The sequence below is a fragment of the Streptomyces sp. NPDC004327 genome (assembly GCF_042873935.1).
Taxonomy (GTDB): domain Bacteria; phylum Actinomycetota; class Actinomycetes; order Streptomycetales; family Streptomycetaceae; genus Streptomyces.
On the sequence record NZ_JBIAME010000004.1, the window covers coordinates 222,880 to 280,550 of the forward strand.

44 protein-coding genes (1 of these 44 running past the window's edge) are annotated in these 57,671 nt (G+C 74.1%); 17 read left to right on the top strand and 27 right to left on the bottom strand.

Annotation, left to right across the window (positions count from 1 at the left end):
* A protein-coding gene (locus ACFYU9_RS15310) for a glycosyltransferase family 2 protein (protein WP_389217580.1) crosses the window boundary here: on the top strand, window positions 1-601 show its 3' portion. Its footprint begins 191 nt before the window's first position; only the last 601 of its 792 coding nucleotides appear in the window; the start codon falls outside the window, past its left edge; the stop codon is at window positions 599-601.
* On the opposite strand, the gene ACFYU9_RS15315 is transcribed toward ACFYU9_RS15310, so the two are convergent.
* Both ACFYU9_RS15315 and ACFYU9_RS15320 read right to left on the bottom strand, forming a co-directional pair.
* On the bottom strand, window positions 580-1,518 hold the full coding sequence (locus ACFYU9_RS15315; RefSeq protein WP_389344957.1) for a glycosyltransferase family 2 protein: 939 nt from the start codon (window positions 1,516-1,518) through the stop codon (window positions 580-582). The genes ACFYU9_RS15310 and ACFYU9_RS15315 overlap by 22 nt on opposite strands.
* Complete coding sequence (locus ACFYU9_RS15320; protein WP_389217585.1) at window positions 1,518-3,533, bottom strand: O-antigen ligase family protein; 2,016 nt, start codon at window positions 3,531-3,533, stop codon at window positions 1,518-1,520. Before ACFYU9_RS15320 ends, ACFYU9_RS15315 begins: the two co-directional genes overlap by 1 nt.
* A gap of 56 nt (window positions 3,534-3,589) precedes the next feature.
* On the opposite strand from ACFYU9_RS15320, the gene ACFYU9_RS15325 reads away from it, so the two are divergent.
* Window positions 3,590-4,222 (top strand): hypothetical protein, encoded by a 633-nt coding sequence (locus tag ACFYU9_RS15325; protein ID WP_389217588.1) that lies wholly within the window; start codon window positions 3,590-3,592, stop codon window positions 4,220-4,222.
* 24 nt (window positions 4,223-4,246) lie between these two features.
* Here the strand turns inward: ACFYU9_RS15325 and ACFYU9_RS15330 are convergent, their stop codons facing one another.
* The 8 genes from ACFYU9_RS15330 to ACFYU9_RS15365 all read right to left on the bottom strand — a co-directional run bounded on the left by ACFYU9_RS15330 (window position 4,247) and on the right by ACFYU9_RS15365 (window position 15,873).
* Window positions 4,247-4,855, bottom strand: coding sequence for an acyltransferase (locus ACFYU9_RS15330; RefSeq protein ID WP_389344959.1), 609 nt, complete (start codon window positions 4,853-4,855; stop codon window positions 4,247-4,249).
* A 67-nt stretch (window positions 4,856-4,922) separates the two neighbouring features.
* Window positions 4,923-5,969 carry a glycosyltransferase family 2 protein gene (locus ACFYU9_RS15335; RefSeq protein WP_389217594.1) on the bottom strand — a complete coding sequence of 349 codons (1,047 nt, stop codon included), beginning with the start codon at window positions 5,967-5,969 and terminating at the stop codon, window positions 4,923-4,925.
* Window positions 5,970-6,014: 45 nt separating this feature from the next.
* A complete protein-coding gene (locus ACFYU9_RS15340; RefSeq protein WP_389344961.1) occupies window positions 6,015-9,269 on the bottom strand; it encodes a DUF4082 domain-containing protein in 3,255 nt (1,084 codons plus the stop codon).
* A 102-nt stretch (window positions 9,270-9,371) separates the two neighbouring features.
* A complete protein-coding gene (locus ACFYU9_RS15345) occupies window positions 9,372-10,487 on the bottom strand; it encodes a DegT/DnrJ/EryC1/StrS family aminotransferase (RefSeq protein ID WP_389217599.1) in 1,116 nt (371 codons plus the stop codon).
* Entirely contained in the window at window positions 10,487-11,215 is a 729-nt protein-coding gene (locus ACFYU9_RS15350) for a NeuD/PglB/VioB family sugar acetyltransferase (protein ID WP_389217602.1), read from the bottom strand. The genes ACFYU9_RS15345 and ACFYU9_RS15350 overlap by 1 nt, the downstream gene beginning before the upstream one ends.
* Entirely contained in the window at window positions 11,212-13,356 is a 2,145-nt protein-coding gene (locus ACFYU9_RS15355; RefSeq protein ID WP_389344963.1) for an aminotransferase class I/II-fold pyridoxal phosphate-dependent enzyme, read from the bottom strand. Before ACFYU9_RS15355 ends, ACFYU9_RS15350 begins: the two co-directional genes overlap by 4 nt.
* Window positions 13,353-14,462 carry a Gfo/Idh/MocA family protein gene (locus ACFYU9_RS15360; protein WP_389344965.1) on the bottom strand — a complete coding sequence of 370 codons (1,110 nt, stop codon included), beginning with the start codon at window positions 14,460-14,462 and terminating at the stop codon, window positions 13,353-13,355. The genes ACFYU9_RS15355 and ACFYU9_RS15360 overlap by 4 nt, the downstream gene beginning before the upstream one ends.
* A gap of 52 nt (window positions 14,463-14,514) precedes the next feature.
* Window positions 14,515-15,873: a sugar transferase gene (locus ACFYU9_RS15365; protein WP_389344967.1), complete on the bottom strand. Its 1,359-nt coding sequence runs from the start codon at window positions 15,871-15,873 to the stop codon at window positions 14,515-14,517.
* Between the two features lie 556 nt (window positions 15,874-16,429).
* Here ACFYU9_RS15365 and ACFYU9_RS15370 point away from each other — a divergent pair.
* The 4 genes from ACFYU9_RS15370 (at window position 16,430) to ACFYU9_RS15385 (ending at window position 21,500) form a co-directional block, all read left to right on the top strand.
* On the top strand, window positions 16,430-17,296 hold the full coding sequence (locus ACFYU9_RS15370) for a glycosyltransferase family 2 protein (protein ID WP_389344969.1): 867 nt from the start codon (window positions 16,430-16,432) through the stop codon (window positions 17,294-17,296).
* Between the two features lie 136 nt (window positions 17,297-17,432).
* On the top strand, window positions 17,433-18,713 hold the full coding sequence (locus ACFYU9_RS15375; protein WP_389344971.1) for a glycoside hydrolase family 6 protein: 1,281 nt from the start codon (window positions 17,433-17,435) through the stop codon (window positions 18,711-18,713).
* Between the two features lie 124 nt (window positions 18,714-18,837).
* A complete protein-coding gene (locus ACFYU9_RS15380; protein ID WP_389217621.1) occupies window positions 18,838-19,881 on the top strand; it encodes a M4 family metallopeptidase in 1,044 nt (347 codons plus the stop codon).
* Window positions 19,882-20,159: 278 nt separating this feature from the next.
* Window positions 20,160-21,500 carry a DUF4157 domain-containing protein gene (locus tag ACFYU9_RS15385; RefSeq protein ID WP_389345306.1) on the top strand — a complete coding sequence of 447 codons (1,341 nt, stop codon included), beginning with the start codon at window positions 20,160-20,162 and terminating at the stop codon, window positions 21,498-21,500.
* A 6-nt stretch (window positions 21,501-21,506) separates the two neighbouring features.
* Here ACFYU9_RS15385 and ACFYU9_RS15390 read toward each other — a convergent pair whose 3' ends face one another.
* The 3 genes from ACFYU9_RS15390 to ACFYU9_RS15400 form a co-directional block, all read right to left on the bottom strand.
* Complete coding sequence (locus ACFYU9_RS15390; protein WP_389344973.1) at window positions 21,507-22,724, bottom strand: exo-alpha-sialidase; 1,218 nt, start codon at window positions 22,722-22,724, stop codon at window positions 21,507-21,509.
* Window positions 22,725-22,813: 89 nt separating this feature from the next.
* The gene (locus ACFYU9_RS15395; protein ID WP_389217627.1) at window positions 22,814-24,211 is read right to left on the bottom strand and encodes an NAD(P)/FAD-dependent oxidoreductase; all 1,398 of its coding nucleotides are present in this window, start codon (window positions 24,209-24,211) and stop codon (window positions 22,814-22,816) included.
* 144 nt (window positions 24,212-24,355) lie between these two features.
* Entirely contained in the window at window positions 24,356-25,066 is a 711-nt protein-coding gene (locus tag ACFYU9_RS15400; protein ID WP_389217630.1) for a TetR/AcrR family transcriptional regulator, read from the bottom strand.
* Between the two features lie 161 nt (window positions 25,067-25,227).
* On the opposite strand from ACFYU9_RS15400, the gene ACFYU9_RS15405 reads away from it, so the two are divergent.
* On the top strand, window positions 25,228-26,862 hold the full coding sequence (locus ACFYU9_RS15405) for an amidohydrolase (protein ID WP_389217632.1): 1,635 nt from the start codon (window positions 25,228-25,230) through the stop codon (window positions 26,860-26,862).
* 21 nt (window positions 26,863-26,883) lie between these two features.
* Here ACFYU9_RS15405 and ACFYU9_RS15410 read toward each other — a convergent pair whose 3' ends face one another.
* A complete protein-coding gene (locus ACFYU9_RS15410; protein ID WP_389217635.1) occupies window positions 26,884-27,909 on the bottom strand; it encodes a LacI family DNA-binding transcriptional regulator in 1,026 nt (341 codons plus the stop codon).
* A 178-nt stretch (window positions 27,910-28,087) separates the two neighbouring features.
* Here ACFYU9_RS15410 and ACFYU9_RS15415 point away from each other — a divergent pair, with 178 nt between their 5' ends.
* From ACFYU9_RS15415 to ACFYU9_RS15435, 5 genes are read left to right on the top strand one after another with little or no spacing between them, the layout of a single operon-like run.
* The gene (locus tag ACFYU9_RS15415; RefSeq protein ID WP_389217752.1) at window positions 28,088-29,710 is read left to right on the top strand and encodes an ABC transporter substrate-binding protein; all 1,623 of its coding nucleotides are present in this window, start codon (window positions 28,088-28,090) and stop codon (window positions 29,708-29,710) included.
* Window positions 29,711-29,724: 14 nt separating this feature from the next.
* The gene (locus ACFYU9_RS15420; protein WP_389217638.1) at window positions 29,725-30,678 is read left to right on the top strand and encodes an ABC transporter permease; all 954 of its coding nucleotides are present in this window, start codon (window positions 29,725-29,727) and stop codon (window positions 30,676-30,678) included.
* Window positions 30,675-31,583, top strand: coding sequence for an ABC transporter permease (locus ACFYU9_RS15425; RefSeq protein ID WP_389217640.1), 909 nt, complete (start codon window positions 30,675-30,677; stop codon window positions 31,581-31,583). Before ACFYU9_RS15420 ends, ACFYU9_RS15425 begins: the two co-directional genes overlap by 4 nt.
* A 5-nt stretch (window positions 31,584-31,588) precedes the next feature.
* Window positions 31,589-32,593, top strand: coding sequence for an ABC transporter ATP-binding protein (locus ACFYU9_RS15430; protein ID WP_389217643.1), 1,005 nt, complete (start codon window positions 31,589-31,591; stop codon window positions 32,591-32,593).
* Window positions 32,590-33,402 (top strand): ABC transporter ATP-binding protein, encoded by an 813-nt coding sequence (locus ACFYU9_RS15435; RefSeq protein WP_389217645.1) that lies wholly within the window; start codon window positions 32,590-32,592, stop codon window positions 33,400-33,402. The genes ACFYU9_RS15430 and ACFYU9_RS15435 overlap by 4 nt, the downstream gene beginning before the upstream one ends.
* A gap of 102 nt (window positions 33,403-33,504) precedes the next feature.
* On the opposite strand, the gene ACFYU9_RS15440 is transcribed toward ACFYU9_RS15435, so the two are convergent.
* On the bottom strand, window positions 33,505-34,320 hold the full coding sequence (locus ACFYU9_RS15440) for an SGNH/GDSL hydrolase family protein (protein WP_389217648.1): 816 nt from the start codon (window positions 34,318-34,320) through the stop codon (window positions 33,505-33,507).
* Window positions 34,321-34,345: 25 nt separating this feature from the next.
* The gene (locus ACFYU9_RS15445) at window positions 34,346-36,322 is read right to left on the bottom strand and encodes an amino acid transporter (protein WP_389217651.1); all 1,977 of its coding nucleotides are present in this window, start codon (window positions 36,320-36,322) and stop codon (window positions 34,346-34,348) included.
* Between the two features lie 271 nt (window positions 36,323-36,593).
* On the opposite strand from ACFYU9_RS15445, the gene ACFYU9_RS15450 reads away from it, so the two are divergent.
* On the top strand, window positions 36,594-36,815 hold the full coding sequence (locus ACFYU9_RS15450) for a hypothetical protein (RefSeq protein WP_389344975.1): 222 nt from the start codon (window positions 36,594-36,596) through the stop codon (window positions 36,813-36,815).
* Here ACFYU9_RS15450 and ACFYU9_RS15455 read toward each other — a convergent pair.
* From ACFYU9_RS15455 to ACFYU9_RS15475, 5 genes are read right to left on the bottom strand one after another with little or no spacing between them, the layout of a single operon-like run.
* Window positions 36,799-38,067: a cytochrome P450 gene (locus tag ACFYU9_RS15455; protein WP_389344977.1), complete on the bottom strand. Its 1,269-nt coding sequence runs from the start codon at window positions 38,065-38,067 to the stop codon at window positions 36,799-36,801. The genes ACFYU9_RS15450 and ACFYU9_RS15455 overlap by 17 nt on opposite strands.
* Window positions 38,064-39,701, bottom strand: a complete 1,638-nt coding sequence (locus ACFYU9_RS15460) for an FAD-dependent monooxygenase (RefSeq protein WP_389344979.1) — start codon at window positions 39,699-39,701, stop codon at window positions 38,064-38,066. The genes ACFYU9_RS15455 and ACFYU9_RS15460 overlap by 4 nt, the downstream gene beginning before the upstream one ends.
* Before the next feature lie 3 nt (window positions 39,702-39,704).
* The gene (locus ACFYU9_RS15465; RefSeq protein WP_389344981.1) at window positions 39,705-42,947 is read right to left on the bottom strand and encodes a ferritin-like domain-containing protein; all 3,243 of its coding nucleotides are present in this window, start codon (window positions 42,945-42,947) and stop codon (window positions 39,705-39,707) included.
* Window positions 42,944-44,443, bottom strand: coding sequence for a flavin monoamine oxidase family protein (locus ACFYU9_RS15470; RefSeq protein ID WP_389217665.1), 1,500 nt, complete (start codon window positions 44,441-44,443; stop codon window positions 42,944-42,946). The genes ACFYU9_RS15465 and ACFYU9_RS15470 overlap by 4 nt, the downstream gene beginning before the upstream one ends.
* Before the next feature lie 15 nt (window positions 44,444-44,458).
* Window positions 44,459-46,096, bottom strand: a complete 1,638-nt coding sequence (locus tag ACFYU9_RS15475; RefSeq protein WP_389344983.1) for an FAD-dependent monooxygenase — start codon at window positions 46,094-46,096, stop codon at window positions 44,459-44,461.
* A 369-nt stretch (window positions 46,097-46,465) separates the two neighbouring features.
* On the opposite strand from ACFYU9_RS15475, the gene ACFYU9_RS15480 reads away from it, so the two are divergent.
* Window positions 46,466-47,155, top strand: coding sequence for a VC0807 family protein (locus ACFYU9_RS15480; protein ID WP_389344985.1), 690 nt, complete (start codon window positions 46,466-46,468; stop codon window positions 47,153-47,155).
* A gap of 272 nt (window positions 47,156-47,427) precedes the next feature.
* Window positions 47,428-49,515 (top strand): SpoIIE family protein phosphatase, encoded by a 2,088-nt coding sequence (locus tag ACFYU9_RS15485; RefSeq protein WP_389344987.1) that lies wholly within the window; start codon window positions 47,428-47,430, stop codon window positions 49,513-49,515.
* Window positions 49,516-49,591: 76 nt separating this feature from the next.
* Here the strand turns inward: ACFYU9_RS15485 and ACFYU9_RS15490 are convergent, their stop codons facing one another.
* Together ACFYU9_RS15490 and ACFYU9_RS15495 are read right to left on the bottom strand one after the other, a co-directional pair.
* On the bottom strand, window positions 49,592-50,044 hold the full coding sequence (locus ACFYU9_RS15490) for an SRPBCC family protein (RefSeq protein WP_389217676.1): 453 nt from the start codon (window positions 50,042-50,044) through the stop codon (window positions 49,592-49,594).
* Window positions 50,045-50,155: 111 nt separating this feature from the next.
* Window positions 50,156-50,632, bottom strand: a complete 477-nt coding sequence (locus ACFYU9_RS15495) for an Lrp/AsnC family transcriptional regulator (RefSeq protein WP_389217679.1) — start codon at window positions 50,630-50,632, stop codon at window positions 50,156-50,158.
* A gap of 360 nt (window positions 50,633-50,992) precedes the next feature.
* Between ACFYU9_RS15495 and ACFYU9_RS15500 the strand changes: the two genes are divergently transcribed.
* Together ACFYU9_RS15500 and ACFYU9_RS15505 are read left to right on the top strand one after the other, a co-directional pair.
* A complete protein-coding gene (locus ACFYU9_RS15500) occupies window positions 50,993-52,492 on the top strand; it encodes an FUSC family protein (protein ID WP_389345307.1) in 1,500 nt (499 codons plus the stop codon).
* An 89-nt stretch (window positions 52,493-52,581) separates the two neighbouring features.
* Entirely contained in the window at window positions 52,582-53,637 is a 1,056-nt protein-coding gene (locus ACFYU9_RS15505; protein WP_389344989.1) for a lactonase family protein, read from the top strand.
* 93 nt (window positions 53,638-53,730) lie between these two features.
* Here the strand turns inward: ACFYU9_RS15505 and ACFYU9_RS15510 are convergent, their stop codons facing one another.
* The 4 genes from ACFYU9_RS15510 to ACFYU9_RS15525 all read right to left on the bottom strand — a co-directional run bounded on the left by ACFYU9_RS15510 (window position 53,731) and on the right by ACFYU9_RS15525 (window position 57,600).
* Complete coding sequence (locus ACFYU9_RS15510; RefSeq protein ID WP_389217684.1) at window positions 53,731-54,648, bottom strand: sirohydrochlorin chelatase; 918 nt, start codon at window positions 54,646-54,648, stop codon at window positions 53,731-53,733.
* Between the two features lie 99 nt (window positions 54,649-54,747).
* Window positions 54,748-55,737 (bottom strand): N-acetylglucosamine kinase, encoded by a 990-nt coding sequence (locus ACFYU9_RS15515; protein WP_389344990.1) that lies wholly within the window; start codon window positions 55,735-55,737, stop codon window positions 54,748-54,750.
* Complete coding sequence (locus tag ACFYU9_RS15520) at window positions 55,734-56,411, bottom strand: uracil-DNA glycosylase (RefSeq protein ID WP_389344992.1); 678 nt, start codon at window positions 56,409-56,411, stop codon at window positions 55,734-55,736. Before ACFYU9_RS15520 ends, ACFYU9_RS15515 begins: the two co-directional genes overlap by 4 nt.
* Window positions 56,412-56,514: 103 nt before the next feature.
* Window positions 56,515-57,600: a WD40/YVTN/BNR-like repeat-containing protein gene (locus tag ACFYU9_RS15525; RefSeq protein ID WP_389217693.1), complete on the bottom strand. Its 1,086-nt coding sequence runs from the start codon at window positions 57,598-57,600 to the stop codon at window positions 56,515-56,517.
* Window positions 57,601-57,671 lie beyond the last annotated feature (71 nt).

The following is a 57,671-nucleotide window of genomic DNA, read 5'->3' on the forward strand; positions in this document are numbered from 1 at the left end:
CGCCACCCACCGGCGCCCGGAGGCCCTCCTGAGGGCCGTCCGCTCGGCCCTGGAGCAGTCCGTGCGCGACCAGGTCGTCCTGGTCGTCGACGACGGCGCCGGACTGCCCGAACTCCCGGCCGACCCACGGCTGTTCGCCGTCTCCCTGGCGCGCAACACCGGCGTCGCGGGCGTCGTGCGCAACGTGGGCGTCCGGCTTACCTCCTCGGCGTACGTCGCCTTCCTCGACGACGACAACCTGTGGGAGCCCGAGCACCTGGAGGAGGCCCTGACCGCCCTGGAGGCGCCCGGCGGCCCCGACGCCGTCTACACGGCGCTGCGCCGGGTCCGGCCCGACGGCACCGACGTGGACGTCCTGTCCGTGCCCTTCGACCGGCGCCGGGCCGCCCACCAGGCGTTCCTCGACACCAACGCCTTCGTCGCCCGCCGCACCCCGGCCCTGCACTTCAGCCGGCTGCGGCGGACCCCGGAGGTGCTGCCCCGGGAGGACTGGGAGCTCATCCGCCGCTACGCCCGCACCCACCGGGTCGCCCACCTCGCCCGCCCCACCGTGCGCTACCTGGTGAACCCGGGCAGCTTCTACACCTCGTGGGGCGACTGAGGCCGCCCGAGCAGCGCGCCCACGGCCGCCCGCGCGGGCGGCCGTCCCAGGGCGGCCCGGGACGCCTCCCGCAGCAGCACCGCGCCGCGGAAGGCCGCCGTCGCGGCGAGGCCGTGGCGGCGCCGGTAGAGCCGGACCCGGTTCGACACGAGCAGCGACCACAGCCGCGGCGAGACCCGCGAGTCGCCGCCCAGGTGCGTGGCCCGGGCCCCGGGCTCCAGGCGGGTGCGGTGGCCGAGGTCACGGGCCCGCAGGCAGTACTCGGTCTCCTCCGAGTACAGGAAGAACGACTCGTCCCACGGACCGCACTCCTCCACGCACTCCCGCGACAGCGCCATCAGCGCCCCGGTCGCCCAGTCGGCCGTCGTCGGCTTCTCGTACGCGGCGGGCGTGGTGACCAGCTCGCTCCAGCGCGGGAAACGGCCGGCCCGGGTGTTGCCCGCGACGGCCTCGCCGAGCGCCCGGGTCAGGCTGGACTCCCGGCGCAGCGAGTGCACCAGCTCGCCGTCCTCCTCGTACAGCAGCGGTACGGAGATCCCGACCCGGGTGCCGTCGGGCAGCGGGCTGCCGAGCGCGGCCACCAGCCTCGCGGCGCAGCCCTCGGCCATCCGGATGTCCGGGTTGCAGATCAGCACCGCGCCATGGCCCTCGGGCCAGGCGCCGGCCGCGCGCAGGGCCGCGTTCACGCCGAAGGCGTAGCCGCCGTTGCGGCCGGTCTCCACGATCGTCGCCCCGGGCACGTGCTTGCGGACCACGGCGACCGTGTCGTCGGCGGAGTCGTTGTCGGCGACGACCAGCCGCCACTCCAGGCCCGCCATGCCCGCCGGGAGCGAGGCGAGGAAGCCGGGCAGCACCTCGGCGCTGTTCCAGGTGACGACGACGACGGCGACCGGGCCGGCGACCTTCTGGCTGTGCATCAGATCTCCACGAGACGAGGGGAGTCGGGCGTACGAGCGGACGGCAGGGGCGCCTCGGCGAGAGCCGCCTCCCGGCGCACGAAGCCGAGGCAGCTGCCGCCCGCGCCGAGCAGCAGGAAGAACACGCCCGCGAACATCGGGAAGCTGAGCGTGTCGAAGGTGGCGCTGATCACCAGGGCGACCATCGCCGAGGCGAAGAACGCCTGGCCCAGCTCGCGGTCCGACTCGGTCCGGGCGAGCCGCCGGATCGAACCGCCCTGGTGCACACCGGTCAGCCCGAGCAGCAGCAGACAGGCCACCCCGACGGCGCCCAGCTCGGCGAGCGTGAGCAGATACTGGTTGTCGGTGAAGAAGTAGCGCTCCGGCGTGAAGGTGCCGAAGCCCCGGCCGAACACCGGATCCTGCAGGAAGTACTCGTAGATCTTCGGGTACTTGATGGTGCGCGCCTGGGTGCTGCTGTCGGCGTTGTTCAGGCTGCCCGAGAACAGCCCGGTGATCGTGCCGATCAGCCCCGGCACGAGCACCTTGAACACCGCCACCGAGCCGAAGAGGATGCCGATCGTCGTCCAGCGCCGCTCCGGCTTCCACCGCGGCACCATCACCAGGGCCACGATCGCGATGCCGATGATCGACGTCCGCGACACCGTCAGCGGCAGCCCGCCGCCGAGCAGCGCCACCGGCGCCCAGCGCTTGAACCCGCCCAGGTGCCGGCGGGCCGGGTCGAAGGCGTGCCAGACCGCGAACGGCAGCAGGATCGCCAGCATGCCGCTGAACTCCAGCGGATGAGCGGTGAGCGAGCGCGGCCGGGTGAAGGAACCGCGGTCCATCACGTTGACGCTCGCCGTACTGGAGTTGAGGCCGGGGATGCGCAGCGAGTCCGCGATGTTGGTGCCGGTGAAGAAGTCGTACAGGCCGAGCGCGGCCACGATCGACCCCATCACGACCAGCCGGCGCAGCAGCACGTCGAGCCGGTCGCGGTCCTGGATGCCGGCCGTCGTCAGCACCACCAGCGACACCCACACCAGGAGCACGATCAGCCCGCGGTCGGCCGCCAGGATCTCCTTCTGCGAGCTGATCCGGTCCTGGTTGGCGATGTAGGACAGGAGCACCGTCACGGCGACCACGAACATCACCGTGCGCATGGTGCGGGTGCCGGGCGCCGGCGCGAGGCGTCCGCTGCACCAGGTCGCCAGGTACCAGAACAGGCCCAGCAGCGCGAACACGTTCGCCGGGGTGCCCGCGCCGCCGAGCGCGGGCAGCGCCAGGTTGGACGGCAGGAACAGCGCGAGGGCCAGATAGCCGGTGAGGACGGCGGTGGCGTCGAGCGGCCTGGTCAGCAGTCTGCGGACCCGGCCCGCGCCCGGCCGCGGCGCCGGGGGAGCGGGCTCGGGCAGCCCCTTCGTACGCCGCCGGGCCGCCGCCCAGGTCTCCACCACGAACGACAGCAGGAACGCGCCGGTGAGACCGAAGACCACCACGGCGGCCGTCTTCTGGTAGCGCGACTTGGGCTCCGACACGGGCCGCTGCGGCGGCACGATCCGCGCCGACTGCACGTAGTAGCCGTCCGGCACCTTCGCCTGCCGCTGCAGGAACTGCAGCTGCTCGGTCGCGTAGTCGGTGATCTGCCGCGTCTCGTCCAGGACCTTGACCCGGTCCTCGCCTTTGACGGTCACCGTCAGGAGCGGCCCCTCGGCCTGCGCGGCGAAGTCGACCGCGTACTCGTCGGTGATGCCCCTGCCGACTAAAACCTGGGCCGTCTCGGGCGACTGCAGCGCCCGGATCAGCACGTCGGCCGTGCTGATCAGCGAACCGCTCACATAGGCCAGCGGGTTGCCGAAGCTGGGCGCCGGCTTGGCGACCTTCGCCGAGTTCAGCAGGGCCAGCTGGCTCTGCGACTCGTACGTCACGGGAACGGTCGTGTAGAGGTATCCGCCCGCGACCAGACTGAGCAGGGTCAGCGGCACCATGACGTACCAACGCCCGCGCAGGACGCGGAAGATCTCGGCGATGCTCACGAACCCTCCCCCGGTTCCCCTCGGTGCTGCCAGTATCGGTCCTGATGGAAAGAGACGTGCTCACTCCCGAGGGACTGGCCCGCGTGCTGCTGCGCCGCTGGTACGTCCTGCTGCTCGCCGCGCTCGTCACCGGGGCCGGCTGCTATCCGGCGCTGCGGCCCGCGCCGCGCTACCAGAGCTCGGCCGTGCTCGTGGTGAAGCCGCCGCGCACCGACAGCCAGCCCAACCAGCTGACCAACCTCCAGCCCTCGCTGGCCATGGTGTCCTTCGCCGTGGTCCAGCAGCTGCAGTCGCCCGCCGGACGACGGGAGCTGAAGGAGGCCGGAGTGCACGGCACCTACCGGCTCACGCCCCGCAACAGCGGCACCAGCGCCACCCCGTACTACTCGATCCCCACCCTCCAGGTGGAGGCCGAGCAGACCGCGCCCGAGGACGCCGACCGGGTCGTCCAGGCCATCATCGGCGTCTACAGCCGGCATCTGACCGCCCTCCAGACGGCGCAGCACGTGCCGGGCTCGACCATGCTCACCGTCGACCTGGTGAACCGGCCGGGCACCGTCGCGCTGCCGCCCAACCGCACCCGGGCCGTCGCCGGAGTGGGCGCGCTCGGCACCCTCGCGGGCGTGATGGCGGCGCTGTGGACCGAGCGGTACGCGACGGCCCGCGGGCGCCGCCGGGACCGGGACTGACATCGCGGGTGGCTTCCGGCGGGCTCAGCGCGCCGCACCGGACTCCGTGAGCCGCCCGTCCCGCTCCTCGTACAGCGCGCCCGTCTCCGGGCAGACCCACACGCCGGACCGTTCCGGGTGCGCGGTGAGCCGCACGCCCGCCCGCCCGACCCAGCCGGTCTGCCGGGCCGGCACGCCCATCACCAGGGCGAAGTCGGGCACGTCGGCGGTCACCACCGAGCCGGCCGCGACCAGGGCCCAGCGGCCGATGGTCACCGGCGCGACGCACACCGAACGGGCGCCGACGGCGGCGCCGTCGCCGATCCGCACGGCCACCGGCTCCCAGTCGCCGCCGCGCTTCAGCTTCCCGTCCGGGTCCACGGCCCGCGGGTTGTGGTCGTTGGTGAGGACCACCGACGGGCCGACGAACACGCCGTCGCCGAGGACCGCGGGCTCGTACACCAGGGCGTAGTTCTGCAGCTTGCAGTTGTCGCCGATGGTCACGCCGGGACCGACGTACGCCCCCCGCCCCACCACGCAGTTCTCGCCGAGTCGGGCGTCCTCGCGGATCTGGGCGAGCTCCCACACGCTGCTGCCGGCGCCGACGACGGCCTTCTCGTCGACCTGGGCGGTGGGCTGGACCCGGTAGTTCACGGGTGTTCCTTTCGGAGAGGAGGAATCTGTCGGAAGAGGGCCCCGGCCGTGGTCCGCCGGACACCCCCTAGATGCCGCGGCGCTTCCAGGACCGCCACCACAGCCACTCGCGGCCCCGCTCGGCCACCGCCGACAGGATCAGCGGCTGGAGGTACGGCATGGTCCGGGCGCCGATCCGGCGGCGCAGCCGGAGCGCCCGGTACTCCGGCAGGGTCTCGGCGTCCGCGCGGCACTCGCGCGCGAAGGCCACCAGTTCGTCCACCGGCACCACGCCGGTGCGGCCCCGGTCGTACGCCCGGTAGGCGCGCCGCAGGGCCTGGCGGGCGAGCCGGGTGTCGACGAGGGAGGCGAGGCGCTCGGCCTGCGGGAGCAGGTCGGCGCACTTGTCGAGGACGGCGTTGAAGGCGGCCCGGCGCTGGCGGATGTCGTCGAGCTGGCCGCCGAAGTCGGTGGTCGACATGTTGTCGCCGTGGACGCGGTAGTAGGCCTGGTCGGCGCCCTGGACGTAGCCGACGTCGGCGTGCGCGGCGAGCCGCATCCACATCTCGATGTCGCCGGCGTGCGGCAGCGCGGGGTCGTAGCCGCCGACCTTCCGCTGCAGGCTGGTGCGGACGACCACCTCGGGAGAGGTGATGCATCCGGTGCCCTCGCGGAAGCGGCGCTCCAGCCACCAGTGGCCGGGGTAGACCACGGAGCCGGTGCTCTCGGTACGGGCCGCCGGGAGCGGTCCGCCGTGCCGGAAGCGCAGCGGCCGGCCGTAGCAGAAGCCGGCGTCCGGATGGGCGTCGAGCAGGGCCGCGGCGCGCACCAGCGCCCCGGGGACCAGCCGGTCGTCGGCGGAGAGCAGCACGACGTAGTCGCCGTCCGCCCATTCGAGCAGGCCCTCGTTGTAGGTGGCGATGTGGCCCTTGTTGGTCTCGTGGACCCGCACCTCGATCCTCGGGTCGGAGGCGGCCAGTTTCCTGGCCACCTCCGCCGAGTCGTCGGGGGACGCGTCGTCGATGATCAGCACCCGCACGTCGAGGCCGGGCTGTTCGTCGAGCACGCTGCGTACGCAGTCGGCCAGGAAGTGGCCGTACTTGTAGCAGGGTATGACGACGCTGACTGAACTCATGTGCTGCGTTCCCCGTATTCGGTCGGTTGTCGCTGATCGGTCGGGTCAGCCGGTCGTGAAGACCGGGCCGACCCAGTAGTTGGTGGCGTTGTAGGAGCTGTTCGGGAAGGAGGCGGAAGTGCCGTACCTGTAGACGCCGTTGGCGCTTCCCGGTCCGTCGGCGGGTGCCGTCAGCGGGTAGTTGAGGTGGGCGCTCGCGAAGTAGCCGCCGTCCGAGGCGTAGTTGCCGTTGGGGGCGTGGTACGACACCACGTAGCGGGTGCCCGCCGTGATGGAGACCGGCGTGGCGAAGGTGAGCGTCTGCCAGCCGGAGGCCGTCTCGCCGGTGAAGGTGCCGGTGGCGAGGAGGGTGCCGCCGTCGGTCCACAGGCTGCCGGTGTGGGTGCCGGTGTTGCCCGCGCCCTTGTAGAAGGTGACGCCGGTGACCTTGCCGGCCAGGGCCGACTCGAAGCGGGTGCCGACCTCCAGGGAGTTGGTGTCACTGGTCTCCGAGGCCCGGGCGGGCACCGCGTCGGCGCTCCACAGGGTGCACGGGCAGGTCGCCGGCGGCGGGGTGGTGCTGGTGGTGAAGGTCCAGGTCACCGGCGCCCCCATCGCGTTGCCCCACAGGTCGGCGGCCTGCACGGACGCCGTGTAGACGGTGCCGAGCGCGAGCTGCGAGGAGAGCGTGAACGCGGCGGTCTTGCCGTCGCCGCTCAGGGTGGCCCGGCCGGGGACGGCGGTGCCGTTCGGGTCCTTCACCGTGAAGACCAGGCTGTCGCCGTCCAGGGCCTCGCTGAAGGTGGCCGACAGCGGCGCGGTGGGCGAGACGCCCGTGGCGCCCGCGGCGGGGGTGCGGGCGGTGACGACCGGCGGCGCGGTGCTGGCCGTGCCGGTCTCCAGGACGGCGTCCACCCAGTAGTTCGCGCCGCTCGACGCCTGCGACGGAAAGCCGCTGGTGCTGCCGTACTTGTAGACGCCGTTGCCGCCGTCCGTGCCGGACTTGAGCGCGGTGAGCGGGGCGAGCCCCGCGTCCTTCGCGGCGAAGTAGTCCGCGTCGTAGGCGTAGCCGCCGTTCGGCGCGAAGTACGAGGCGACGTACGTGGTGTTGGCCTTCACGGGCACCGGGCTGGCGAACTTCATCTGCTGCCAGCCCGACGCGGTCTCGCCGGTGAAGGTGCCGGTGGCGAGCAGCTGGCCGGAGGACGACCACAGGCTGCCCTTGTGGGTGCCGGTGTTGACGCTCGACTTGTAGAAGCGGATGCCGGTGATGGTGCCGGGCGCCGTGGTCCGGATCTTCACGCCGAGCTCGACGGAGCTGCCGTCGCCGCCGTTGGCCAGGCCGGGCGCCGCCGAGGCGGGCCACACCGTGCACGGGCACTTCTGCGCGTCGACGGTGAGCGGCACGGTGGTCGCCGCGCCGATGTTGACGCTGTCGTCGACGGCGCGGACCTTCAGCGTGACCGGGCCCTGGGCCATCGGCGTCCAGGTGTAGCGCCAGGAGCCGGTGCCGTCGGCGGCGTGCCAGGTGGTGCCGCCGTCCGTGGACACCTCCACCCGGGCGACCACGCCGCCGCCGCTGTCGGAGGCGGTGCCGGTGACCGTGACCTGCTGGAGCGCCGGGACCGAGCTGTTCGGGGCCGGGCTGGTGACGGTGACGGCGGGGCCGGTGGTGTCGGTGGAGGCGGTGGCCGGGACGAGGTCCGTCTGCAGCGTCTTCGGCTGCAGGCCCATGTCGGCGAGGACGTTCACGGTCGCCTGCTGCATCCGCTTGTCCTCGGTGACCACGGCGCCGGCGGGGTCGGCCGTCGGCACGTTGGTCAGGCCCCAGGACCACTGCACGGTGCCGGTGCCGAAGACCAGGGCCTTGGAGGTCGGGTCGCGGAAGGCGACCAGGCTGTGCGTGGCGGTGCCGTTGCCGTAGTTGTTGCCCCAGTCCTGCAGGTACTTGCCGTCCTGGATGTCGACCGACGTCGACGACAGCCGGATCGCGCCCTCGGGGCGGGAGGCGTTCTCGACGTCGGAGTCCCACTCGTAGCCGAGGGTGCCCTTGGGGAAGGTGGCGACCTGGCTGCCGGTCAGGCCCGCGACCGAGGTGTTGCGCCACAGCCGCATCTTCCCGTACGCGGCCGGGACGGTGATGGCGTCACTGCGGTAGCCGTTCACCTGGAACATGGAGCCGGTCAGGATGTTCATCGGCCGGTAGGGCGCGCCGCCCTTGGTGCTGTCCGGGTCCATCCAGGTGCCGGTCCACTGGGTGCTGGGGTCCGGGACGCCGTTGGGCGTCGGGAACTTCAGCTTGGTCTCCTTGTAGCAGACCAGCGTGCGGTCGGCGGTGTGGCTCAGGTCCATGCTCGGTTCGAGCCGGGTCTTCCAGAAGATCTCGTTGCCCGCGAAGTACGTCTGGTGCTGGCCGCCCCTGCGGGCGTTGAGCACGTTGGTGAACTGCTCGCCCGTCCAGTACTCGTCGTGCCCCTGCGACATGTACATCTTGTGCTTCGGCAGGATCGTGGCGCCCCGGGTGGCGACGTCGATGCCGGAGGCGTAGCTCAGGTCGTAGCCGTTGCGCTCCAGCCACGCGATCATCTCGAACTCGGAGCCGTAGATGCCGTTGTCGCCGCTGATGTCCATCGGACGGTTGTAACTGACCTTGTACGCCCGCCCGTCGGGCGCCGGTCCGTCACCGTCGTAGAGGTTGGCCCCGCCCCACTTGTTGTACGCCTGCCAGGTCTGGTCCGAGGTCTGCACGAGGATGTCGGACGTGCTGGAGTCGTTGCGCACGACGAAGGGGTACGGCATGACGCCGTTGCCGTTGTCCTGGTCGAAGTTGGCGATGTACAGGCCTGAGACGGCGTCGCTCGGCACCGACCAGGAGGCCGTGGTGGGCCAGTTGCCGCAGTCGAGCAGTCCGGTGCCGGAGTCCTTCAGGCAGTCCATCCGCCTGGTGAGGTAGTTGGCGGGGTAGATCTGCGCGGACTGGGCGTCCGTGGAGACCTGCCGGGCGCCGTCGCCGCCGTACCAGCCGAGCCGGAAGATCCGGACGTGGTACGCGGCCGGGGACTGGACCTTGAACTGGATCGTCTCGCCGGGCTGGACGCTCATCTTCGTCGCGAACCCGGCGATGTCACCGTAGTTGTTGCCGGAGAACCAGTCGGACATGGGCGTGCCCGGCTTGGAGTTCTCGCACACGATCGGATTGCTGCCGGCGCCGCACGGATCGGCGAGGGCGCTCGCCACCCCGGCGGATGGCAGGAAGATCGCGGTCAGCGCCGCGGCCAGGGCGAACACGGCGCCTCTGACCCGACGGTAGTGCTTTTGCATCGCTGTACCTTTCACGGGCAGTACAGGTGTCCCGGACCGGCGTTCTCACGTGGGTCGGGGTGGGGGAGCGGGCCCTCGGCGGGGAGAGCGGTAACCCCCGGCTCAGCCGAGGGCGTTCACCAACGCGGCCACGACCTGACGCTGCTGGTCGTGGGTGATCTGGGGAAAGAGCGGCAGGGACAGGATCTCGGCGGCGGCGCGCTCGGCGTGCGGGAAGTCGCCGCGCGCGTGGCCGAGTCCGCGGTACGCGGGCGTCAGATGGACCGGGTCCGGATAGTGCACCCCGGCCCCGATGCCGCTCGCGTTCAGCTTGCCCACCACCGCGTCGCGGTCCGCGCCCGGGACGCGCACCACGTACAGGTGCCACACATGGGTGTTGCCGTCGGCCGTCGTGGGGCGGACCACGCGGCCGGCCCCGGCGAGCGGCGCGAGCAGCTCGTCGTAGCGGGCGGCCGCCTGCCGCCGGGCCTCGTTCCCGGCGGCGAGACGGCGCAGCTTCGCCCGCAGCACCACGGCCTGCAGTCCGTCGAGCCGGCTGTTGAACCCGGGCACGTCGTGCCGGTACTTGGCCACTCCGCCGTGGTTGGCGACCGCCCGCACCAGGGCCGCGGCCTCCGGGTCGTCGGTGAGGACCGCGCCCGCGTCGCCGTAGGCGCCGAGGTTCTTGCCCGGGTAGAAGCTGGTGGCGGCGATGCCGCCGCTGCCGGGGGTACGGCCGTGCCGGCTCGCGCCCTGGCTCTGGGCGGCGTCCTCCACGATCGTCACGTGCCCGGGCAGCGCGGCCGCGAGCGCGGCGACGTCGGCGCACTGCCCGTACAGGTGGACCGGCACCACGGCCCGGGTGTTCCCGCCGACCGCGGCCGCGGCGGCCGAGGGATCGATCAGCAGGGTGTCGGGCGCGCAGTCGACCAGGACCGGGCGGGCCCCGGTGCGGTGCACCGCACCGGCGGTGGCGATGAAGGTGTTCGCGGGCAGCACCACCTCGTCGCCCGCGCCGACGCCGCTCGCCCGCAGCGCCAGTTCCAGGGCGTCGGTGCCGTTGGCGACGCCGACGACATGGGCGACGCCGCCGAACTGCGCGTACTCGCGCTCGAAGGCGGCGACCTCCTCGCCGCCGATGAAGGCGGTGTTCGCGAGGACCCGGTCGAAGCCGGCGCGGATCTCCGCCTCGACCTCCGCGTGGGCCGCCTTCAGGTCGACCAGGGGTATCTGGTTCATCAGCCGTTCGCTCCTCGTGCCGGGACCAGCCGGTCCCCCTGGACGGTGGTGCCGTGGGTGGTGTCGTGTGCGAGCTGGTCGAGCGCGGTGGGCGCGGCGGCGCGCAGCCGGCGGGCCGGGGACCCGGCCCACACCTCGCCGGGCGGTACGTCGGCGAGGACCACGGAGCCCATGCCGACCAGCGACCAGGGGCCGATCCCGGTGCCCTCGCGGACCAGCGCGCCCGCGCCGAGATAGGCGCCGCGGCCGACCCGGACGCCGCCGCCGAGGCGCACGCCCGAGGCGACGGTGGCGAAGTCGCCGACCTCGTCGTCGTGGGTGAGCACGGTCTGCGGCATCACCGCGACGTGCCGGCCGACCCGCACGGCCGCGGTGAGCACGGTGTGGGCGAGCAGCACCGTGCCGGGGCCGATCACCGAGGTCGCCGAGACGGCGGCGGTCGGGTGCACCACGGTGGTGTAGCGGTGCTCGGGCAGGCCGAGGCGCCGCACGATCCTGGCCCGCGAGGCGTAGTCGCGCGGGCTGCCCACGCACACCACGAACGAGGCGTCCTTCAGCTTGCGGATCCGCTCGGTGCCGCCGAGCACCGGCACGCCGTCGACCGTGCAGCCGTGCAGCGCCGGGTCGTCGTCGAGATGGCCGGCGAGCGGCAGCCCGGCGGCACGGGCGGCCTGCGCGGTCTCCCGCGCGAAGCCGCCCGCACCGATGATCACGAGCCGTGCGGTCACCGACGGGCCGCCGCTTCCCGCAGGACGGCGACCACGCGGTCCTGCTGCTCCTCGGTCATGGTGTGGAACAGCGGCAGGATCAGCGAGTCGCGGCTGATCCGCTCGGTCACCGGCAGCGCGGCCGCCGGGTGGCCCTCGTAGGCCGGTTCGAGGTGGCTCGCCATGATGCCGCGGCGGGCCGAGACCCCGGCCTCGGCGAGCAGCGCGAGCAGCTCGTCGCGGCCCACCGGGAAGTCGTCGCCGAGCAGTACCCAGTACGACTGGAAGTTGCCCTCGCCGTACGCCGGGTCGCGCACCGGCTTCAGGCCGGCCACGTCCGCGAGCGACTCGGTGTAGCGGGCGGCCAGTTCGCGGCGCCGGGCGACCAGCGCGTCCAGCTTCTCCAGCTGGGCGAGGCCGACCGCGGCCTGGATGTCGGTCATCCGGTAGTTGAACCCGGTCTCCAGATAGCTCTCCAGGACCGGCTTGCCGCTCGCGTGGCGGTCGGCCGCCGACACGTTCATGCCGTGCTCGCGCAGCCGGCGCAGCCGCGCCGCCCACTCGGCGTCGTCGGTGGTGATCATGCCGCCCTCACCGGTGGTGAGCAGCTTGCGCGGATGGAACGACCAGGCCGCGAGGAGCGCGCCCCGGCCGACGGACCCGCCGCCGACGGTCGAGCCGATCGCGCAGGCCGCGTCCTCCACCAGCGGCAGACCCCACTCCCCGCAGGCCGCCCGCAGCGCGCTCACGTCCGCCGGCACGCCGGCCTGGTGGACGACGAGCACCGCCTTGGTGCGGTCGGTGCGGACCGCGTCCACGGTGGCCGCGGTGAGGTTGCCGGTGGCGAGGTCGACGTCCGCGAAGACCGGTTCGGCGCCCACGTACCGGACGGCGTTGGCGGTGGCGATGAACGACAGGGACGGGACGATCACCTCGTCGCCCGGGCCGGCGCCCAGCGCGACGAGCGCCAGGTGCAGGGCGGTGGTGCAGGAGCTGACGGCCACGCCGTGGGCGGCCCCGACCCGCTCGGCGAAGGCCTGCTCGAAGGCGGCGACCCGCGGGCCCTGGGCCACCCAGCCGGAACGGACGGCGTCGGCGGCGGCCGTCGCCTCCTCCTCGCCCAGCCACGGCACCATCACCGGGATCCGCGCCGGCTCCGCCGCGGCCCGCTCGGCGGCCCGGTCGGCGTCGGTCGCGGTGGCGCCCTTCTCGGCCCGCCACCAGTCGACCAGGTCCTTGAGGCCCGTGCGCAGGTCGATCTCCGACTTGAAGCCGAGCCGCTCCTCCGCCCGCGCGGTGTCCGCGAGCCGCCGGGTGACGCCGTTGACCGCGCGCGCCGGGCCGTGCACCGGCTCCAGGTCCGAGCCCATGACGTCGAGCAGCGCGTCCGCGAGCTCGCGCAGCGAGGTCTCGGTGGCGCTGGCCACGTTGAACACCTCGTCCGTCACGTCCGCGCGGGCCGCCAGGACGTTGGCCCTGGCGATGTCCCGGACGTCGACGAAGTCCATCGTCTGCGTGCCGTCGCCGAGGATCAGCGGCGGCTCGCCCGCCTCGATCCGCTCCATCCAGCGGATCAGCACCTCCGTGTACAGGCCGTGGATGTCCATCCGCGGCCCGTACACGTTGAAGTAGCGCAGCGCCACGTAGTCCAGGCCGTACATGGCGTGGAAGCTGCGCAGCATCCCCTCGTTGAAGGCCTTGGCCGCGCCGTAGAACGTGTCGTTGTTGTACGGGTGGTGGCGCTCGTCCGTCGGGAAGGACTCGGCGAGGCCGTACACCGAGGCCGACGACGAGGCGATGACCTTGCCGACCCCGGCCGCCGCCGCGGCCTCCAGGACGTTGAACGTGCCGTCGACCATCACCTCGTTGGCGAGCCGCGGCTCCTCCGCGCACTGGGTGATGCGGATCGCCGCCAGGTGGAAGACCAGATCCGCGCCCTCGGTCACCCGGCGCACGGTGCCGGCGTCACGGATGTCGCCCTCGACGAGCCGGACCCGCCCCGAGCCCATCGCCCGGGCCAGGTTGGCCCGGCGGCCGCGGACCAGGTTGTCGAGCACGACGACCTCGTCCGCACCGCCCTCGACGAGCAGGTCCGTCACATGGGAACCGATGGTGCCGGCCCCGCCGGTGACCAGGATCCGCTTGCCCCGAAAGTCGCTCAACGCCGTTCTCCCGCCGTTTCGTTCATGTTCTTCAGGGACCGGTCGGCGCCGGTCCGCAGGCCGACGACCGCACCGCGGAACTCCAGGCTCCGCGACGCCGCCTCCAGAATGTCCAGGACCCGCAGGCCCGCCCGCCCGTCCGTCAGCGGCGCCCGCCGCTCGCTGATCGCCGCCGCGAACTCGTCGACCATGCTGCGCAGCGCCTCCTTCTCGCTGATCGCCGGCGCGACCATGTCGCCGCTGCGGTACGAGATGAGGGCCTCGCGGCGCTCGTCGGCGCCCAGGTCCTGCGGCGTCGCCAGGTCCACCCCGCGGTCGAACAGCGCCACGCGCTGCGCCGGGTTGAGGTCGTCCCAGACCAGCGTGCGCTTGGCGCCGCCGACCATGGTGGTGCGGACCTTCGTCGGGGACAGCCAGTTGACGTGCACGTGCGCGATGGCGCCGGTGTTGAGCTGGAGCGTGAGGTAGGTGATGCAGTCCTGGCCCGCGCCGATCGGGTCCGCGCCGTGCGCGGCGACCGCCACCGGCTCGACGTGCTCGGGCAGGATGAAGTCGAGGATCGACAGGTCGTGCGGGGCGAGGTCCCACAGCACGTCGATGTCCTTCTGGACCAGACCCAGGTTGATCCGCACCGAGTCCACGTAGTGGATGTCCCCGAGCGCGCCCTCGTGCACCAGCTCGCGGATCTTCGCCACGGCCGGCGTGTAGCAGTAGGTGTGGTCGCACATCAGCGTCAGACCGCGCTCCTCCGCCTCGGCGACCAGGCGCGCCCCGTCCGCGTAGGTGGTGGCGAGCGGCTTCTCGACGAGCACGTGCTTTCCCGCGCGCAGCGCGGCGAGCGCCACGTCCAGGTGGGTGCCGGCCGGGGTGGCGACGGCGACCGCGTGCACCCCGGGGTCGGCGAGCACGGCCGCGTAGTCGTCGGTGGCCTGCACGGTGGAGTAGCCGCCGAGGACCCGCTGGGCGCGCGTGACGTCGAGGTCGCACAGCCAGCGCAGCCGGAAGCGGTCACTGGACTGGAAGTTGCGGACGAGGTTGGGACCCCAGTAGCCGGCGCCTATGACGGCGACTCCCAGCCGCTCGTCGGCTCGGTCGGCGTCGTTCAACGTGTGCCCCCTCAAAGTGAATTGCCTGTAGGTGTGCCGCTGCCCGGCCATGTCAGTAGGCGCCCGTCCCGCGCAGCACGGCCGGGCCGGTGCGCAGCAGGATCACCGTGTCCAGGCCGAGCGACCAGTTGTCCACGTACGCCAGGTCGAGGCGCACGGCCTCCTCCCACGGCAGGTCGGAGCGGCCGCTGACCTGCCACAGGCCGGTCAGGCCCGGCTTCACGAGCAGCCGGCGGCGCACCTCGTGGCTGTAGCCGGCGACCTCCTCGGGCAGCGGCGGGCGCGGCCCGATCAGCGACATACGGCCCGTCAGCACGTTGATGAGCTGCGGGAGTTCGTCGAGCGAGTAGCGGCGCAGGGTGGCCCCGACCCGGGTGACGCGCGGATCGTCGCGGACCTTGAACAGCAGGCCGTCGCTGTTGTGATTGGCGTGCGCGAGTTCCGCCCGGCGGGCCTCCGCGTCCGGCCGCATCGTGCGGAACTTCAGCATCGTGAAGTGCTTGCCGTGCAGGCCGACCCGCACCTGCCGGAAGAGCGCCGGTCCCCGGCTGCCGAGCCGCACGGTCAGCGCGACGGCGCACATCAGCGGGGAGAGCAGCAGGAGCAGCACGGCCGCGATCAGCCGTTCCGCCAGCTCCTTGGGCAGCCGCGAGATCCGGGAGAGCCGCGGCGCGCGGACGTGGATCAGGGGGACGCCGCCGACCGGCCGCACGTCGAGCCGGGCGGCCGCCACGTCGCCGAACGAGGGCGCGATCAGGAAGTCGCCCCCGGCGGCGGCCGTGCTCCAGGCGAGCCGGCGCAGCATGCCGGCGTCGATCTCCGGCGACGGCAGCACCACGACCGCGGTGCCGCCGCCGAAGGCCCTTATGGCGCGCGGGACTTCGTCGACGCCACCGAGCACCGGCACCCCGAACCGGGCCACCTCCTCGGCGTCCTCGGCCCCGAGCGGATCCGTCAGGCACACCCCGGCCAGCTCCATGCCCTGGAGCACGGCCGCCGCGGGCGCGCCCGGCCGGCTGTCGCGGGTGAGCGCGGTGAGCAGCTCGGCGACCCCGGCCGACGGGCCGACCAGGACCGCGGTGGTCCGGTCCTGGCCGCGCGCCCAGCGCGTGCGCAGCCGGCGGCGCAGCGCGAACCGGACGGCGAGCGACAGCGCGGCGGCGAGCGGCGCCGCCAGGATCATCTCGTGCAGCAGGTCCAGATCCCCCGCGAGCCCCCAGCCGAGCCCCGCGGCCAGTGCCGGAAGCACCAGGGCGGCGCGCAGCACCCGCAGATAGAGCTCGCTCCCGGAGCCGAACGACGCCGGCGCGTAGCCCCGGTGCGCGGCCGTCGCCACGGCCCACGCCGCCGGCAGCCCGAGGACGACCGGCCAGTGGCCGCCCGTCCGCAGCACGAGCAGCGCCGCGGCCACGGCCCCGGTGACGTCCGCGGCCAGCAGGACGAGCTGATGTCTCCTCCGCCACCACGGGCGGTGGACACCGGAACGGCCGGAGAGTTCCGAATGATCAGCATGGTCCGCGTGGTCCGTGTGATCGATGTGGTCAGAGTGGTCGATGTGTGTGGATTCGACTCGATGCCGCTCATGCGTGACCGGCAGGACGGTCATCCATTCCCCCCAAGGGCGCTTCGCACGCACCCCGGCGCGGCCGCTCGACGCACCTACCCCCCGACGCGGCCGCGAGCGCACGGCTCATGGGCAGCGGACAGGGGAAGGGCGGCGACGGTCGGCGAGGGTACGCGGCTCTTCCGCCTGACTGAACGGTGCGGACCGAGTCGCAAGTCTCCCCAGCCACGGCCGGGTCCGCACAGGACGCAGAATCCGCCCGGGACACGATGTGTTCGCGACCGAGCGGATCCGGCGACGCTCAATCTAGACCAACTGGGGCAGGTCATCCAGGAGTTGTGTGAAACTCCTACCGATACTTGAAGGAACTGTAAGAGTCGGACGGGTTGGTCATACTGGGCCCGTGCCCAGCATCGTGATCCCCGCCCACAACGAGGAACGCACGCTCGCGCGGCTCCTCGACGGCCTCCTGGACGGCGCCGCGGACGGCGAGTTCGACGTCCTGGTCGTGTGCAACGGCTGTACGGACGCCACCGCGGCCGTCGCCGCCGGCTACGGCCCGCGCGTGCGCGTCGTCGAGACGCCCCTCCCCTCCAAACACCAGGCCCTGCGCCTCGGCGACGAGCACGCCCGCGGCTTCCCGAGGATCTACGTGGACGCCGACGTGGAGCTCGGCGCCGCCGACGTACGGGCCCTCGCCGCCGCCCTCGCCGGGCCGGACCCGGTCCTGGCCGCCGCGCCCGAGCGGCGGCTGCCGATGACCGGCTGCTCCTGGCCCGTGCGCGCCTACTACAAGGTGTGGCAGCGCCTTCCCGCCGTACGGGAGGGGCTGTTCGGGCGCGGGGTGATCGCCATGTCCGGCGAGGGCCACGCCCGGATCGCCGCACTGCCGCCGCTGATGGCCGACGACCTGGCCGCCTCGCTCGCCTTCGGGCCTGCCGAGCGCGCCGTCGTGCCCGCCGCCCGGGTCGTGGTCCGCCCGCCCCGCACCTGGGCGGACCTGATCCGCCGCCGGATCCGGGCCGCCACCTCCACCGCCCAACTGGAGGACCAGCAGCGCGAGTCGGCTCCCGCGGGCCGGGGCGCGCCGCCCTCGGCCCGTACCGGCCTCGGCGACCTGCGCGCGCTCCTGCGCGCCGAGCCCACCCTGCTCCCCGCCCTGCTCGTCTTCGTCACGGCGGCGCTCGTGGCGCGCCGGGGGGCACGCAGGGCGATCCGGGCGCGTGACTTCGACACCTGGCTCAGGGACGAGAGCAGCAGGGAGGGCTGACCGCCCCTGCCGTGCCTCCGGGCGCCCGGGCACGCGCCCGGGCGCCCGGCGCGCCGTCCCGGCGGATCCACCGGTTCCGGCCCGTCGGTGATCAACGCCGCTTACGCTGCTCGTGATCACGCCGAGGAGGCCCTTGATGACGTACCGGATGCGGGGGCGGCGCGCCGCCACCCTGGTGGCGGCGCTCGCCGTCTGCGCCGCCTGGCTCACGGGCCCGAGCGCCCGGGCCGAGGAACCGGCCGCCGCCGGGCCCCTCACCACCGCGACCCGCTTCTACGTCGACCCCGACAGCCGGGCCGCCCGGCAGGCCGCCGCCGACGAGCTCCAGGGCGACACCGGCAACGCGGCGAACATGGCGCGGCTCGCCGCGCTGCCGCAGGCCAGATGGTTCACCGCGGGCAGCGCCGAGCAGGTCCGCGCCGACGCCGCGGCGCTGCTCGACAAGGCCCGGGCCGCCGGCCAGGTGCCCGTCATCGTCGCCTACGACATCCCCGGCCGCGACTGCGGCAGCTACTCCGGCGGCGGCGCGCCGAGCTCCGCCGCGTACCGGCAGTGGATCGACGGCCTCGCCCAGGGCATCGGCGCCGGCCCCGCGCTCGTCGTCGTGGAGCCCGACGGGCTCGCCCTGCTGCCCAAGGACTGCGCCGGATCCGGCGACCCGGGCGGCACGCTCACCGCCGCCCGCCTCGCCGACCTGAACTACGCGGTGACGGCCCTCAAGGCAGCGGGCCCCGGCACCGCCGTCTACCTCGACGGCGGCAACAGCAAGTGGCGGGCCGTCGGCGACATGGCCCAGCGGCTGATCGACGCCGGCGTGGCCCGCGCCGACGGCTTCTCGCTCGACGTCTCCAACTTCCAGCCGACCGGCAACCTCGACCGCTACGGCACCTGGGTCGCCAAGTGCGTGTGGTTCGCCACCCGCGGGCCCGCCTGGGGCCGCGGCCACACCGACTGGTGCGCCACCCAGTACTGGTCCGCCGCCGCGCCCAACGACGGCCGGCCCGGCAACGCGGTCGACGCCGAGGACCCGAGCACCTGGCACTGGACCGACGCCTGGTACGACCAGGCCGCCGGGAACCCTCCCGCCGGCGAGCTGGCCCACTTCGTGGTCGACACCAGCCGCAACGGCCTCGGCCCCTGGACCCCGGCCCCGGGCGCGTACACCGGCGACGCGGAGACCTGGTGCAACCCGCCCGGCCGCGGTCTCGGCCCGCGCCCGACCGCCGACACCGGGGTGCCGCTCGCCGACGCCTATCTGTACATCAAGATCGTCGGCGAGTCCGACGGCAGCTGCACCCGCGGCACCGGCGGCACCATCGACCCCGAGTACGGCGTCGTCGACCCGCCGGCCGGCGCCTGGTGGCCGGAGCTCGCCCACACCCTGGCACGCAACGCCCAGCCCGCCCTGCTGCCCTGAACGGCTCCCGCCGAAACCCCGGACGGCCGGACCCTCGACGCGGGGCCGGTCCCTGAGCGATGATCACGCCCGCACCACACCACCCCCCGCACGACCCTCACATCCCACAAACGGGAGGACGTTGATGGCACGCCGCACATCCCGCGGCCTGATCGCCGCGGCCACCGCCACCGTGGCCCTGATCGCCCCGGCCGGCCTCGCCTCCGCCACCGGAGCCGCCCCCGCGGCCACCGGCCCGCAGGCCCGCGTCTTCATGGTCAACCCCGTGCAGTCCTCGGGCGACCAGACGCTCACGGACGACAAGGACGCCGCCGACGCGGTCCCCGCGTCCGCGTACGCCACCGTCGCGCTGCGCAACCTGGACGGCAGCGGCGGCCTCTCCGGCCGCTGGGCCTACGTCCGCTCCGAGACCGGCGCCCCCGCCAAGGTCGCCGACGCCGCCTCGTACAACCGGCACGACGACCAGTTCGAGCAGGTCATGGCGTACTTCTGGGTCAACCAGGCGCAGGAGTACCTCCAGGGCCTCGGCTTCGGCAGCGAGCTGCCCGGCGCCAACGACCGGCCGATGCCGGTGCGGATCAGCCAGTGGGGCAAGGACAACTCCTTCTTCACCGACAAGAAGGACGAGATCCGCTTCGGCAAGGGCGGCGTCGACGACGCCGAGGACGCCGAGGTCATCGTCCACGAGTACGGCCACTCCGTGCACGAGGCCCAGGTGCCCGGCTTCGGCAGCTCGCCCGAGGCCGGCGCGATCGGCGAGGCGTTCGGCGACTACCTGGCCGTCGAGGTCGGCAGCGACGCCGCCACCCGCTACGGCTGGCCCGTGAAGACGGACCTCGCCTGCGTCGGCGACTGGGACTCCGTTACCTACAGCGACGCCCCGCACTGCCTGCGCCGCGTCGACGGCACCAAGGTCTACGCCGACCGGGTCGGCGAGGTGCACGCCGACGGCGAGATCTGGTCCCGCGCCCTGTGGGACATCCGCGGCGCGCTCGGCGCCCGTACCGCCGACCGGATCATCGTGAACGCCCAGTTCGGTTTCAAGCCGGACACGTCGTTCGAGGACGCGGCCAAGCAGACGATCGCCACCGCGCAGAAGATGAACGGCCAGAAGGCGGCGGACGCGGTCCGCGCGGCCTTCCACGCCCGCCAGATCCCGGGCGTCTAGCCCGGACGCCGAGGGCCTGGGCCGAGGGCCGGACCCGAGGACCAAAGGGGCAGGGATCCCTGCCCCGAATTCTGCCCCGTGGCGGCTGACAGCCGCCACGGGGCATCGGGTCGAGTGGGGCTGCCGCATCCTGAAAGGCAGTTCCCTTGTCCCAGCGCGAACATCACCCCGACCAGACCACCAGCACCCGGTCCCCGGCACCACGCGTCCAGGCCCCCCTGGACCAGGCCGGCATCCTCGCACTCCAGCGCAGCGCGGGCAACGCCGCGGTGCTGCACATGCTGCAACTCAGCGGATACCCCTTCGCCCAGCCGTCCACCCGCGAAGAGCACCGGCACGGCGCCGGCTGCGGCCACACCCAGGACGCCGGGCCCGCCGTGCAGCGTTCCGCCGTCCACGACGTGCTGAAGGGGAACGGCCGTCCGCTCGACGCCCCGGTCCGTGACGAGATGGAAGCCCGGCTCGGCGCCGACTTCTCCGACGTCCGCATCCACGACGACAGCGCCGCCCGCGCCTCCGCCACCGAGGTCGGCGCCCGCGCCTACACCAGTGGGCAGCACATCGTCATCGGCGACGGAGGCAACGACAGGCACACCCTCGCCCACGAACTCACCCACGTCATCCAGCAGCGCCAGGGCCCGGTGGCGGGCACGGACAACGGCGCCGGACTGAAGGTCTCCGACCCCTCCGACCGCTTCGAGCGGGAGGCCGAGGCCAACGCCGTCCGCGTCATGAGCGGCCAGGCTCCCGACGTCCAGCGGGCGACGGCCGGCGACACGGCACGCGAGACGGGCGGCGCGGACCGGTCCGCGCCGATCCAGCGGGCCACCGGCGGTGGCCACAGCCAGGGCGACCACGTCTTCAACGCCCTCGGCGCGACGGGCCTAAGGGTCGCGGCTGCGATCAACGCCGCCATGAAGACCTTTCTGGAGAACGTGGACGGCGGAGTCAAAACGATCACGAGGGCGGCGAAGGGAGAGCCCGGGACGGCGGATCACCGGCCCGCGGGACCTCTTTTCCAGAACAAGTCGAACAGGTTGCGGAATGTGGCGGCGCGGGTGAGTCGACTCCGTGCCGCGGCGACGGCCGCCGAAGCGCTCGGCCACCCGTCGGACACCACCGCGGCGCACTATTCGTTCATCGCGACCCTTCCCACCACAGGCGGGCCGGCGGACGACGCCAACTCCCTGATCTACGGAGATTTCAGCAGGCGTCTCGTCGAACTGGCCGAAACGGTCGGAGAGTTGGAGCCCCAGTGGGCGGACAACGCGGGCACCTGGGCGATTCCCGCCGACTACCTCGCCGGTGCCGGAGGCTGGACGACGTTTCTGGCGTCGAAGATCTTCGACGACGATGCGCGCGCCAGGGTGAGGGCGGAGCGCGTCGGAGGCCGAGTGGCGGCGTTCGAGGCGTGGCTCGCCGAAAGCAAGACACGCTACGCCACCCTTTACGCGAGCATCATCGAGGCGCTGCAAGAAGCCCGCGCATTCGTGATGTGGGTCGACGGCATGCAGCGAAACACCTTCCACGACCCGGCTTCGACCTACGAGACGCACGCCGGCGAGGCCCCCGCTCTCCTCGACCCGCCGGGCAACGGCGGCGCGGGCGGTGCGGGCTGACGGACCCTAGCGCGTGAGCGGCACGCGCCGGAAGGCGATCGTCTCGTACGGGCCGCGCTCACCCGTCTCGTACAGCACCCCCACCGTCCGCGCGTCCACCCGGACCAGGTCCGAGTAGCCGGCCGGGCGGTCGGAGAGCGTGAGCGCCGGGGCGAAGGTGCGGCCGCCGTCCGCGCTGGTCCACAGGGCCGGGGCGCGGCGGGCGGTCGGCACCGAGGGCGCGGAGAACAGCAGCCGGCCGGAGTCCAGGGCCAGCAGGCCGCCCTCCACGACCGGTACGGCGTCGAGCGAGCGCTGGGGGGCGAACGGCCGGTCGAGGCTCGCGCCGCCGTCGTCCGAGGTGCTGTCGGCCCGGTTGCCGGGGGCGCTGCCGAGCTGGTCGCGGGCAGTGAAGTAGAGCCGCCCGTCCGGGAGTTCGGCCACCGCCGACTCGTTGGTGTCGACCGTTCCCTCGTACGACTCGTCGGCGAGACCGATCCGCCAGCTGTGCCCGCCGTCGTCGCTCAGCAGCGCGTGCGATCCGTACCAGCGCGGCTCGCGGCCGGTGCCGGAGGAGCCCGGCGGGGGAGCGGCCGAGTGGTCGGCGGGCACGACGAGCCGGCCGGCGTGCGGGCCGTGGGTCAGCGCCGTGGCGTGGCCGGGGCCGGTCGCGTACCAGCGCCAGCCTGGCTTGCTCACCGAGGGCGTGATCTCCCGGGGCGCCGAGAAGCTCCGCCCGTCGTCGGCGCTGCGCTGCACGTACACCCGCCGCCCGCGCTCCTTCGTCACCCGGCCGGCCAGGATCGCCGACTCCGTCACGGCGCCGGCGTTGCCCGTCGACAGCAGCACCACCTCGCCGCTCGCCGGATCGACGACCGGCGCCGGATTGCCCCGGGTGTCCCCGCGTCCGGCGGCCACGGTCCGCCGCGGCCCCCAGGTGCAGCCGCCGTCGGCCGAGCGCCGCAGCACGATGTCGACGGCGCCCGCGTCCCCGGCGCCGCGCACCCGGCCCTCGGCGAAGGCGAGCAGGGTGCCTGCGGGGGTGCGGACGACGGCCGGTATGCGGTACGCGGCGTAGCCGCCGCTCCCCGAGACGTACGGGACCGAGGACACGCACCCGTGCTCGGCCGCGTTCTCGCGCGCGTCGCCCGCGGTCACCGCGCCTGTGCCCACCGCGCCCACGGCCAGGGCGGCCAGCGCCGCCGCGTACCACCGCCGTGCCCCTCGACCTCCGCCACCACGCATGCGGACACCGCACCGCGCGCGAGCGGCGTGCGTGTCAACTCCGCGCCAACGCACGGGAGTCGGCGGTGGAAGAGGAGGCGAACGGCGGCTCAGCTGTCGAAGCCGAGGCCCGCCCGGTCCAGGGTGCGCAGCCACAGATTGCGGCGGCCCTCCTGCGCGTCGGCGCGGGCGAGGGACCACTGGGTGATGCCGATGCCGAGCGAGCGCACCGGCTCGGGCGGGAACGGTAGCGGCTTGCGGCGCACCATTTCCAGAGAGGTCCGCTCGGTGCGCTCGCCGGCCAGCAGGTCGAGCATGACCTCGGCGCCGAAGCGGGTGGCGCCCACCCCGAGACCGGTGTAGCCGGCCGCGTACGCCACCCGGCCGCGGTGGCTGGTGTCGAAGAAGACGCAGAAGCGCGTGCTGGTGTCGATGGCCCCGCCCCACGCGTGGCTGAACCGGACGCCGGCGAGCTGCGGGAAGGTCTCGGCGAAGTGCCGGGCCAGGGTCGCGAAGGTCTCGTGGCGCTGGTCCCGCTCGGCGCGCACCCCGCCGCCGTAGCGGTAGACGGCGTCGAAGCCGCCCCACAGGATCCGGTTGTCGGCGGAGAGCCGGACGTAGTGGAAGCGGTTGGCGCAGTCGGCGAAGCCCTGCCGGTTGCGCCAGCCCACGGCGGCGAGCTGATCGTCCGTCAGGGGCTCGGTCATCAGCGCGTAGTCGTAGACCGGGACGGTGTACGGGCGGTGCCGGCGCAGCAGGGAGGGGTAGGCGTTGGTGGCCAGCGCGACCCGCCGGGCCCGCACCCGGCCGTAGGGCGTGGTCACCGCGATCCGCGCGCCGTCCTCGGTGAGCCGGGTGCCCGGCGTGTGCTCGTACACCCGGACGTCGAGGTCCTGGCACGCCCGCTTGAGGCCCCAGGCGAGGCGGGCCGGGTTGACCATGGCGACGCCGTCCTTGTTCCACACGCCGCCGAGGAAGGAGGGTGAGTCGATCTCGGCGCGCACGGCGGCCTCGTCGAGCAGCGCGACCTCGGCGCCGTACCGCGCGGCGGCCTCGGCTTCCTCCTTCAGGCCGTCGAGCTGGTACGGCTCCGTCGCCACGACCAGCGAGCCGGTGCGCTCCCAGTCGCAGTCGATGCCGTGCCGGGTCAGCGTGTCCTCGATGGCCTGGAGGTTCTCCCGGCCGAGCCGCTCAAGCCGGTCGATCTCGCCGGGCCAGCGGGCGATGCCGTTGCCGAGCCCGTGCGTCAGGCTCGACTCGCAGAAGCCGCCGTTCCGTCCGGACGCGGCGCCCCCGACCTCGCCCGCCTCGATCAGCACCACGTCGGCGGACGGGTCCCGCTCCTTCGCGATCAGCGCGGTCCACAGCCCGCTGTAGCCGCCGCCGACCACGAGCAGATCGCAGTCGACGGCGCCGACGAGAGCGGGCGCGGCGGGCGGCCGGTGGTCGGCGTCGTCCAGCCAGAAGGGGGTGGGCGAGGCGTCCCGGAGCGCGTGTACGGGGTCCATGGGCGGTGCTCCTTCGGATCGCGGAGGCGGGCCAGGAGGCCGCGGGCCTCCGAAGTGCCGCCATGAGACCGGTCGGGGCGAATCTTCGTCAATGGTGTTGACATAAGCGCGCGCACCGGAGCCCGGCCAAGGGCCAGGCCGGTGCTAGCCCTGCCGGTGCGCCGCCAGCCGTGCCCCCACCGCGTCCAGCATCAGTTCCAGGGCGAACGGGTGGCCGCTGTCCCGCATGTCCGCCGCGAGCAGCGGATACGTCGCCGCCACATGGGGATGGGTGTCGGCCGGGAGCTTGCCGTAGGCGGCGTGCCAGACCTGCTCGTCGGCCTCGCGGGCCGGCTCGGGCAGGGCGAGGGCGGCGGCGTCGAGGGCGGCGAAGGCGAGGGCCTGGTCGACGAAGGCGTGGTAGATGCGGACCGCCTCGGCGTCCGGGAAGCCGGCCCGGCGCAGCACGCCGAGGATCGACTCGACGGCACGCATCTCGTGCGTCCGGCCTGTCGTGCGGTGCGCCGCGAGGGCGGCGACCTGGGGGTGGGCGAGATAGGCGGCGTGGATGCGCGAGGCGATCTCGCGCAGGTCGGCGCGCCAGTCCCCGGTCGCCCGCCAGCCCGCCTGCGCGCGTCCGACCATCTCGTCGGCGAGCGCGAGCAGCAGGTCGTCGGTGTTGCGGAAGTAGCGGTACAGCGCGCTGGGGTCGGCGCCAAGGGCGGCGCCGAGCCGCCGCACCGACAGCGCCTCCGCGCCGTGCTGCGCGACCAGGCGCAGCGCCGTCTCGACGATCACCCGCTCGGAGAGCACGGTGCCCTGCTTCGTGGGGCGGCGGCGCTGCCGCCGGTCCTCGGGAACCACTCGTTCGGCCATGGCCGGACCCTACCCGGGCACGCCTTACGACAACACCCTTGACGTGTTGACGGCGGCGGCTGTTCCATGGCGCACCTCGGGCCGCCCGGCGGCCCAGGGCCCGCCCAAGCCCCTCGTCCCGGCCCTCGCGCCGGGCCCCCTCACCCTCCAGGAGTACGTACATGAGCACGGCCGACCTGGTCTTCACCGGAGGCCCCGTCTTCACCGGCGACCCCGCCCGCACCCGGGCCACCTCCCTCGCCGTCACCGGCGAGCGGATCACCGCCGTGGGCCACGACGAGGTGCGCGAGCTCATCGGCCCGTCGACCGAAGTCGTCGACCTCGCCGGCAAGTTGCTGGTCCCCGGCTTCCAGGACTCGCACATCCACGCGGTGTACGGCGGCGTCGAGCTGGCCGAGTGCGACCTCAGCGGCACCACCGGCGTCGACGACTACCGGCGGATCATCGCCGAGTTCGCCGCGGCCCGCCCCGACCACGAGTGGATCACCGGCGGCGGCTGGTCCCTGGAGAGCTTCGAAGGCGGCCTGCCCACCCGGCAGTTGCTCGACGCGCTCGTCCCCGACCGGCCCGTCATCCTGGTCAACCGCGACCACCACGGCTCCTGGGTCAACTCCCGCGCCCTGGAGATCGCCGGGATCACCGCAGCCACCCCCGACCCGGCCGACGGCCGCATCGAGCGCGACGCCGACGGCAACCCCACCGGCGTCCTCCAGGAGGGCGCGGCGCACCTCGTCGCCCGCCACGTCCCGGCCTGCACCAAGGCCGACCGCGTCGCCGGACTGCTGCGCGCCCAGAGCCTGCTGCACTCGCTCGGCATCACCGGCTGGCAGGACGCCCTCCTCGGCGAGTTCAGCGGCAAGCCCGACCCGTCGGACGCCTACATGGCGGCCGCCGAGGACGGCACCCTCACCGCCCGGGTCACCGGCGCGCTGTGGTGGGACCGGGCCCGCGGCGCCGAGCAGATCCCCGAACTCGTCGAGCTGCGCAAGCGGTTGGACCTCGGCCGGTTCCGGGCCGGCTCGGTGAAGATCATGCAGGACGGCATCGCCGAGAACTTCACCGCCGCCATGACCACCCCCTACCTCGACGGCTGCGGCTGCGCCACCGGCAACACCGGCCTCAGCTTCGTCGACCCCGAGGCGCTGCGGGAGCACGTCACCGCGCTCGACGCCCTCGACTTCCAGGTGCACTTCCACGCGCTCGGCGACCGCGCCGTACGCGAGGCCCTGGACGCGGTCGAGGCGGCGATCGCCGCCAACGGGCGCCGCGGCAACCGCCACCACCTCGCGCACCTCCAGGTCGTGCACCCCGACGACCTCGCCCGCTTCGCCCGGCTCGGCGCGCTCGCCAACATCCAGCCGCTGTGGGCGGCGCACGAGCCGCAGATGGACGAGCTGACCATCCCCTTCCTCGGCCCCGAACGCGCCGCCTGGCAGTACCCGTTCGGCGACCTCGTCCGCGCCGGCGCCACCCTGGTCGCCGGCAGCGACTGGCCGGTCAGCAGCCCGGACCCGCTCGCCGGCATCCACGTCGCCGTCAACCGCGCCGAGCCCGGCGCGACCGACGGCCGGATCTTCTTCGCCGAGCAGCGCATCGACCTGCCCACCGCGCTGGCCGCCTACACGGCCGGCTCCGCGCACGTGAACGGCCACGACGACGCGGGCAGCCTGCGAGCGGGACACCTCGCGGACCTCGTCGTCCTCGACCGCGACATCCTCACGGCGCCGCCGGAGGAGATCGCCGAGGCCCGCGTGGAGCAGACCTTCGTCGGCGGCACCCGCGTCCACGCGGTCTGAGAGGACGGCGTCATGAGCGAGTCACGACGAGGCCCGCACCTGGAGCCGGGCGGTGAGCAGCACGCCGGGGGGCGTGCTGCCCGCGCCCTCCAGGGCCGCCACGAGCAGCGCTATCCCCTCCTCGGCGACGTCCGCCGGGCGCAGGCTCAGCGTGCTCACCGGCGGATCGGCGTGCGCGGCCGACTCGTCCTCGCTCACGCACACCACCCGCAGCTCGCCGGGCACCGCGAGACCGGCACGCCGGGCCGCGTCCATGACGAGCGGCGGGCTGGCCTCCGCGACCACGAAGAGCCCGTCGGGCCGCGGCTCGCCGGCCAGCGCCCGCTCGACGGCCCGCACCACCGGCCCGTTGCCCGGCTCGGGGACGAGGGTCACCAGCTCCTCGGCCCCGAGCTCCGCGCACCACGCGCGGTAGGCGGCGAGCACCCGGCGGTGGAAGCGGGTCGTGCTGTCGGGCAGGACGAGCGCGGGCCGCCGGGCGCCGCGCTCGCGCAGATGGTCCAGTGACTCCCGGACGGCCGCGTCGGCGTCCAGGTCGACCCAGTGCGCGCCCGGCCGGTCCTCGACCGAGGCGTCGCTGAAGACCGGGATGCGCGCGGCGAGGAAGTCCTCCACGAGAGGGTCGTCCTCGACCGGATCGGCGACGATCACCGCGTCCAGGGGCAGGTCCGCCCACTCCCGCTGCAGCGTTCCCGCGGGCAGCATCACCAGGGCGTACCCGTGCCGCAGCGCGGCGGACGCCGTCGCGCCGGTGAGCCGCGCGAAGTACGGCGAGTCCAGGTACGTCCAGGGCTCGCCGGCGAACTCGCCGACGACGTAGCCGATCAGCCGGGCCCGTCCGGCGCGCAGCTGGCGCGCGGTGGCGTTGGGCCGGTAGCCCATCCGGCGCGCGGTCTCGACGGCCTTCTCCCGTACCGCGGCGGAGAGCCGCCCGGTGCCGTTGAGCGCCGCCGAGACGGTCGTCTTCGACAGGCCCGCCTCGCGCGCCACGTCGACGAGCCGTACCCGCGGGGCGGGCGCTCCCGGCTGCCCTTCACGTGTGGTCATGCGGTGATGCTGCCACCTCCCTGACCTCTGCAAAACCGTTCCCGCAAAGTGACCCCGGAGTCTTGTGCGGGAACGTTCCCGCATCAATACTCGCTCCATTCCCCCACCTGGCACCACCCAGCTCCGCCATCCCCGGCGCCCGTCACGACACCCGTAAAGGGGTGGGTCTCCCTTGCGCATGCCCAGAGTCCTCGCCGCGCTCTCCTGTACCGCCGCGCTCGCCGTCACCGCCACCGCCTGCTCCGGCGCCACCAAGCCCGTGGGCTCCGCCGGCGGCTACACCGTCACACCGCTCTCGCCCGCGGCCAAGGGACCGCTGCCCTCGATCACCTGGTCGCTGTACGCGGAGCCGTACACCCTGGACTACGCCCAGGCGTACGACTACCCGCCCAACACCGTCCTCGCCAACGTCTGCGAGCAGCTCCTGCGGGTCACCCCCGACCTGAGGATCGAGCCCGGGCTCGCCGTGAAGTGGGTCAACCCCGACCCGCTGACCTGGGTGTACGACCTGCGGTCCGGCGTCACCTTCCACGACGGCACGGTCATGACCGCCGACGACGTCGTCGCCTCCCTCAAGCGCCAGATGGACCCCGCCACCGGCTCCCCGTGGGGCTCCGCCTTCAAGAACGTCAAGACCGTCGAGAAGTCCGGCCCCCTCCAGGTCACCCTGAAGCTGACCAAGCCCGACATCCTGCTCAACGAGCTGATGGCCGCCTCGCCCGGCACCGTCGAGAGCGCCGCCTTCCTCGCCAAGGCTGGCAAGGAGTACGGCGTCCCCGGCGGCAAGGTGAACTGCACCGGCCCGTACGCCCTCGACACCTGGAAGCAGGGCGAGTCGATCACCCTGAAGGCGCACAAGGGCTACTGGGACAAGAAGCTCACGCCGAAGACCGACACCGTCCGCTTCGCCTTCGTCGAGGACGCCGCCGCCCGCACCAACACCTTCCTCTCCGGCACCGCCGACGGCGGCTACATGGTCCCCTCGTCCTCCCTGGACCGGCTGCGCACCACCCCCAAGGGCAAGCTCTGGTTCGGCCCCAATACCGCCGCCGCCAACCTCGCCATCCTGAACTTCCACGGCACCCTCGGCGACCTCAAGGTCCGCCAGGCGCTGTCCATGGCGCTCGACCGCAAGAACATCATCAAGGCCGCGGCCGGCGGCATCGGCATCCCCGCCAAGGCCCCCGCCGCGCGCGGCGCCTGGGCGCTCGCCCCGGAGAAGACCGACGAGATCTTCAAGGACCTGCCCGAGCCCGTGTACGACGTGGCCAAGGCCAAGCAGCTGATCCAGGACGCCGGCGCCACCGGCAAGAAGGTCACCCTGGTGACCAGCTCCCTCGCCCCCGAGATCAGCGTCGTCGCCAACGCCGTCCAGGCGGCCGGCCGCCAGATCGGCCTCGACGTCCAGCTCAAGGCCGTCGCCCCCGAGGCGTACAGCAGCATCTTCGTCGACAAGAACGCCCGCAAGGGACTCGACCTGGTCATCACCAACGGGTACGACAACACGCCCGACCCGCTGGAGTTCTACCAGTACCTGCGCACCGGCGACTTCGGGAACTACGGCGACTGGTCCGACCCCGTCTACGACGACGCCTTCGACCGCGCCAACTCCGCCGCCGACCCCGGCGCCCGCACCGACCTCACGGCCGAACTCCAGCGGATCACGATGCGCGAACTGCCCATCATCCCGGTCTACGAGGCCCCGTTCTCCGTCTTCCTCGGCAGCCGCGTCACCGGCGCCCCCACCGGCATCGCCCAGCTCTACTACCCCTGGGCCGCGACGATCGGCGCCGCGTCCTGATGAAGCGCAACCCCATGCTCCGTTACGCCCTCGGCCGGCTCGCCGGACTCCTCGGCGTCCTGCTCGTCACCTCCTTCGTCGTCTTCGCCTCGGTCCACCTCGCGCCCGGCGACCCCGTCACCTTCCTGCTGCACGGCCGCCCCGCCACCCCCGACACGGTGGCCGCGCTGCGCGCCGAGTACCACCTCGACGACCCGCTGCTCGTGCAGTACGCCAAGTGGCTCGGCGGCGTCCTCCACGGCGACCTCGGCCGCTCCGCCCAGTACCACCAGGACGTCGCCACCCTGCTCGGCTCCCGGCTCGGCGGCACCTTCCTGCTCGTCGGCTACTCGGCCCTGCTCGTCACGGCCGGCGGAGTCGCCGCCGGCGTCCTCGCCGCACTGCGCCCCGGCCTCGTCGACCGGATCGTGCTCATCGGCACCGGAGTCGCCACCGCCACCCCGTCGTTCGTCAGCGCCATCGCGCTCGTCTCGCTCTTCTCCGTACAGCTCGGCTGGTTCCCCGGCCCCGGCGGCACCCCGGACGGTTTCGGCGACCGGCTCTACCACCTGACGCTGCCCGCCTTCGCCCTCGCCACCACCTTCGCCGGACTCCTCGCCCGCGTCACCCGCTCCGCGATGCTCGACGAACTCGGCCGCGAACACGTCGACGTGGCCCGCGCCCGCGGCGTCGCCGGCCGCGCCGTGATCCGCCGGCACGTGCTGCGCAACAGCCTCGGCCCCGTCGTCACCGTCGGCGGCACCATGCTCGCCGGACTCCTCGTCACCACCTCCGTCGTCGAGACCGCCTTCGACGTGCCCGGCATGGGCCAGCTGCTCGTCCAGTCCGTCAGCTCCCAGGACTTCGCCGTCGTGCAGGCCATCACCCTGCTCAGCGTCGCCGTCTTCGTCCTCGTCAACCTCGCCGTCGACCTGCTCGCCCCCCTCATCGACCCCCGGCTCACCCTCCACGGGGAAGGCACCTCATGACCCTCACCACACATCCCGGGGCGGCCGGCCCCGGTGGGGCCGACGCGTCCGCCGCGCCGCTGAGACGCCGCCCCGGCCTCGGCCGGCTCCGGTCCCTCGCCCAGGGCCCGCTGTTCACGGCCGCGCTGCTGCTGCTCGCCGCGCTCGTCGTCGTCGCCGCCCTCGCCCCGCTGCTCGCCCCGTACGACCCCGAGGCCATGGACCTCACGTCCAGCCTCGTCGGCACCTCCGGCGACCACCTCCTCGGCACCGACCAGTCCGGCCGCGACATCCTGTCCCGGCTGCTGCACGGCGCCCGCACCGGACTCCTCGGCCCGCTGCTCGTCGTGGCCGTCTCCACCGTGCTCGGCACCCTGCTCGGCGTACTCGCCGGCTGGCGCGGCGGCTGGGCGGACGCGCTTCTGTCCCGCTCCATGGACCTGGTCTTCGCCATCCCCGGCCTGCTCCTCGCGATCATGCTGGTCGCCGTGCTCGGCTCCGGCATGACCGCGCCCGTCATCGCCATGGCCGTCGCCTACACCCCGTACGTCGGACGCCTGGTCCGCGGCATCGCCCAGCAGGAGAAGGCCCGGCCCTACATCGAGTCGTACCGCGTACAGGGCTGGTCCGGCTGGACCATCTGCCTGCGCCACCTGCTGCCCAACATCGCGCCCACCGTCTTCGCGCAGTCTGCGATGAACTTCGGCTACGCGCTGATGGACCTGGCCGCCCTCTCCTTCCTCGGCTTCGGCGTCCAGCCGCCCACCGCCGACTGGGGCGCCATGATCAACGACGGCCAGTCCGCGCTCCAGCAGGGCGCCCTGCTGCCCGCGCTCGCCCCCTCCTTCTGCATCGTCCTCGCCGTCGTCGCGTTCGGCATCGTCGGCGAGGGCATCGCCGACCGGATCGCCAAGCGCGAACGGTGACCACCATGACCGGGACCACCATGACCGACCACAGCACCGGCGGCGCCCCCGTCCTGGAGATCGACCGGCTCACCCTCCGGCTCCCCGAAGGACAGGCCGCCCGCCCCCTCCTCGACGGCGTCAGCCTCACCGTCGCCCCCGGCGAGACCGTCGGCCTCGTCGGCGAGTCCGGCTCCGGCAAGTCCGTCGCCTGCCGCACCGTCCTCGGCCTGCTGCCCGCGAAGGCCCGCACCACCGGCCAGGTACGCGTCGCCGGACAGGACGTCCTCACCCTGGACCGCGGATCCCTCGCCGACCTGCGCGCCCGCAAGGCCGCCATGGTCTTCCAGGACCCGCGCGCCTCCGTCAACCCGCTGCGCCGCGTCGGCGACTTCGTCACCGAGGGCCTGCGCGCCGCCGGCACCCCGGCCGCCAAGGCCACCGCCCGCGCCGCCGAACTCCTCGACGCCGTCGGCATCCGCGACCCGCGCGGCGCCCTGCGCCGCTATCCGCACGAGTTCTCCGGCGGCATGCTCCAGCGCGTCGTCATCGCCGCCGCCCTCGCCGGCGACCCGGACCTCATCGTCGCCGACGAACCCACCACCGCGCTCGACGTCACCACCCAGGCCGAGATCATCGCGATCCTCACCCGCCTCCAGGCCGAACGCGGCACCGGACTCCTCTTCGTCACCCACGACCTGGAGCTCGCCGCCGCCATCTGCGACCGCGTCTACGTCATGTACGCCGGCCGCATCGTCGAGACCCGCACCACCACCGAGCTCTTCGACCGGCCCCGCCACCCCTACACCGCCGGACTGCTCTCCTGCACCCCGCGCATCGACCCCGACGCGCCCGCGCCCCGCCCCATCGAGGGCCGCCCGGTCTCCGTCGCCGAGGCCCCGCCCGGCTGCGCCTTCGCCGCCCGCTGCGCCCACGCCGTGGCGCGCTGCACGACCGAGGTGCCCGCCCTGGTGGCGCACGGCGACGGACTCGCCGCCTGTCACCGCGCCGACGAAGGGATCCTGCTGTGACCGACACCTCCGGCCTCGTCGTGCGCGGACTGCGCAAGACGTACGGGGACCACACCGCGGTCGACGACGTGTCGTTCACCCTCGCGCCCGGCTCCTCGCTCGGCATCGTGGGCGAGTCCGGCAGCGGCAAGACCACCACCGTGCGCATGCTCGTCGGCCTCGAACGCGCCGACGCCGGCACCGTCACCCTCGACGGCCGGGACCGCTCCGCCCGCCCCCGCGGCCGGGCCGAACGGCTGGCCCGGGCGCGCGAGATCCAGATGGTCTTCCAGGACCCCTATCTCTCCCTCGACCCCCGCATCTCCGTGGGCGAGTGCGTCGACGAGGTGCTGCGGCTGCACTTCCGCCTCGACCCCGCCGCCCGCAAGGCCCGGGTCGCCGAACTCCTCGACCAGGTCGGCCTCGGCCCGCGCGAGGCCGCCGCGCTGCCCCGCAAGCTCTCCGGCGGCCAGCGCCAGCGCGTCGCCATCGCCCGCGCCCTGGCCGCCGAGCCGCGCGTCCTCGTCCTCGACGAGGCCGTCGCCGCGCTCGACGTGTCCATCCAGGCCCAGATCCTCGAACTGCTCGCCCGCATCCGGCGCGAGGCGGGCGTCGGCTTCCTCTTCGTGACCCACGACCTCGGCGTCGTCCGGCACATCACGGAGGAGATCGTGGTGCTGCGCCACGGCCGGATCGTCGAGTCCGGACCCACCGCCCGCGTCCTCGGCACGCCCGAACACGCCTACACCCGCCTCCTGCTGGACTCCGTCCCGCGCCGCGGCTGGGACCCGGCGCAGATCTCCGCGGCCCGCTCGGCGGTCACCGGCTGAGCGGCCGTCGGGGGAGGAGGGGGGCGGGGGCCCGGTCCGCCGGCGATGACTTCGCAGCATCGGCAGCTCGTCCCCGCATGCCCCCTGGCCGGCCGGCGCCGTTCAGGCGGCCGTGACCGGAAGCAGCGTCGGGCGCTTCGCCGTGCGGCCGTCGCCCGACGAGCGGCCGCGCAGCCGGCGGCCCAGCCACGGGCCGAGGAAGGCGCCCGCCCAGACGAGTTCGACGCCCGCGCGGCGCAGTCCGCCGGCCGGGCGCACGCCGGGCGGGGGCAGCGGGCGGGACCAGGAACCGTCGCTGCCCGGCAGGCCGAGCGCCTCGGCGAAGGCGGCGGCGATCCGGGCGTGGCCGGGCGGGGCGGCGTGCAGCCGGTCCCGGCTCCACAGCCGCGGGTCGGTGACGGCCGGGCGGTCGGCGGTCTCGACGACGGTGACGCCATGGGCCCGGGCCGCCTCGCGGATGCCCGCGTTGAGGGCGGTGATCCGGGGCGCGACCGGACGGGCCGCCGGGATCAGCCGGGTGAGGTCGGGGAAGGTGAGCGTCGCGACGTGCGCGCCCCGCCCGGTGAGCGCGGCGAACATCGCGTCCAGGTGCCCGGCGACCTCGTCCGCGTCGAAGCGGGGCCGCAGCAGGTCGTTCACCCCGGCGACGACGGTCGCGAGGTCCGGCTCCAGGGCGAGCGCGGGCCCGAGCTGCTCCGCCCGTACCTGACCGGCGAGCCGGCCCCGTACGGCCAGGTTGGCGTAGCGGAGCTCCGGGCTCGACCGGGCGACGGTCCCGGCGAGCCGGTCGGCCCAGCCGCGCAGGCCCCGGACGTCGTCCCCGTCGCCGACGCCCTCCGTCTGGCTGTCGCCGAGGGCCACGTACCTGCGGTACGCGGCCCTCGGCGACGACACGTTTTCGCGTCGTTCATTATTCACATTGTTGAGTATAGGGAGTGGGCGGTCAGCCCACGTGGACGCGCGGCCGCTTCGACCGGTCCGGCTCCGCCTCGCGCAGCACCTCGCGGGTCGTCGGGGCGACCTCGCCCCGGCCGAAGAGGAAGAAGCGGAAGAACTCGGCGATGGGATCGCCCTCGGTCCACTCGAAGTAGATGTGCGGGCGCACGCCCGTGATGTCCCGCGCGTGCAGCAGCAGGGCGGCCAGCGCGTTGGACACCGACGAGCTCTCCAGCGTGAGGACGCGGTACCGGTCGTGCAGGACCTCGCCCTTCACGATGAGCCCGGACTCGAACTCGGACGGGTCGGTGACGGTGACCTCGACGAAGACGAAGTCCTCGGCGCCGAGGAGGTCGTTGTCGGCACGGATCTGGTCCTTCTTCGCCCGGTACTCCTCGGCGTCGCGGCTGTCCGGCTCGTTGGCGATGAAGCGCGGGGTGCGGTTGGAGATGTCCCGGATGAAGCGCTCGGCCATGTCGTCGAGCTCGACGTGGGTGACCCGGAGTTCGAAGGCGCGGACCAGACGTGAGATCAAGGAGATCAGGAGGATGCCGGCGATGAAGCAGGCACTGATCTTCACGCCGTCCGGGCGCTCGATGATGTTGACGACCGTCGTGTAGAGGAAGACCGCGGAGATGACGCCGAAGCCGATGGACAGGGCCCGCTGGCCGGCCTCGTGCGCCGCGATGGTCACCGCGATGGCGGCGGACGAGATCAGGACGAGCACACCGGTCGCGTACGCGCTGCCCTGCGCGTCCACGTTGGCGTCGAAGATCCACGTGACGAGGAAGGCGACCAGGGTGAAGACGATGACCATCGGGCGCACCGCGCGGGCCCAGTGCGGGGCCATGCCGTACTTCGGCAGATAGCGCGGCATCAGGTTGAGCAGACCGGCCATCGCCGACGCGCCCGCGAACCACAGGATCGCGATCGTCGAGATGTCGTAGATGGTGCCGAAGGTGTTGCCCAGGTACTCGTGCGCCAGATAGGCCAGCGCGCGGCCGTTGGCCTTGCCGCCGGGCTCGAACTCCTGGTGCGGGATGAGCACGGTGGTGATGAAGCTCGTGCAGATCAGGAAGGCGCTCATGATCAGCGCGGAGGTGGTCAGCAGCTTCTTGGCGCCGCGGATCCGGCCCTTCGGGCTGGCCTCGGTGTCGCCCGGATCGCCCTCCACGTGCGGCATCACGGCCACGCCGGTCTCGAAACCGGACAGGCCGAGCGCCAGCTTGGGGAAGATGATCAGTGCCACGCCGACCATGGCGAAGGCGTTGCCGTGCGAGGCGGTCAGCGCGGTGGTCCAGTCGGTGACGAGGTGGGCGTTGTTGACGACCTGCCACAGGCCGGTGATCACGACGACCAGGTTGAGGGCGAGGTAGACGCCGACGAGCGCGACGGCGACGCCGATCGCCTCCAGGAAGCCCTTGAGGAACACCGCGCCGAGCAGCGCCACGAGGATCATCGTGATGAGGACCTGCTTGTCGTGCAGGGCCGATTCGAGGTGCGGGTTCTCGACGAGGTGGGTGGAGGCGTCCGCCGCCGACAGCGTGATGGTGATCAGGAAGTCGGTGGCGGCGAAGCCGAGGAGGGTGAGGACGAAGAGCTTGCCCTTCCACTTGGACAGCAGGCGCGACAGCATCGCGATCGAGCCCTCGCCGTGCGGGCTCTCCTCGGCGACCCGCCGGTACACGGGCAGGGCGCCCACCAGCGTCACGATCACCAGCACGATCGTCGCGACGGGGGAGAGCACGCCGGCCGCGAGGGCCGCGATGCCTGGCTGATAACCGAGGGTCGAGAAGTAGTCGACGCCGGTGAGGCACATGACGCGCCACCAGGGCTGGCCCTTGTGCGCCGGCTGGGAGGGCTCCGCGACCGGAGCCGTCTGACCTGGGCCGGTGCCCCCGGGCCGCCCCTTGCCCATGTCGGCCAGGCCTTCCAGCATCCATGCGCGCAGGCGGCTGGTACGGGTGTCGGGTGGGGTGGCCATCGAGGACTCCTGCTGTCCGTGGTGCCGGTGTGGTCGGATTTCGGCCATCACGCGGACGGCGGTCGGGCCAGCGTATGCAAAGGCCCCGTACGGAACCCGCCGAAAGCCGTCAGGAAACCGTCAAGATCCCTCCGCCGGGCGTTGCGCTCGTCACACCGGACGTACTCAGGATGTACGGCGTGACGCGACCGGCGAACTGGGCCCCGCGTCATGAGGCGGCGCCTGGCCTGGCGCCGTTCGGACCGACGTCGGACGACATGGGGGGCCGGGGATGAACGGCGACGACCGCGACTACGAGCCGGTGTTCAAGAAGAGCAAGTGGGGCACCAACCGCTACACCTACAACCCGGACAACCCGATCGGGCTCGCGCTCATCATCGGCTCGGTGGTCCTCGCCGTCGTGGTGCTCGGCACCCTGGACCACGGCGGCGGGCGCCCGGAGCCCGGCCCCACGCACCCGACGCCCTCCTACACCTTCACTCCCGCACCGTGACTGTCAGCCGCTCCGGCCCGTGGAACACCCAGTCCGGCGCGTACCGCACCGTCACCCGCGGCCGGGCCCCGGGGCCGAGGGCCGGCAGCCGGTCGAGCAGTTCCGCGAGTCCGGTCTCGGCCTCCGCGCGGGCGAGGCCGGCGCCGGCGCAGTAGTGGACGCCGAGGCCGAAGGCGCAGTGCCGGGCCGCCTCGCGGTGGATGTCGAGGCGGTCGGGGTCGGGGAAGCGCGCCGGGTCGCGGCCGGCCGCGCCGAGGACCAGGACGAGCCGGTCGCCCGCGCGGACCGGACACCCGGCGAGCGCGGTGTCGCGCCACGCCCAGCGGGTGACCATCTGGACCGGCGGATCGTGCCGCAGGAACTCGTCCACCGCCGCCGGCCAGAGCCCCGGATCCGCCCGGAGCCCGTCCCGTAACCCGGGCCGGGCGAGCAGCGCCAGGACCGCCTTGCCGATCAGCCCGGTCGTCGTCTCGTGGCCCGCCGTCAGGAGGTGGATGCAGGTCGCCGACTGCTCCTCGGGCGACAGCGCGGTGCCCTCGTCGGCGGCCCGGGCGAGCGCCGACAGCAGGTCGCCGCGATCCCGCCCCGGCCCGCGCCGGGCGTCCAGCTCCCGCCGGAAGAAGGCGTCGAGCGCGCCGGCCGCCCGCTCCGCCACCGCCATCCCCGCCCCGCTGCGGTCCCCGCGCGTGCCGCCGGCCCGCTGCAGCGCCAGCGCCTGCTCGCGGAACCACGCCTGCCGCTCCTGTGGCACGCCGAGCACCCCGGAGATCACGAGCAGCGGGAACGGCGCCGCGAACTCGGCGACCAGATCGACGCCGTCCCGCGCCACCAGTGGATCGGCGAGCCGCCGGGCGATCCGCCGGATCCGCGGCCGCAGCGCCGCCACCGGGCCGGCCCCGAGCGGCGGCGTGACCAGCGCCCGCAGCCGGGTGTGCCGGGGCGGGTCGAGGAAGACCAGCCAGTTCTCGACGACCCGGCGCAGCACCGCGTACCCGGGCGGCAGCGGCGCCGCCGACCCGCCGCCCGGCGCCCTGCGGCCGAACTCCCGGCGGGCGAGCACCCGCGCCACCTCCGCGTACCCGAAGACGTACCAGGTCGTCGCCCCGCCGGCGCCGCCCGCCGTCCGCACCGGGTGCACCGGCCCGGCCTCCCGGTAGCGCCGGTAGACGGGGTACGGGTCGGCCAGGTCGAGCCGGGCCGGGTCGAAGGCGGGCAGCCCGCGCGGGCCGCCGGCCGGCGCCTCGGCGCTCATCCGCCCGCTCCCGGCGGCAGGCCCCGCGCCGCGTCCGCTCCCCGCACGAGGTCGGCGAGGGCCGCCGGGTCCCGGGGCGGCCGGGTGCCCCGCCAGGCCACGTGTCCGTCCGGGCGGACCAGGACGTACGGCTGCTCGTAGCGCCGCACGGCCTCGGGCTCGGCGCACCGGACCACCCGCAGCGGCACCCGGCGCTCGGCGAACGCCCGTACCGTTCCCTCCGGTCCGCCCTCCCGGCCGTCGTCGTCCTCGCCCAGGTCGAGCAGGACGAACTCCCGCCCGAACAGGTCGAGCGTGGAGCGCCCGGGCGCCAGCCAGACGTGCGGGGCCCGCGTCCCGGGCACGGTGGACCGGTTCACGCTCCCGCCGTCGGCGGCTCCCGGCTCGGCCGCGAGGACCGGGGACGCGTACCGGTGGGCGAAGTGCATCTCGGGCCGGTCGAACTCGCGCCGTACGTCCGACACGGCCAGCTCCCGGCCGAGGGCGGCCCTGGCCCGCTCGCCCACGGGCGTGTCGTCGAGCAGCGCGGGCGAGAGCCGCCGTTCCTGGGTGCGGCGCAGGTTCCGGTCGGCCTCGTCCACGCCCGCCACCGCGATCGGCCGGCGCTCGGACTCGTACGCGTCGAGCAGCCCGGGTCCCGCCCAGCCGGCGAGCGTGCCGGCGAGCTTCCAGCCGAGGTCGGCCGCGTCGCAGACACCCGTGCTCATCCCGAAGCCACCGGACGGCGACAGGGTGTGGGCCGCGTCGCCGGCCAGGAAGACCCGGCCGGAGCGGTAGCGGTCGGCCACCCGGTGGGTCAGGTGCCACTCGCCGTCCGCCTCGATCTCCAGCGGGGTGTCGAGCGCCACCGCCCGCCGTACGACCAAGAGCGCGGGCTCGTCGCCGGGCGGCGCGGTCAGCCGGTAGACGCCCCGGCCGTCGATCGCGCGCAGCGGATAGCGCAGCCCGGTCGGAGAGGTGAGGAAATGGACGAGCGGGGCCCGCGGTCCGAGCAGCCCGGGCAGTTGGGGCGCCCGGAACAGGATGTTCCGCAGCACCCGGGGCGCGTGCCGCTCCGGCGTCTCGATCCCGCACGCCTTGCGCACGGACGACCCGGCGCCGTCGCAGCCGACCAGATAGCGGGCCCGCACCTCGGAGCGGACACCCGAGCGCGCCCCGTCGCCCGGGACCACGGTCGCGGTGACCCCGTCCGGCCCGGTCGTGAAGTCCAGCAGCCGGCACCGGGTGCGCACCGGACCGTCCGGATGACGGCCGAGGGCGTCGAGGAGCAGCGGTGCCATCCACGGCTGCGGACAGATCGCCTCCGGCTCGGGCGTGTGCTCCGGCCGCGGCCGGGTCGCGACCGTGCCGAACGGCAGCCGGTGCAGTTCGTGGCCGCCGACCGCCGTCACCCAGGCGATGTCCAGGAGGTGGTCGTCCGGCCAGCCCGCGCCGCGCAGCGCGTCGGCCACGCCCCAGCGGCGGAACAGCTCCATCGCCCTCGGCCCGACCGTGGTGATCCGCGGATCGGCCGGGACGCCGTCGCCGGCCTCCACCAGGGTGAAGTCCACCCGGCGGTAGGCGAGATCGAGCGCGAGCGCCAGACCGACCGGCCCGCCGCCCACGATCAGGACGTCCGTCTCGTGTGTGCTCATCGCTCATCGTCCTCCCTCGGTACGTCCGGCACGGTCGGCGCGGAACTGCTCGGCGTAGAAGGTCATCAGCTCCGGCACCCGGCCGGGCACCCCCGCGCACTCCCCGGCCATCCGCGCGAGATGCCCGAAGCGCATCGCGAACGCCCGCCGCGCCACATCGGGCCTGGCCAGCGCCACCGGCGGCTCCTCCAGCTCGAAGGACGGGCCGGCCGTCCGGCCCCGCCACCCCGAGTCGAGCGTCACCAGCAGCTCGGCGAGCGGCCGCATCATCCCGGTCATCACGTCGATCGCCGCGTTCATCAGCCGCGACCGGCGCAGGCTCGCGTCCGGGCTCTCCGCGAAGTGCTGCACCATCAGCTGGAGCATCAGGAAGTAGCAGCGGTTGAACAGCCGCATCACCTCGCGGGCGTGCGGGTCGCGGACCGCGGCCCGGCCCGGGTGCGCCGGATCGAGCGTCGGATTGCGCAGCGCCGGATAGGCCGGGTGCCACGGCCCGCCCTGCCCGCCGGGCCCGTCGGCCCGTTCGGTCATGAGGAGTTCGCCGAGCCGCACGAAGGTGTCGTGGTGCGACTCGGGTGCGAGGCCGGGCGCGTCGAGCACCCCGCCCTCGCCCTGCTCGGTGACGAAGTCGACCGCGAACAGCGCGCTCGGCAGGTCGTCGACCTCCAGCTGGTAGTCCGGGTGGCGGGCGTCGACGGCCCTGCCGAGGAAGAGGTGGTGCTCGCCGCCGCCCCGCCCCCGCTCCACCAGGAACAGGTCCGGCACCCGGGTCAGTCCGTCGCGGATCGCCGCGTACAGCTCGCTCGGCGAACCGAACGGCGCGCCCTCGCCGCCGCGGCAGGAGGAGGCCCCGGCGCCGCCGGCCAGCCGCTCCGGCCGCTCGATCGCGACGAACCGCCGCACACTGCCCAGATCGAGCGGTTCGAGCGCGAAGTCCAGCGACAGCGGCAGCCGCCCCGGCGTGCCGAAGTCGACCGCGGGGACGTGGAACGGCTCGCCCATCGCCATCAGGATGTTGTTGACGACCAGGAAGTGGATCATCTCCTCGCGGGCCACGTGGAACAGACTGTCCCGGATCCCCCGGCTCAGCGTCTCCCCGCCGTCGCCACACGCAAGCCGCAGTTGCCGGGGCGTCCACACCCCGCGCCGCACGTACGCGAAACCGGCGCCGTGCGTGGGCAGCGAGTAGCCCGCGTACAGGTACTGCAGTGAGGTCGCCAGCTCCACCGTCACCGCCTGCCACAGCGCCGCCCGCAGCTGTGCCCGCGTCGTGATCCGGGGCGCCGGCGCGGCCGGCGACGGCACGGTCACCGGGAGCACCGCGTCGGCGGCCGAGCGCGCCCGCAGGTACTTCAGGAGCAGCCGGGCCTTGGGCAGGGTCAGATCACGGCTCGGCGGCATGTAGTAGGTGCGGTCCCGGTTCGCCGGGTCGCACATCTGCCAGATCAGCTTCGCGTACGTCTCGACCTTGCACCGGTCCGCGAGGCTGAACACCTCGTCGCGCATGAACGGGTACAGCTGCTCGTAGACCGCGAAGACCTCCCGGTGCAGCAGCTCGAAGGTCGCCTCCTCCTTCAGCACGGCGTCGAGCGGCCAGTCGTCGGGCAGCACCCGCACCTGCGCCCCGCCCGCCCCCGCCCACCAGCCGAGCGCGTCCCCGTCGTCGTACGTCACCGAGGCGGGCGATTCCCGCGGGCACGGCGGCAGTTCGCCCGCGTCCGCCGTCAGCAGCAGCCGCGCCGTCCCGGCCCGCGCGCCGCGCAGCGTGAACCAGCCGCGCCCGCGCTCGTCGGTCACCAGCGCGCACGTGTCGCCGAACCCGGCCGGCTCCGCCCCGGGATCCTCCTTGGCGTCCGCGAGCCGGCCCGGGCGCAGCTCCACGATCCGCAGCTCCTCGCCGCGCGCGTCCGGGCGGGCGGCGACCGGATCGCGGGGCAGGGCCCGGGGGTTGGCGAACTGCCGGACGGTGACGGTCTCGTGGGCCGCCGGCCGGCCCCGCACGCTCGCCCGCACCGCGACCTCCACGGCGTGGTCCTCGCCGCGCTCCCGGTCCGGGTGCTCGACGAGGAGCGCGGCCTCGTCGGTGACGACGACCCGCTCGCGCTCGCGCAGCCACACCACCCGGCCCGGCCCGCCGGGCCCGGCCGCGCCCACCAGGCACAGCCCCTCGCCGGCGGCCCGGGCCGCGCCGGGCCCCGTCACCGGCACCGCGACGACCACCGGGTCGTCCCCGCCGCCGGCGGGCAGGACGGCGACCGGTTCGTCCGTGCCGGCCGTGCGCAGTTCGAGCGCTCCGCCCACCGGTCCAGGCCGGCCGAACGGCAGGTTGAACACGGCCTCGTGGTCCGTCACCCGCACCGAGCAGATCCGCGCCGCGGGCAGGTCCCGGCCTGTTCGGCCGTACGGGACGAGCAGCCGGCCCGCCGGATGCGTGCGCGGTTCCTCCGGCCGCCAGGGGGCGATCACCCCGCGCAGCCGCCACCGCTGCGGGGCGTCGCCGGGACCCTCGTACCCGTGCCCGGGGCTGCCCGGCGCACCGGCGGCCTCCAGGGTGAACTGCACCAGGAGCCCGCCGTGCGCCTCGGCCGCGGCCCGGAGCGCGGCCGCGGCCGCCGAGACGTCGCCGGACCCGGAGCCGGACCCGGAGCCGGACCCGGCACCGGAGCCGGGGCCCGCGGGCCAGTCGAGCGCGGGGCCCGCCGGGACGGCGAACTGGTGCAGCACGGCGGGCGAGGGCGCGAAGACGTGCCAGCGCGGCGGCTGGAAGCCGGTCACGTCGCCGAGGCACACATGCCCCGAGTCGTGCGAGCGGCCCGCCCGGCCGAGCGCGAACCGGCCGGTCATCAGCGTCGTCGTCCACGCCGACGCCGGGTCGACGTCGAAGACCCGGGCCCGGTTGGCGGTCGTGCCCAGATACGGGTTGTAGTGCCCCCACAGGTCCACGGCCCGGCCCACCAGCGCATCACCCGCCGAGCGGTCCGTACCCTCCACGGCCGTCACCCGCGCGTCCACCGAGAAGTGCCCGTTGCCGCAGAAGTGCCCGCCGAGCGCGCCCCGTTCGCCCAGCAGTGCGTGGAAGTCCGCGGCCGGTACGCCGGCGTGCCCGTCTGCGTGCCCGTCCGGGGCCAGGACGGTGTGGGTGGCCAGGTCGAGCAGACCGGCCCGGGCCGCCCCGCGCGGGCCGGTGGGCAGCCCCGTCCGCGCGGTGCCGGCGAAGTACACGCGCGGGGTGTCGAAGACGCTCATGCCGCCGCCTCCAGCCGGGCCGGGGCGGTGCGTCCGGCCCCCGCGGCACCGGCGCCGAACCGCCGGTCTATGGCCCGGACCGCCTCCAAGGCCGACTCCACCGCGCCCTCGATCCAGGCCGGCTCCGCCGAGCAGTGCTCGCCCGCGAAATACAGCCGTCCCTGCGGGCGGGCCGCCCGCAGGCGCTCCTCCTCGCAGGCCGCCGCGTCCTGCCCCCAGCGGATCGTGCAGCCGCCGCCGGTCCACGGGTGCTCGCCCCACGCCATGCTCGCCACGCCCCGGACCATGCCGCGCCGCAGCACCTGCGGATGCATCCGGGCCAGTTCGTCGAGGACCGCGCGGTGCCGCTGGCGGGCCGGGAGCCGGCCCAGCAGGTCGGCGTCCTCGCCGATCGTGTAGCTGGCGAGCAGCGCCGCGCCCCGCCCCTCGCCGTCGGCCGGTCCGTCCTCCGCCGGCGCGGGATAGTACGTCTGCCGGATCAGGCCGCCGCTGAAGGAGGCGCCGCCGCGGATGCCCTCCCGCTCCCAGAACGGCTCGCGCACGTGCACGGCCACCTTGGTCGCCGGGCAGTAGTCCACGTCCCGGACGACGGCCAGCTTGTCCGCGTCGAAGCCGCCGAGCGGCATTCGGCGCAGCAGCGAGAACGGCACCGTGCACAGCACCAGGTCGGCGCCGCGCAGCGCGGCCAGCGGGCCGTGCCCGACGCGCAGCCGCACCTGGTCGGGGGCGACGTCCAGGCCGGTGACCTCCTGGCCCAGCCAGATCGGGCCGCGGACCCGGGCGGCGAGCCGCTGCACCAGCTGGTCCATGCCGCAGGCGAGCCGGATCAGCCCGGGACTGGTCTCGGTGAGGATGTCGTCGAGGAAGCTGTTCAGCCGGGTGCCGCAGCCGGCCCGGATGGCGGGGTGGGCGGCGAACAGCCCGTGGACGTCGATGCGGTCCTTGCCGTCGCCGAGCAGATGGGGCGTCAGGTCGACCCGCTCGACCAGGTCGAGGAGGTTGCGGGCGAGGTCGGCGCGGAGCCCGGTGCGCAGCGCGGGCGGGGCGACGGCGTCGACGACGGCCGCGAGCCAGGCGCCGAAGACGACGGTCTCCTCCCGGTAGTCGTCGCGGTCCAGCGAGGCGCGGACGTCGGCGATCAGCCGGCGGGGCGCGTCGCGCAGCCGGACGTGGCCGGTGCTGGTGGCGAGCAGCGCGTTCTCCTCCGACAGCAGGGTGGTGAACGGCCGCACCTGGTCGATCAGTCCGAGGTGCTCGACGTAGTGCATGGTGCGGTGGTGATGGAGGGGCACCCGCATGGCGCCCAGTTCGACGAAGGGGGCGCTCTCGTGGGCGCCGAAGCGGTGGGTGCGGATGCGGCCGCCGAGCCGGCGGCTGCCCTCCAGGATCTCCACGCGGTGGCCGAGGCGTTCGAGTTCGTAGGCGGCGACCAGGCCGGCCATCCCCGCGCCGATGACGGTGACCGTGCCTCGGGTGCGCGTCCGGTGCTTGGACAAGGTCTCTGGCTCCCGTCACTGTGCGGTGGCTGAGGGGGACGAGGGGAACTGCGGCGTGCGGGGCGCTCGGGGCGCCAGCGCGGCGAGGTACGCGTCGAGCGACTCGGTCCGGCCGACGGGCGCGACCAGGCCCACGTATCCGTCCGGCCGGACGAGCCGCAGCTCCCCGGGCCGGCCGAGCAGCCGTGCCTCGCTCGCGTACGCCGACGTGATGGGCAGCAGCCGGATCGGCACGGGCCCGTCCGTACACCGCTGTTCCAGCGCCCGGCGTACGGCAGGCCCGGCGGCCCGCGCCGCGTCCACGACCAGCGTCCAGGCGTCGTAGCGGAGCAGCTCGTGCAGGCGCACCGGCCCGGCGGCCGGGTCGCCGGTCGTCACCATCGCGTCGGGCATCCGGTCGCCGGCCCGCGGGCCGCGGCGGCCGTCGCCCGCCCGGCCGGCGGGGGAGCGCTGCCAGGACAGCGCGCTGTGCCGGTGGTTGCGGCCGAGGTCGCTCAACTGCCGGTCGAGGCGCCGCTGGAAGCGCTTCAGGGAGAGCGCGAGGGGCACGGCGGCGGTGAAGGCGTGGTAGCCGAGCGTGGGCAGCGGCAGCTCCATGAAGTTGAGCCGCATCTCGCGGATGTAGCGCAGGGCGAGGGCGCGCTGCTCGGTGTCGTAGGTGTCGAGGAGCCGCTCGTCGGCCTCGCCGCGGTGGACGGCGGCCAGCTTCCAGGCGAGGTTGTGCGCGCCGAGCATGCCGACGTTCATGCCGTGACCGCCGACCGGCGCCCAGGCGTGGGCGGCGTCGCCCGCGAGCAGCCCGCGCCCGCAGCGCAGCCGGGCGGCGACCCGGTCGCTGAACCGGGCCCGGTTGAGCCAGGCGGGCTCGGTCGGGGCGAGCCGGAGCCTGGGCAGCCGGGTGGTCTGCGCGACCAGGTCGCACAGCTCGTCCAGGGTCGGCGGCGTGGTCAGGGCGGGGTCGGGGTCGTCGCGGAAGCAGAAGAAGCGGAAGCCGCCGCCGGGCAGCGGGAAGACCAGGAGCGAGCGGCGCGGGGCGAGGAAGATGTGGCCGTGCCCGGGGTGGTAGCCGTAGGGCCAGTCGGCGTGGGCGTTGCCCTGGACGACCTGGAGGCCGGCGCGGCGGCGGCCCCGGAACGGGATGCCGAGCCGGTCGCGGACCACGCTCGCGGTGCCCTCGCAGCCGACGATCCAGGCGGCGGTGGCGGACTCGGCCGAGCCGTCGGGCCGGGTGAGGGTGTACTCGGCGCGGTCGTCGTGCACCTTGACGTCGGTGACCTCGGTGTCCCACTCGACCTCGGTGCCGAGCTTGGCGAGTTCCGCGCAGAGCAGCCGCTCGATGTCGTGCTGCTCGATGTTGAGCGGGCGGCTGTGCGCGGATCGGTGCCAGCCGGTGGTCAGCCTGCCGAGCGGCCGGCCGCCGCCGTGGACCGTCACCTCGCCCAGCTCCACGCCGTGGCGTCTCAGCGTCCCGGCGACGCCGAGGGCGTCGAGCGCCTCGGCCGCGCGCGGCCACACGACGAGGGCGCGGGCCTCGCGCTTGGCGGCCGGGGCGCGGTCGACGACCCGCACCTCCAGGCCGAGGCCGCGCAGGCCGATCGCCAGTGTCAGGCCGACCGGCCCCGCCCCGACCACGCACACGTCCACACCCGGCATCCGGCCCACTCCCCACCCGTGTCGCATCCGTATCCGTGCCGGAACCAGCCGCTCCGGCATGTTCCTCAGGGTGCGTGCGGATGATCACCGCTCGCCAGGGCGTACGGCCCGGCGCGAGAAGCATTCGACCTGCCGATATGACTCCCTGTGCATCGTTTCTTCGGTTTGGGTGACGAGATGCGCGGAAGGCTGGGACGAGTCGGCGGAGGCGGGAAGTCGCCGGATCTGGCCGGAATGGCGCGATGGAATCCGGACTGGACTCCTCCGGACGGCTTGAAGATCATTTTGTCCGGACGCGCCTTGTGGCGTCCGAAGTCCCGGCCCTACGTTGCCGATACCGCACTGAACTGCACTGACCATGGGGGAACCATGTCCGTACCACTGGCGCGCCCGGATACGCCGGCCCGCTTCGGCGCAGCCGCCGCCATCGGATGGATACTCACGATCGGCCTGAACATCGTGGCGCCGATCCTCACCTACGGAGCGCTCACCGACCGTGGCTGGAGCGACTTCTCGGCGCTGCTCGTCAGCGGCGCCTGGCCGGTCCTCGACACCGTCATCCACCTTGTCTGGCGCCGCAAGCTGGACGAGTTCGCCGTCGTCACCATCTTCTTCCTCGTCCTGACGGCCGTCGTCTCGCTCGTCGGCACCCACTCCGCGCGTGCCCTCATCGTCAAGGACTCGGCCGTCACCGGCCTCTTCGGCGTCCTGTGCCTCGTCACGCTCCTCGCGCCCCGGCCGCTGATGTTCTACTTCGGCCGCCGCTTCGCCACCGACGGCACGGCCGAGAGCGCCGCCTGGTGGAACAGCCTGTGGCAGTACGAGGGCTTCCGGTCCGTCCAGCGCCGCATGACCATCGTGTGGGGAGTCGCCTACCTCGTCGAGGCCGCCGCGCGCATCGTGCTGTCCTACGTGCTCTCCGTCGACGCCATGGTCGTGATCAACCCGATCCTGACCTACGGCGCCCTCGGCCTGCTCATCCTCTGGACCATCCGGACGGGGCAGCGCTCCCGCGCCGAGGGCGAGGCCCGGCGCATCGCGGCGGCCCGGGCGGGCTGAGTCCGCGGCCCGGGAGCCCGGCCGCGGGGATCCGGGCTGCCGGAATCCCGAGTGCAGGGACTGCGAGCGTCTCGGGGCCGCGAGCGTGGACCCCGAGGGCCGGAACCCTGCTCGCCGGAACCCGAGGGCCGGATCCCCGGCCGCCGGAACCGCGAACGCTGCCCGGTAGGCGCAATTGGGCAGCGCTTGTCCATAATGTCTCGGATAGGGTGAATCGTTAGGAATCGCGGGATTGTGCCCCTCGGGGCCCGGCCGATGCGTAGGGCGATGCATTGGACACTCACCAGTCGCCGAGCAGGGTTCCGCGGCCGCCCCGGGCGGCCGTCGGATACGCGGGCGTGCTCAACGACCTGCTGCCCGTCGCGCTGTGGCGCGAGGACTCCCAGGGCCGGATCGTCGAGTGGTCCCTGGCCGCCCAGGACCTGCTCGGCTACCGCCCCGACGACGTCCTGGGCCGCTCCGCGACCCCGCTCCTCGTCCCCCTCGCCAACATCGAGCTCGCCGGCCGGCTGACCCGCCGGGTCCAGGCCGGCGAGACCGTCGTCGGCACCCTGCCGGTCCGGCACCGCGACGGCCACCAGGTCGTCATGGAGATGTGGATCCTGCCCGCCGCCGACCCGGAGGGCCGCCCGGGCGCCATGCTGATCGCCTTCGAGACCTCCCAGGTCCTCAAGATGCGCGACTCCCTGGCCGCCCTGGAATCCCTCTTCACCCAGTCGCCCATCGGACTCGCCACCCTCGGCCCGGATCTGCGCTTCCTGCGCGTCAACGACGCCCTCGCGCGGATGAACGGCGTCCCGGCCGCCAACCACGTCGGCCACCGGCTCACCGAGGTCGTCCCCGGCGTCAACGCCGGCGCCCTCGAAGCCCTCATGCAGCGCGTCCTCGACACCGGCACCGCCGTCGTCGACGCCCGCCGGGCCGGCCGCACCCCCGCCGACCCCGAGCACGACCACATCTGGTCCAACTCCTACGCCCCGCTCCTCGACCACGGCGGCCACCCGCTCGGCATCATCGCCTCGCTCATCGACATCACCGAGAGCCAGCAGGCCCACATGGAGGTCGAACGGGCCCGGCACCGCTTCGCCCTGCTCGCCGAGGCCGGTGCCCGCATCGGCACCACCCTCGACCTGCGGCAGACCGCCGAGGAAGTGGTCTCCTTCCTGGTCCCGCAGCTCGCCGACTCCGCCGACGTCCACCTCCTCGAATCCGTCCTGGAGCCCGACGAGTCCACCGCCGCCACCCGCAACATCCTGCGCCGCCTCGCCGCCGGCTTCCCCGACCCCGGCGCCCCCACCGCGCTGCTCGCCGCCGGCCAGAAGTTCCAGATCCCCTACGACTCCGTGTACGAGGAGGCCATCAACCACGCCCGGGCCCTGGACCTGCGCGTCGACGACATCCCCGCCCTCATCCGCGACCCCCGCCTCGAAGCCCTCCGCCGCTACCTCGCCACCCGCATCGGCTCCGCCCGGCTGATCCCGCTGGTCGCCCGCGGCAAGGTGCTCGGCACGGTCTCCGTCACCCGGCTGCGCACCCGCGAACCCTTCGACCACGAGGAACGCTTCCTCCTCGACGAGGTCGTGGCCCGTGCCGCCCTCAACATCGACAACGCCCGCCTCTACACCACCCAGCGCCAGGCCGCCCTCACCCTCCAGCGCAGCCTCACCAACAACACCCTGCCCGACGTCACCGGCCTGGAACTCACCGGCCGCTACCTGCCCGCCAGCGACCACGACGTCGGCGGCGACTGGTTCGACGTGGTCGCCCTGCCCGGCGGCCGCACCGGGCTGGTCATCGGCGACGTCATGGGCCACGGCATCCACGCGGCGGCCGTCATGGGACAGCTGCGCACCGCCGTACGCACCCTCGCCCGCCACGACATCCCGCCCGCGCGCATGCTGCGCTCCCTCGACGCCGTCGTCGCCGACCTCGGCGAGGACGAGATGGCCACGTGCGTGTACGCCGTCCACGATCCGGCCGCTCAGATCTGGACCATCGCCCGGGCCGGCCACCCGCCGCCGGCCGTGGTCACCCCGGACGGCACCGTCACCTTCCTCGACGGCCCGCCCGGCACCCCGCTGGGCACCGGCGGGCACGAGTTCGGCACGGAGGAGGTGGCGCTGCCCGCCGGCGGACTGCTGGTCCTCTACACCGACGGCCTCATCGAGTCCCGGGACCGCGACATCGACCAGGGAATGGCCCGGGTCGCCCGCGCCCTGCGCGGCATGGACCGGCCGCTGGACGAACTGTGCGACGACCTCCTGGCCGGGCTCCCCGCGGGCCCGGCACAGGACGACGTCGCGATGCTGCTCGCCCGTACCACCGAGCCGTCACCTGCCGGTGAGGATGCTGCCGGCTGACGGATCAGCCGACGGAACAACCGACGGGTCGGTCGACGGATCAGGCGGCGGGACAACCGACGGGCCGGTCGACGGGTCAGCCGGCGGTGCCGCGCTCCAGAATCGACTTCAGGTTCTGCTCGTCGCGCGGCATCTCCTTGCGGGCGGCCGGCTTCACGACCAGCGGCGCGATCACCTTGCCGATGCCGTGGCCCTCGAAGTCGAGCGAGAGCGTCAGCCGCGAGCGCTCGCCGCCCGCCAGCGGCTCGATGGTGCCCTGGACGTCACCGCGCACCGGTCCGTCCATGCCGTGGATGTGCCAGCTGCGCGGCGGGTCCAGCTCCATGACCTGCATGGTCATGTCGAAGTCCTTCTTGCCCATGCGGCGGGTCACGGTGACCTGCGAGCCGACCGTGCCGGGGTCGCCGCGCTTCTGCTGCACCTTGACCGCGCTGTCCTGCCACTCCGGCAGATGCTGCGGGTCCGTGATGTAGGCGTAGACGTCCTCGGGGCGGCGCGCGATGTCGACGGAGGCGTTGATCCTGGACATGTCGCCTCCTTGCTTGCGGGAGGGGATCTCAGTCCATCGTCCCACGGTGGAGGCCCCTCAGCAGGGCGATCCCGGCGCCGCGGCGGAGCGACTCGCAACGGGCGGCGGCCGCTACGGGAGCGGTCGGCGGCCGATCGACTCGACCAGGGGCAGCAGTCGGTGGGCCACCCGCTCGCGCAGGGCGATCTCGGTGCGGGTGCGGACCACTCCGGGCAGCTGGATCAGCCGCTGGATGACGTCCTCCAGGTGTCCGGCGTCCCGGGCCACCACCCGGGTCAGCAGGTCGCCGCCACCGGTGATGGAGAACGCCTCCACGATCTCCGGCACGGTTGCGAGCGCGTCCCCGACCTCGTCCAGATGCCCCTGCGTCACCTCGATGTGCACGAACGCGAGCACCGGGTGGCCGAGGGCGGCGGGCGAGAGCACCGGTCCGGTCGCGGTGATCACCCCGTCCCGCTCCAGCCGGTCGATCCGGGCCTGCACGGTGCCCCGGGCGACCCCGAGGATCCGCGCGTACTCGCGCACGCTGGTGCGCGGCTGCTCGATGAGGAGCCGCAGGATGCGGGTGTCGAGCGCGTCCACCGCCATGGTCCGTTGGCCTCCTTCTGGCCCTACCGCAGAGGTTTCGACTGTACCAATGGCCCACTCATCCGGACGTCGTTTGAGCCACTGGGCGGAAGGATGCTTTCCTCTTATGAGAGTTGAACAGATGGCGCCGCGCACGCGCCGGACCGGCGAGGTGGCCGGGACCCGGCCCCGCGGCGCCATCGTCATGTCGTGATGTGGTCGGTCCACGGCCATCCACATCTCAACCGACGAAGCCATCCACGAATCAATCCACGAAGAGGGTGTGTGTACGGCAGCGGGGGCGGGACGACCGTCATGAAGAAGGACCCGAAGCGTTTGCTGGAGAAGGGCCTGGCGGCCGGCGGCAGGGCGCTGCGGCGCATGTGCGTGGCGCCCGACCCGGGCAGGGTCCGGCTGCGGGTGGCCACCCGCGCGGTCGTCGGCATCGCGCTCGCGGTGACCGTCTCCGAGCTGGCCGGGCTCTCCATCGTCGCCTCCATCACCGCGGGCCTCGCCGCGCTGCTCGCCCTGTTCACCGTCGGCGACCCCACCGTGCGCCGCCAGGCCGTCACCACGGCCCTGCTGCCGCTCGCCGGCTTCCCCGTGCTCGCGCTCGCGACCGCCCTGCACGACGCGCCGCTGCTGCGCGACGGCGCCTGGCTGGTCGTCGTCTTCGCCGGGGTGTACGCGCGCCGCTGGGGGCCGCGCGGACACGCGCTCGGCATCTTCGCGTTCATGCAGTTCTTCGTGACGCAGTTCCTGCACGCGCTGCCCGCGCAGCTGCCGGAGCTGTTCGCGGCCGTGCTGCTCGCGCTCGGCGCCGCCGGCGCCGTCCGCTTCGTCTTCTGGTGCGTCGAGCGGCACGTGCCGCCGCCCGCCGCGCCCGCCCCGCTGCCCGGCACCGGGCTGGCCCGGCCCACCACCCGGCAGGCCTTCCAGGCCACCGCCGCCTGCGCGGTGGCCCTCGCGGCCGGCCAGCTGCTCTCCGAGCAGCGCTGGTACTGGGCCGTCGGCACCGCCTGGTGGATCTTCGTCAACACCGCCTCGCGCGGCGAGACCCTGGTCCGCGGCTTCCGCCGGGTCGTCGGCACCGTCACCGGCATCGCCGCCGGACTGCTCATCGCCCTGCCGCTGGGCGGCGCGCCCGCGCCGACGGCCGCGCTCGTCGCCGTCTGCGTCTTCGGGATCTTCTACACCGCGCCGCTCTCGTACAGCTGGATGATGTTCTTCGTCACCGTCATGGCCGGACTGCTCTACGGACTCCTCGGCGTCCTGCACCCCGGCCTGCTGATGCTCCGCTTCGAGGAGACCGCGGTCGGCGCGCTCGGCGCCGCCGTCGGCGTCGCCCTGCTGCCGGTGACCACGCACGCGGCCACCAACGCCTGGATCCAGCGGGCCGTGGCCTGTGTCCACGCCTGCACCACCGCCGCGGCCCGCCGCCTCGCCGGGGACCCGCACGCCGACCCGGCACCGCACGCCGCCGAGCTCGACCTGCTCCTCGGCCGCGCCCGGCTCACCCTCGCCCCGCTGGTCCACCCGCTGAGCCCGCTGCGGGCCCGCAAGGCCCGCGCCCGCCGGGTCCTCGCGCTGCTCGACGACTGCGCCCGCGAGATCCGCGGCCTCGCCGCCGTCGCCGCCGACCCCGACGCCTCCCACGACGCCCGCCTCGCGGCCGCCGCCTGGCGCGTCGAGTCCGCGGTCCACGCCCTGGTCCCGGCCGCGGTCCCGCCGCGGACCACGACCACCCTGTTCGACCTCCAGCCGCACCACCCGGGCGCGGAGGCCGCCCTGGCGCACCTCCACAGCCTCGAACGCGCCCTGGTCGACCTCGCGACCCCGCTGCGCACCGCCCCGGGCGCGCCCCTGATCCCGGTGGCCTGACCCTTGGTCTAGACCGGCTGCTAACGTCGGCCCCACCACGGCCGGTCCGCCCGGACCGGCGACGGGACAGGGGAGGCGCAGTGGGTGCGGTGGGCGACATTCAGGCGGGGCAGGACGGCACGACGACGCGCGCGTACATCGGGTCGTTCACCTCCGAGGGCGGACGCGGAGTCATCGCCGCCGACGTGGACCGGGAGAGCGGCGCGCTCACCGTGACCGGGGCGAGCGACGCCGTCGCCGATCCGACGTTCCTCGCGCTCGCCGGGGACGTGCTCTACGCGGTCTCGGAGACCGACCGGGGCGCCGCGGCCGCCTTCGACGTCACCGGACCGGAGCCCCGGCCGCTCGGCGTGCCGGTGCCGGTCCGGGCCGCCGGGCCCACGCACCTCGCGGTCGTGGGCGGGTACCTCCTCACCGCGAACTACACGTCCGGCAGCGTGACCTCCCTGCCCCGCGCCGCCGACGGCCGTCTCGGCCCCGTCGCCGACCTGATGAGGCACGAGGGTTCAGGGCCCGTCGCCGACCGGCAGGAAGGCCCGCACGCGCACCAGGTGCTGCCCGACCCGAGCGGACGCTGGGTGCTCGCCGTCGACCTCGGGACGGACTCCGTCACGGTCGGCGCCCTGGACCCCGCCACCGGCGTGCTGCGCGCGCACGGCGGCACCGCCCTGCGCCCCGGCACCGGCCCCCGCCACCTCGTCTTCCACCCGGCCGGCCGTCACGCCTACCTCCTGAACGAGCTGGAACCCACCCTCACCGTCTGCCGCTGGGACCCCGAGGCCGGCGTCCTCACCCCGCTCGGCGAGACCCCCGTCGTCCCCGAGAGCGCCACCGGCCCCCAGTACCCCGCCGAGGTCGTCGCCGACCCCGGCGGACGCTTCCTCTGGGCCTCCGTGCGCGGCGGCGACACCCTCGCCGTCCTGGCCCTCGACGCGACCGGCGAGGAGGCCCGCCTCGTCGCCTCCGTGCCCTGCGGCGGCCGCTGGCCCCGCGACCTGACGCTCGGACCTTCCGGCCGGCACCTCTACGCCGCGAACCAGCACTCCGGCGACGTCACCTGGTTCACCGTCGACCCCGACACCGGCGTTCCCGACCGCGCCGGCTCGATCCCGGCCCCGGCCGCCTCCTGCGTCGTCTTGGGCTAGCCACCGCAACCCGAATACGGGAAGGGCCCGCGCCGGAGCATCTCCGGCGCGGGCCCTTCCCGTCACGGTCGTACGCGCGCGTGCGCGCCCGCATCAGTGGGCCGACGCCCCCTGCTGCGGGTTGATGCCGAGCGTCGCCATGTACTGCGAGAGCACCAGGCGGCCGATCGCCGGGTACGCGCCCAGCGCCTCGGCGGACGCGCAGCCCGCCTCCTTGGCGGCCACGTCGAGCAGCCCCTCGGCCAGCTCGGGACCGATCAGGTACGGGGCCAGCGCGAGCTGCTCCGCGCCGGCGCCGCGCAGCTGCTCGGCGATCGAGGCGATCGAACCGTCCTGGTCGAGCGCCGCCGCCATCACGGGCACCGCGAGGCGCGCCGCGAGCAGCATGCCGGTGATCCCGGCGGCCTGCACGGCCTCCTCGCCGCCGACGGTGGCCAGGATGATGCCGTCGGCCGCCGTGGCGACCGTGAACAGGCGGGCGCGGTCGGCGCGGGCCAGACCGGCCTCGGAGAGCCGCACGTGCAGGGCCTCGGCGAGCAGCGGGTGCGGGCCGAGCACATCGGTCAGCTCGGCGTTGTTGCCGGCGTCCATCACGGCCTGCCGGATCCGCCGCGTCAGCGCGCTGTCCGGGCCCGCGAGCAGCGGCACCACGACGGCGGCCGGGCCCTCGGGGGCGGCGACCTCGCGGCCGGCGGCCACGGCGATCTCGTACCGCTCGGTGCGCAGGGCCGCGGCCCGCGTCAGCACGGCGGAGAGGGTGGGGTACTCGTCTTCGTCGCCGTCCAGGTAGCCGATCGCGGCCTCCAGGCCGGGCAGCTCCGAGCGGGCGATGCTCACGACCTCTTCGGCCAGCGAGCGTATGGCGGCCGACGGCACACCGGGTACAGCGAGAACCAGCGCGGGAGCGCCCTCGGGCGCCGCCACGGGTTCAGGGCGACGGTGTCGCCCGGACTGGCGGGGTCGCGGCATTCGTACAGGCAGGCCGGGGTTGGGCCCAGTGGGGGAGCTCATGCCGCCGCATGCTACTGGTTTTGTCCGTTGCCCCGTTCGCTGAGGTGCGGCCCCGCGAATTCTGCCCCTCTATGTCCGAAAGTGGCCTGGAACCGCCGTTTACCTGGTGAGTTGCAGCAGCCGCGGATCCTCCGGCAGGCGAAGCGCGTCCGCCGCGAGCGCGCCCGCGACCATCACCGCTCCGGCCAGCGGATCGCCGGCTGCGGCCACCTCTCGTGCCGTCGGCAGCAGTGCCCGCAGCTCCGCGCGCAAAGGTGCGAGCAAGGGCTCGCCCAGCTTCAACAACCCGCCCGTCAGCGCCACTTCGCCCTCCGTGCCGACGGGAAGAACGGCCGCCGCGGCCTCCGCGATGTGCGTCGCAGCCCGCGCCAGAACATCCTCGGCCACCGGGTCTCCGGCGACGGCGCACGACGCCACGTCCGGCGCGAACGAGGCGAGCACGGCCGCCCGGTCGGTCCGCGGATACAGCTCGCCCGGCAGCCCCGCCGCCGGTCCGAACCGCTCCTCCGCGCGCGCCAGCAGCGCGGCCGAGCCGCCGCGCCGGCCGTCGTGCGCCCGCAGCGCCGCGTCGAGTCCGGCCCGGCCGATCCAGGCGCCGCTGCCGCAGTCGCCGAGCAGATGGCCCCAGCCGTCCGCCCGGCGCCAGCCGGACAGATCGGTGCCCAGCGCGATCAGGCCCGTGCCGGCCGCGACGACCGCGCCCGGACGCTGCCCGAGCGCCCCGGCGTACGCGGTGACGGCATCCGCCGCGAGCGCGAGCCGCCGTACGCCCCAGGCCCGTTCGAGCGCGCCCGGCAGCTCGGCGCGCAGGCGGTCGCCGAGCGTCGCCATGCCCGCCGCCCCGACGGCGACGGCCCTGGCCGGCTCCTCACCGGCCCGTTCGCCGGCGCGCTCGCGCATCGCCTCGACGGCGGGCAGCAGCCGGTCGAGCAACTGCCCGGCGTCGATCCCGCCCGGCCCCGTCCGCATCGGCTCACAGAACGTCACCGTCTCCAGCAGCCGCCCCGCCTCGTCGGTCCCGTCCCCGGCCCGCGCGAGCGCGATCCGCAGCCCCGAGCCCCCGGAGTCGACGCCGACGACGAGCGTCACGGCAGCTGCCAGTCCACGGGCTCGGCGCCCTGACGGAGCAGCAGGTCGTTGGCGCGGCTGAACGGCCGGGAGCCGAAGAAGCCGCGGTCCGCCGACATCGGCGAGGGGTGCGAGGACTCGATCGCCGGCAGGTTGCCCAGCATGGGCCGCAGATTGCGGGCGTCGCGGCCCCACAGGATCGACACCAGCGGCTTCCCGCGTGCGGCGAGCGCCCGGATCGCCTGCTCGGTGACCGCTTCCCAGCCCTTGTCCCGGTGCGCGCCGGGCCGCCGCGGAGCCGTGGTGAGCGCCGTGTTGAGCAGCAGGACGCCCTGACGGGTCCACGGGGTCAGATCGCCGTTCGAGGGCCGGGGCAGGCCCAGGTCGGAGTGCATCTCCCGGTAGATGTTCTCCAGGCTCGGCGGCAGCGGGTGCACGTCCGGCGCCACCGAGAAGCTCAGGCCCACGGCGTGCCCGGGCGTGGGATAGGGGTCCTGGCCGACGATGAGGACCCTCACCTCGTCGAAGGGCTGCTGGAACGCCCTCAGGACGTTCGCCCCCGCCGGGAGGTAGGTCCGCCCGGCGGCGATCTCCTGCCGGAGGAAGTCGCCCATCCCGGCGATGCGTTCGGCCACCGGCGCGAGCGCGTGCGCCCACCCGGCCTCGACGATTTCGTTCAACGGTCGTGCTGCCACGCCGTCACTCTACTGGCGCAGTCGGACAACGCCGCCCGCCGAAGGAGCCCGGCCCGGCGGTCCCCGTCTCCCGCCGGCCACTCGGGCCCCGGGCGGCCTTCGCTCATCCGATCACCGCCGCCCGTACGCACAGCACGTCCGGCAGGTGCTCGGCGAGCAGCCGCCAGCTGTCCCCGTCGTCCGCGCTCCCGTACACCTCGCCGTTGCGGTTGCCGAAGTAGACGCCCGCCGGGTCGCCGTCGTCCGTGCACAGGGCGTCGCGCAGCACCGTGCCGTAGTGGTCGCCCTCCGGCAGGCCCTCGGTGAGCGGCTCCCAGGTCGCCCCGGCGTCCGTGGTCCGGTAGACGCGGCAGCGGCGGCCGGCCGGGACCCGGTCGGAGTCGGCGGTGATGGGGAAGACGTAGGCGGTGTCGGGGCGGTGCGGATGGGCGGCGACGGCGAAGCCGAAGTCGGAGGGCAGCCCGTCGCCGATGTCCGTCCACCGGCCGCCGCCGTCGTCACTGCGGAACACGCCCCAGTGGTTCTGCAGATAGAGCCGGTCCAGGTCGCCCGCGTCCTGCGCGATCTTGTGCACGCACTGGCCGAACTCCGGGTGCGGGTCGGGCAGGAAGACCGCCGACACCCCGTCGTTGGACGGCGCCCAGCTCGCGCCGCCGTCGCGCGAGCGGAAGACGCCCGCCGTCGACACGGCCACCGTCACCGCGTCCGGGTCGCGCGCGTCGGTCACCACCGTGTGCACCGCCTCGCCGCCCCCGCCCGGCACCCACTGGTCCCGGGTGGGGTGCTCCCACAGCGGGCGCACGAGCGCGAAGGACTCGCCGCCGTCGGCGGACCGGAACAGCGCGGCCGGCTCGGTCCCCGCGTAGACGACGTCGGGGGAGTGCGCGGGAGCGGGGTGCAGCTGCCAGACCCGCTCCAGCGAAGCCCCGGTGTCCTGCGGGAACTTGACGGCCGGCGTGGCCGGCTCGGTCCAGCTCGCGCCGAGGTCGTCGGAGCGGAAGACGGAGGGGCCCCAGTGCGAACTGTCCCCGCCGACCAGGATTCTGGGTGTCGCGCGGCGGGTGTCGATGCCGATCGAGTAGATCGCCTGCGCGTTGAAGTGCGGTTCGTCGAACTCCCATCGGCCGTCTCGCCCGCGGCCGATGAACAGACCCTTGCGGGTCCCTACGGTCAGTAGCACGTCGGTCATGCCGACACCTCCAGGACGCCGTTGTCGCGGATACGGGCCAGTCTGCACCGCACCACTGACAACGGCCCCCG

Coding starts and splice junctions, on each gene's coding strand:
- ACFYU9_RS15315 (WP_389344957.1), bottom strand. CDS start 1,518: ATGCACAGCCAGAAGGTCGCCGGCCCGGTCGCCGTCGTCGTCGTCACC.
- ACFYU9_RS15335 (WP_389217594.1), bottom strand. CDS start 5,969: ATGAGTTCAGTCAGCGTCGTCATACCCTGCTACAAGTACGGCCACTTC.
- ACFYU9_RS15340 (WP_389344961.1), bottom strand. CDS start 9,269: ATGCAAAAGCACTACCGTCGGGTCAGAGGCGCCGTGTTCGCCCTGGCC.
- ACFYU9_RS15345 (WP_389217599.1), bottom strand. CDS start 10,487: ATGAACCAGATACCCCTGGTCGACCTGAAGGCGGCCCACGCGGAGGTC.
- ACFYU9_RS15375 (WP_389344971.1), top strand. CDS start 17,433: ATGACGTACCGGATGCGGGGGCGGCGCGCCGCCACCCTGGTGGCGGCG.
- ACFYU9_RS15380 (WP_389217621.1), top strand. CDS start 18,838: ATGGCACGCCGCACATCCCGCGGCCTGATCGCCGCGGCCACCGCCACC.
- ACFYU9_RS15385 (WP_389345306.1), top strand. CDS start 20,160: ATGCTGCAACTCAGCGGATACCCCTTCGCCCAGCCGTCCACCCGCGAA.
- ACFYU9_RS15390 (WP_389344973.1), bottom strand. CDS start 22,724: ATGCGTGGTGGCGGAGGTCGAGGGGCACGGCGGTGGTACGCGGCGGCG.
- ACFYU9_RS15395 (WP_389217627.1), bottom strand. CDS start 24,211: ATGGACCCCGTACACGCGCTCCGGGACGCCTCGCCCACCCCCTTCTGG.
- ACFYU9_RS15400 (WP_389217630.1), bottom strand. CDS start 25,066: ATGGCCGAACGAGTGGTTCCCGAGGACCGGCGGCAGCGCCGCCGCCCC.
- ACFYU9_RS15405 (WP_389217632.1), top strand. CDS start 25,228: ATGAGCACGGCCGACCTGGTCTTCACCGGAGGCCCCGTCTTCACCGGC.
- ACFYU9_RS15410 (WP_389217635.1), bottom strand. CDS start 27,909: ATGACCACACGTGAAGGGCAGCCGGGAGCGCCCGCCCCGCGGGTACGG.
- ACFYU9_RS15415 (WP_389217752.1), top strand. CDS start 28,088: ATGCCCAGAGTCCTCGCCGCGCTCTCCTGTACCGCCGCGCTCGCCGTC.
- ACFYU9_RS15420 (WP_389217638.1), top strand. CDS start 29,725: ATGCTCCGTTACGCCCTCGGCCGGCTCGCCGGACTCCTCGGCGTCCTG.
- ACFYU9_RS15425 (WP_389217640.1), top strand. CDS start 30,675: ATGACCCTCACCACACATCCCGGGGCGGCCGGCCCCGGTGGGGCCGAC.
- ACFYU9_RS15430 (WP_389217643.1), top strand. CDS start 31,589: ATGACCGGGACCACCATGACCGACCACAGCACCGGCGGCGCCCCCGTC.
- ACFYU9_RS15445 (WP_389217651.1), bottom strand. CDS start 36,322: ATGGCCACCCCACCCGACACCCGTACCAGCCGCCTGCGCGCATGGATG.
- ACFYU9_RS15450 (WP_389344975.1), top strand. CDS start 36,594: ATGAACGGCGACGACCGCGACTACGAGCCGGTGTTCAAGAAGAGCAAG.
- ACFYU9_RS15455 (WP_389344977.1), bottom strand. CDS start 38,067: ATGAGCGCCGAGGCGCCGGCCGGCGGCCCGCGCGGGCTGCCCGCCTTC.
- ACFYU9_RS15460 (WP_389344979.1), bottom strand. CDS start 39,701: ATGAGCACACACGAGACGGACGTCCTGATCGTGGGCGGCGGGCCGGTC.
- ACFYU9_RS15465 (WP_389344981.1), bottom strand. CDS start 42,947: ATGAGCGTCTTCGACACCCCGCGCGTGTACTTCGCCGGCACCGCGCGG.
- ACFYU9_RS15475 (WP_389344983.1), bottom strand. CDS start 46,096: ATGCCGGGTGTGGACGTGTGCGTGGTCGGGGCGGGGCCGGTCGGCCTG.
- ACFYU9_RS15480 (WP_389344985.1), top strand. CDS start 46,466: ATGTCCGTACCACTGGCGCGCCCGGATACGCCGGCCCGCTTCGGCGCA.
- ACFYU9_RS15490 (WP_389217676.1), bottom strand. CDS start 50,044: ATGTCCAGGATCAACGCCTCCGTCGACATCGCGCGCCGCCCCGAGGAC.
- ACFYU9_RS15495 (WP_389217679.1), bottom strand. CDS start 50,632: ATGGCGGTGGACGCGCTCGACACCCGCATCCTGCGGCTCCTCATCGAG.
- ACFYU9_RS15500 (WP_389345307.1), top strand. CDS start 50,993: ATGTGCGTGGCGCCCGACCCGGGCAGGGTCCGGCTGCGGGTGGCCACC.
- ACFYU9_RS15510 (WP_389217684.1), bottom strand. CDS start 54,648: ATGAGCTCCCCCACTGGGCCCAACCCCGGCCTGCCTGTACGAATGCCG.
- ACFYU9_RS15525 (WP_389217693.1), bottom strand. CDS start 57,600: ATGACCGACGTGCTACTGACCGTAGGGACCCGCAAGGGTCTGTTCATC.